Genomic DNA, 57,086 nt, shown 5'->3' with positions numbered 1-57,086 from the left:
CCTCCGGCTGGATCACGCTGCTGGTCGCGGCGGCGTTGTTGGTGATTGCGGCGCTGGTGTGTATGCGCGTGGGTTGGGGCTTCGCGCCGGTGCATCACTGGTCGCTGCAATGGGGGATCAGCGCGATTGCGCTGTTGCTGTTCGCCCGGGCGATTGGTGATTCGAACCTGGTGGGGTTTTTCAAAGAGGTCAAAGGCTCACGGTTTTCACGGCTTGATACGTGGGTGTATTCGCCGTTGTGCGTGGTGCTTGGCGCGGGATTGCTGGCTGTTGCGTGGGTGTGAGCAGACGCCCACCCAGAGGCCGAACTCTCATTTCCACTGTAGGAGCTGTCGAGTGCAACGAGGCTGCGATCTTTTGGCTTTTAAAAGATCAGGATCAAAAGATCGCAGCCTCGTTGCACTCGACAGCTCCTACAGACCCACAATCACACAGTCCCATGATTCCGCAGCACCTATAAGCGTTGGGGTTTCAGGGTTTGGCCACGCGCCATAGGTACCATGCGGCGACTGTGCGGTGTGGGCTCCAGCCCTGGCCGATGTCGATCATTTGTTTGCGTGTCGGTTGTAGGTCGAGGCTTTTCAAGCGCCGATAACCTTCACGCACGCCGAAGTCGTCCGCCGGCAGAATGTCCATGCGTTCAAGGCTGTAGATCAGCAGCATTTCCACCGTCCAGCGACCGACCCCGCGCAGGCTGATCAAGCGTTCGATCAGCGCCTCATCGTCCATCGCCAAGGCCGTCGCGTAATCCGGCACCACACCGTCCAGCGTGGCTTGGGCGATCCCTTGAATGGTCGCGATCTTGCCGCCCGAAAAGCCGCAACTGCGCATTCGATCAAAATCGGTCGCAAGAATTTGCTCAGGGCGCGGAAACGCTTGCCCGCCAAACAACCCCACCAGCCGCCCGACGATCGCATCCCCAGCCTTGGCGTGCAGTTGCTGATAGGCGATCGCCCGCACCAGCGACTCGTACGGATCACGCGCCGGATACGGTTGATGCAGGCAAGGGCCGACAGCGGCGATGTGTCGCTGCCAGTCTTCATCGAGCGCGGCCAGAAATTCGCTGGCTGCTTGATAGGCGGGCATGCTTTTCAAATATCCCCTTTTGCTGATCGATCAATTCGTCAGAAGGCCAAGGGTTGCGTGAGCTGTACCGCGGCGTTTTCCAGCCTCAGTAGAAACGCCTTGCGCGGCTGTCCTCCACCATAGCCGGTGAGCGAGCCATCCGCGCCAATCACCCGATGACACGGCACCACAATCGATAAACGATTGTGTCCGTTGGCCAGGCCCACCGCGCGACTCGCGCCGGGTTTGCCCAGCGCTGCGGCGATGGTGCCGTAGGTGCTGGTCTGCCCGTAGGGGATTTGCCGCAGCGCCGACCAGACCTGCCGGGCAAACTCGCTGCCGGGCAAATGCAGCGCCACGGTAAATTCGCTGAGTGTGCCGGCAAAGTACGCCGCCAGTTGCCGTTCGATCTGCTGCAGATGCCCGTTGTGTCCCGGCACGACCGCATAGCCGTAGCGGTTCTGCAATTCCTCGACTTCGCGGGTCAACGCCGGGCGATCAAGAAACTCCAGCAACACCAGCCCACGACGTTCGGCCATGGCGATCATCGGCCCCAGCGGCGTGGTCAGGCGGGTGAACAACAACGGTTCACTCTGCGCCGCCCGTCCCGGCGTGATGTGGAAGGACTTCTGGAACGCATCGCGAAAACCGCTGAGCGATTCATAACCCGAGTCGAACGCGGCGTGATCGATCGACGTGCCTTGCTTGATCCCGCCCAATGCCATGCCCAATCGACGCGTGCGCAACCAGGCATGGAAGGTCATGCCGAAATGCTGTTTGAACCAGCGCCGCAGCATCAGCGGTTCGATGCCTTCAGCGAGCAGTTGTGCATCGCTCCAGCGCACCTCGGGATCGGCCTCGACCGCTTTGAGCAGTGTCTGCACCCAGTCCGGCGCAATGGCGGCGGCGTCCAGCGGTTTGCAGCGCAGACAGGCGCGATACCCGGCCGACAGGCATTCATCGGCATGGGCGAAAAACTCGACGTTCTCCGGTTTCGGCTTGCGCGCCGTGCAACTCGGGCGGCAGAAAATCCCCGTGGTTTTCACGGCCGTGAAGAACACGCCTTCATAGGCAGTGTCGCGTTCAAGCATGGCGCGAACCATCTCGGCGTGGGGCGGCAGGACAGCGGTTTGTATGTTCATGGCTTGAGAGTAAAACCAGATTGTCGATAGCTCCACCGAAAAATCGACAGTGAATTTCCACATCGCCTGAACTACCGTGTAGGAGCTGCCGAAGGCTGCGATCTTGATCGTTCCCACGCTCTGCGTGGGAATGCAGCCGCGGACGCTCCGCGTCCAAAGATCAAAAGATCGTCCGAACGCGGCCGAGCCTTCGGCAGCTCCTACACTGTGTGAGGCGTTGAGTTATGCATCCGTTTTCCATTCATCACATCGATCACATCGTCCTGCGCGTCGAGGATCTGCAACGCAGCATCGATTTCTACAGCCAGGTTTTCGGCGCCGAGGTGGTCAAGCGCAACGAGCCGCTGGGCCTGATCCACCTGCGCGCCGGCACCTCATTGATCGACCTCGTTGACCTGCAAGGCGAACTCGGCCGCAAGGGCGGTGGGGCGGCCGGGGTCGAGCGGCGTAACGTCGATCACTTCTGCCTGCGCATCGAACCGTTCGATGAAGCCGCGCTGACCGAACATCTGCAATCCTTCGGCCTGACCGTGGCCAAAGCCGAATCGCGTTTCGGCGCCGAAGGAAAAGGTCTGTCGCTGTATTGTTTCGACCCTGACGGTAATCAGGTCGAACTCAAAGGCCCGTCCGAGGCGTAAACCTCACGCCCGTTTCGCCAGCAGCAGCACCGAAGCCGCCGCCGACAACAGCCCCGCGCAGCAGCGATTGAAAATACGCTTGCCGCGCGGCTCGGCGAACCAGCGGCGCATGTGCAGGCCCATGTAGGCGTAGGCGCTGATGGCGATCCACTCCAGCGACAGAAACAGCACGCCCAACACGGCGAACTGTGCTGGCACCGGGCGGCCAGGGTCGACGAACTGCGGCAAAAACGCGGTGAACAACAGGATCGCTTTCGGATTACCGGCGGCCACCAGAAACTCCTGTCGCGCCAACGCCCAGAATCCCACCGAAGCTCCGGCTATTTCCTCCTCGGTTTCGGTATTGGCGCGCCACAGTTGCCAGGCCATGTACAACAAATACCCCGCGCCCACGATCTTGATCGCCTGAAACAGCCATTCCGACGTCTGCAATACCACCGACAGACCGGCGCCCGCGAGCGCAATCATCCCGGCAAACGCCAGAATCCGCCCGACGCCCGCCGAGCAGGCGCGCTGAAAGCCGTAACGCGTGGCGTTGCTCACCGACAGCAAATTGTTCGGGCCGGGGGCCATGTTCAGGGCGAAGCAGGCGGGGAGAAACAGCGACAGCGTGGCGAGATCCATGACAGCACTCCAGAAACCAGAGGCGCATTTTTATCACAGCCCCCGTGCGGCCCGACCCGTACAGTCAGGCAGTGCTGTCGCGGTACAGCGCCCGGCGGAACAGGCGAAACCGTTCGAACTTTTTGCGAAATCTGAAACTCTGAAAGGTCAGAGGGCAGTGGTTTCGTCTGAAAAAACTAGTCGTTGGGTCAGAAAAATGACCTGTGCCGTGTAAAATCCCTCGATGCGATGCCAACCCCGAATGGCCCCAGGCGGCCTCACCAAGAGCGATCTACATGCAAGCAAAGGCCCGTGAAGTTTATGTGCCACCGGTGCTGCAAGATCTGCGAGCCGGCACTGCCGACCTGCACATCGCGCTGGAAAAACGCCTTCCTTTTTTCTCCGACGCCCTCGATATTCAGGCTTTTCAACGGCTGATGCAGGCTTACTACGGCTTCTACCTGCCGCTGGAAAGCGCATTGCTGGACAGCCACTGCATCCCCGCCGATTTTGATCTGACGCCACGTCTCAAAACCGCCACCTTGCACGGCGACCTGCAAGCGTTGGGCGTCGCGGATGAAGCCATCAACCGCCTGCCGATCTGTAGCCAATTGCCGCAGATCAATTCCGGCGCTAGCTGCCTCGGCATACTGTACGTGCTCGAAGGCGCAACGCTCGGCGGGCAAATCCTGCGCCGGGAAATCTCTGCGCGGTTAGGCCTGGAAGCCGATAACGGCGCGGCTTTTCTCGATGTCTACGGCGCCGCCACCGGCCGTCGCTGGCGCGATTTCATGGAATACCTGGGCAGTCGACCGATGGATGCGGACGAGCGCAAGGCCGTAGTGGCGGCCGCACACACCACATTCAGCTGTTTCGAGCGCTGGCTCGAAAGCCGGGAGGTACTGGCATGACTCCGCAAGACAAACAAGCCTTTGAAGAACTGCTGGCCAACTGTGCCGACGAACCGATTCGGTTCCCCGGCGCGATCCAGCCGCACGGGTTGCTACTGACCTTGAGCGAGCCCGCGCTGGAGATCATTCAGGTCAGCGCCAACGTCGAGAGCCTGCTCGGCCGTCCGGCGCTGGCGCTGATCGGTCAACCGCTGCAAAGCCTGATTGGCGATGAACACGCCGCGCAAGTACGCCAGACGTTGCAACAGCCGACGCTGTCCGACTCGGCGCCGCTGCTGTTTCGACTCAACGACATGGCGTTCGAAGGCTTGCTGCACCGTCATAAAGGCGTGTTGATTCTCGAACTGGAAATACACGTCGAGAACTTCCAGCCGCGCAACGTCGCCGGCAGCGAAACCCATTTGGGCCGCATGCTCCAACGGCTGCAGGGCGCGACGACGTTGCAGGCGCTGTACGACATCAGCGTCAAAGAAATCCAGGCGATGACCGGTTACGACCGGGTGCTTATCTATCGTTTCGAAGAAGAGGGTCACGGCCAAGTCATTGCTGAAGCCTCCGATCCGTCGATGGAAGTGTTCAACGGTCTGTTCTTCCCGGCGTCCGACATTCCCGAGCAGGCCCGCGAGCTGTATCGCACCAACTGGCTGCGGATCATCCCGGATGCCGCGTACGAGCCGGTGCCGCTAGTGCCGAAGCTGCGTCCGGACACGCAAACGCCGCTGGACTTGAGTTTCGCCACGCTGCGCAGCGTGTCGCCGATTCACTGCCAATACATGAAGAACATGGGCGTGCTGTCGTCGATGAGTATTTCCCTGCTCAAGGGCGACAAACTCTGGGGCCTGATCAGCTGCGGCAACCGCGAACCGCTGCATGTGCCGCACGAATTGCGTGCCGCCTGCCAGACCATCGGCCAGGTGCTGTCGCTGCAAATCAGTGCGATGGAGGCGCTGGAAGTCAGCCGTCAGCGCGAAGCAAAAGTCGACGCGCTGGCGATGCTCAATCAAGCGATGATCGACTCGCCGCAGAATGTATTCGACGGTCTGGCTAACCAGCCCGAAGTGCTGATGGCACTGACCGGCGCCGGCGGCATTGCGATCATCGAAGACAAGCAATTGCACCGTTATGGCAACTGCCCGGAGCCGGACGAAATCCGCGCCCTGCACAAGTGGTTGCAGGACAGCGGCGAGGCGGTGTTCTCCAGTCATCATCTGGCCAGCGTTTACCCGCCGGCCGCGCACTATCAGCAAGTCGCCAGCGGTGTGCTCGCCATGAGCCTGCCGAAACCGGTCGACAACGGCGTGCTGTGGTTCCGCCCCGAGGTGAAGGAAAACATCAATTGGAGTGGCGATCCGCGCAAGCCGCTGGATCTGGAAAACTCCGACGCCGGCCTGCGGCTGCGCCCGCGTACGTCGTTTGAAATCTGGAAAGTCGAGATGGCCGGGATCTCCACCAAATGGAGCCACGGCGATCTGTTTGCGGCCAACGATCTGCGGCGTTCGGCGCTGGAAAATGATCTGGCGCGGCAAGTGCGCCGCGAGCAGGAAGCGGTGCGTGCCCGTGATGAGCTGGTGGCGGTGGTTTCCCACGATCTGCGCAACCCGATGACGGTGATTTCGATGCTCTGCGGCATGATGCAGAAGGCCTTCAGCTCTGACGGCCCGCATACGTCGCGACGGATCTCCACGGCTATCGACACCATGCAACAAGCGGCCGGGCGCATGAACACGCTGCTGGAAGACTTGCTCGATACCTCGAAAATCGACGCCGGGCGCTACACCATCACCCCGCAGAAACTCGACGTCGGGCAGATGTTCGAGGAAGCGCAATCGCTGCTCGCACCGTTGGCAATCGACAAGGACATCAGCATTTCCTTTGAGGCCGACGCGGATCTGAGCATTCATGGCGATCCTGAGCGGTTGTTTCAGGTGCTGTCGAATCTGATCGGTAACGCGATCAAATTCACTCCGCGTCTGGGCACGGTCGGCGTGCGTGCGAAGTCGGTGGGCGATGAAATTGTCTTCACCGTGCGCGACAGCGGCGAGGGTATTCCCAAGGAAAACCTGCCGCACGTGTTCGATCGTTACTGGACGGTGAAGGACGGCAACCCGACTGGCACGGGATTGGGTTTGTACATCACCCAAGGCATCGTCGAGGCCCACGGCGGGCGGATCGTCGCCGAGAGCGAACCGGGGCAGGGCAGCGAATTCCGCTTCACCGTGCCGCGCCTGGACTAACCCACAAAATCCCCTGTAGGAGCTGCCGAAGGCTGCGATCCTTTGATCCTGTTTTCAAAAGACAAGATCAAAAGATCGCAGCCTTCGGCAGCTCCTACAGGGGCAGGGGCATTTTCTTCAATACTGGGAACCGGGCGCTGGTTAGGGTGGGCGCCTTGTTCCTCGTTTTGAAGCAGGTGTGCGATGAGTCTGATTGTTTCGATGGCGGCGTTTGCGCTGGCGGCGTCCATCACGCCGGGGCCGGTGAATATTGTGGCGTTGAGTTCGGGGGCGCAGTTCGGCTTTCGCGCCAGTCAGCGGCATGTCGCCGGGGCCACGTTAGGATTTGTGTTGCTCTTGGTGCTGATGGGGTTGGGGCTGCATGAAGTGCTGCAGCTGTGGCCGTTCATGACCCGCGTGGTGCAACTGGCCGGTGTGGCGTTTTTGCTGTTCATGGCGTGGAAACTGGCTACCGATGATGGGCAACTGAACGCCAAGGATTCAGCGCGGGCACCGTCGATGCTGTACGGCGCGGTGATGCAATGGCTCAACCCCAAGGCGTGGCTGGCCTGTGTGGCGGGGATGGGCGCGTTTGTCGCCGATGGTGAGGCGCGGCTGGTCTGGCAGTTTGCGGCGGTGTATCTGGTGATCTGCTATGTGTCGGTGGGTTGCTGGGTGTATGCCGGGACGTTCTTGCGCGGGTATTTGAGCAATGCGGCGGGGATGCGTTGGTTTAACCGCAGCATGGCGCTCTTGCTGGCAGTCAGCGCAATCTACCTGCTGATCACCTGACCCCTTGTAGGAGTGAGCCTGCTCGCGACAGCGGTCTTTCAATAAAAAATGTGTGGCTGACACACCTCTATCGCGAGCAGGCTCACTCCTACATTGGATCGCGGTCAGCCGCGATACTGGCCGGGGGTTGCGGCCAGGTGTTGTTTGAACGCGCGCTGAAAATGCGCTTGATCAGCAAACCCAGCCTCCAGCGCCACATCGGCAATCAACTGCCCGCCACGCAAACGCTCGCGGGCGAACTGGATGCGCTGATTGACCAAAAACGCATGCGGGGTCATGCCGTAATGCTGCTTGAACGCGCGGATCAAATACGACGGTGACAACTGCGCCGCCGCGCAAATATCCTCAAGGCTGAGCAGTTCCGTGCAGTGCTCACGAATAAAATCCGCCGCCCGTTCCAGCTTGAAATTCGGCTCGCGCAACGCTTGCCCGGCCGGGTTCAGGCGCCATTGCAGATCACTGAAAAACTCCACCGCCGTGCTCTGTTTACGCAGCACATCCTGCTGATCGTCGACCAACACTTCGTACAGCGCCATCAAACCGCGAAACAGCGCCGCATCCTGCAAGTGCGTGGCGGAAAACCGGCGAAATTCCAGATCCTCACCAAACCCCAACTGATGCTGCAAATCCGTCAGCCACGGCGTCTCGACGTACAGCATCACGTACGACCATGGCTGATCATCAATCGGATTGCAGGCGTGCACATCGCCCGGGTTCATCAACACCACCGTGCCCGCCGCGACCTCGAACTGCGCCTGTTCATGCACATAAGTACTGCGCCCGGCAGTGATCGCGCCGATGGAAAAGTGCGCGTGGGAATGCCGGGCGTAACAGACTTCGCGACCATCGGCGATGGCCCGTGCTTCGATGAAGGGCAGGGCGTCGTCGCGCCAGAAGCGCGGGGCTTTTTCAGGGTTTTTGGCGGCAGCGTGTTTCATTATGGTTATTCCCGGCAGGCCAGTGCCCGAGTGTATTAGCTCTGGCCGGCAAAGGCCCGTTCCAGTTCGGCAATGTCGAGTTTTTTCATTTTGAACATCGCCTGCATGGCCCGCTGCGACTTGCTGGTGTCGGCGTCCAGCATCATCTGCATGAACGCCACCGGGACGATTTGCCACGACACGCCGAACTTGTCCTTGAGCCAGCCACATTGCTGCGCTTCGACCGGGCCGCCCGCAGACAGTTGGCCCCAGAAATGGTCGACTTCTTCCTGATTCTGACAATTGACCTGAAACGAAATCGCTTCAGTGAACTTGAACATCGGCCCGCCATTCAGCCCGGTAAACGTACGACCATCGAGCTCGAAACTAACGGTCATCACCGCGCCTTCCGGCTTGCCGTGAAATTCCTGACCGACCTTGCTGTAGTGGGTCAGGCCGGTGATTTTCGCGTGATCGAAGATCGAGCAATAGAACTTCGCCGCCGCTTCGGCCTGATCATCGAACCACAGGCACGGCGTGATTTTTTGAAAGCGTTGCATGGCAGTCATCCTCGGCAGGTTAGACACGCTGGACTTTCAGCGTAGACAGTCCTTGGTCGAATGGCAGTGCCGTAGATCGACAAGTCGCGGCGTCAAAAATCCCAGCGCGCTGCCAGTTGCAGGCTGCGCGGTTCGCCGTAGAAGCCGGTGCCGAAGTTGCCGAGGCCGGTGTAGTAGGTTTTGTCGAAGAGGTTTTTCACATTGAGCGTGGTGCTCAAATGTTCGTTGAAGCGGTAGCGCGCCATCGCGTCGACCAGGTAATAACTGTCCTGAGTGATGCGCACGTTCTGATCGGCGCCGGGCTGGAACACGTTGCCGAAGAATTCGCTCTGCCAACTGATGCCGCCGCCCAGGGTCAGGTTTTGCCAGACACCGGGCAGGTGATAGCTGCTGAACAGGCGGACTAACTGCTCCGGCGCGGTGGTTTGCAGGATTGAGGCATAGACCGGATCGCCGTTGGCATCGCGTGTGTGGTTGTAGGCGTAACCGGCGGAGAGGTTCCAGCCGTCGGCGACTTCGCCAGCCAGTTCCAACTCGAAACCTTTGGTGGTCGCGCCTTGCACCGCGCGATAAACAGCCTGCGTGTCGAAGCCGCTGACCTGCTCGGCGACGTTGTCTTGTTCGATGCGAAACACGGCAAAACTGGCGTTGACCCGACCGTCGAAGTATTCGGCTTTTATCCCCGCCTCATAGCTGTCGCCTTGCACCGGGTCGAGCACTTGGCGCGCGGCGTCCTTGCTCAGTTGCGGCTGATAAACGCGCGTGTAACTGGTGTACAGCGAGTAGGTAGCGTTGAGATCGTAGACCGCGCCGGCGTAAGGCGTGACCACGCCGGTCTGGCGGTAGCCATCGCGCACATCGGCCGTGGCCGGGTCGCTGTAGTCGAGGTGGTCGCTGGCGGTGAAATCACTGACGCGTCCGCCGAGGATCAGCGCCAGATCGTCGCTGGCCTTGAAGCGGGTCGAGACGTACGCGCCGGTCTGGCGTTGGCTGATGTCGTCGGTGCCGATCTTCGGGATATCGGGTTTGGCGAACTCGCCGTGCCAGTCGAAAATACTGCCGTCCAGCGGCGGATAAACCGAGCCGTACAGCGGGTTGTTCTGGCGCGTGTTCATCGACATGAAACCGACGATCATCTGGTGCTCGCGACCGAACAACGAGAACGGCCCGCCGAGGTTGAGATCGACGTTGTCCTGCACCTCGTCGCCCTTGAATTTGCCCATGTAGAGGAACATGCCATCGCCGGTCACCGGATCTGGATTACCGCCGCTGGCCGAGCCGAGCAAGGTGTCGTGCTCGCGGTGTTTGCGGTCGTAGCTGAGTTTCAGCGTCCAGTCGTTTTGCAGTTGTCGGGCGACGGAAGCGAACAAGGTTTGGTTGCTGAAATCGCGGCGGCTCCAGTCAGTGGCCGGGTTGAACGAGCGAGAGAAATTCGTCCGCGAACCATCGCTGTAGAACATCGGAAAACCCGTCCAGCTCGCGCCGCGTGAGCGAGTGTTTTGCTGGTCGAAACCGAAGGTCAGCAGAGTGTCCGGACTGAGATCGGCTTCGACGATGGCGTAGGCGATGTCCTTGGTGTTCTGGTAGTGATCGGCGTGGGCGCTGCGTTCCTGATGAACGCCGACAAAGCGTGCACGCAGGTTGCTGTTCAGAGCGCCGGAGATATCGGCTTCGCTGCGGTAGTTGTCCCACGACCCGACGCTGCCGCTGAGCGCGGCTTTGAAGGCTTGCGTCGGGCGTTTGCGGATCAGGTTCACCGTGGCCGAAGGGTCGCCCGAACCGGTCATCAATCCCGTCGCGCCCTTGATGATTTCGACGCGGTCGAAGGTCGCCATGTCGGTGCTGGTGGTGCCGTAATCGTAAACGCCGTCGTAGTCGGTATTGACGCCGTCGTACTGGAAATTGGTGATCGGCGCGCCACGGCTGGAAAACTCCCAGCGCTCGCTGTCGTAGTTCTGCACGCTGATCCCCGGCGAGCGGCGCAGCACATCGGCGATGCCGTTGGCGCCTTGGTCATCGATTTGCTGGCGGGTGATCACGGTCACCGACTGCGGGGTTTCGCGCAGCGACAGCGCCAGGCCGGTGGCGGATGCGCTGACGCCGGTGGTGTAGGCGTGAGTGTCCTCGGTGATCGCGCCGAGGGATTTGCCGTTGATGGTGGTGGCGTCCAGTTGCAGCGGATCTGCGTTGGCTGAGCGGCGTAAAACGTAACCGCCACCCGCTTGCCGCATAGCTTGCAGGCCGCTGTCCTTGAGCAGGATCTGCAAGGCTTGCTGCGGCGTGTAGTCACCGCTGAGGCCGAAGCTGCGTTTGTCTGCTGCAAGGTCATTGTGCCCGGCGATAAACACGCCGCTTTGTTCGGCGAAGCGGTTGAGCACTGTGACCAACGAACCGGGCGCAACCGAATAATGCTGTATCTGCCCCTCCGCTAACGCACACATCGCCGGCATGGCAGACGCCAGGGCCAAGGCAAAACGAGTGCGGGCGAGGGTAGAGCGCAACATGGAGTTCCCGGGGCAATCAACGAAATGAGGGGGCTAATGGTTAACCGAATGAACCAGCGAAAAGGGAACCGCGATATGAAAAAAAACCTCAGGCTTTTGGCCCGACGCTAACCCACCAATCGAAGGTTTTGTTGATGCGGATCGGCAGCGCCGCTTCCAGCAGACGCAAGGCTTGATCGGTGTCCTTGAGCGGGAATGAACCCATCACCGGTAACGCGGCCACGACCGGGTCGCAATGCAGATGCCCCGCTCGATAGCGGCTGAGTTCTTCGATCAACTTGCCCAGCGGCAGGTTATCGGCCAGCAACACACCCCGGCGCCAGGCTTCGCGAGAAGGATCGGCAGCGCTGGTGATGTTCATGCGGCCAGTGCTGAAGTTGATTTGCTGGCCGGCCTGAATCACGGCGGTTTCGCCCTGACGATTAGTGGCTTCGACCGCGCCTTCAAAGACATTCAGTACGGTGTTGTGCTCGTTCTGCCGTACGCTGAAACGCGTGCCCAGCGCACGCATGCGGCCATGTTCGGTCTCAACCCAAAAGGCTCGGTCGAGGTCTTTGGCGGTGTCGATCAGCACTTCGCCGGCACGCAGTTGCAGCAGGCGCTGGTGCGCATCGAAACGCACATTCAGGGCACTCAAGGCGTTGAGCCAGATGCGGCTGCCGTCGCTTAACGTCGCTTCGCGGGTTTCGCCGGTGCCGGTGGAAAGGTCGGCAGTCAACCGCTCGACTGAATCCATCAGCGGCGTGTTGCGCTCGATGGCCCATCCGGCCATGCCGGTCGCGGCCAAAATCAACAAACCTTTGAGCGACTGACGACGGCTGATCGACGTGCGCGCGCTGCTGCGCAAGGTGTGGCTGACGGCTTCGGTCTCTTGCTGCAACGGCGCAAAACGCTGGCCGACCCGTTCGATATAACGCCAGGCGGCCTGATGCTCGGGGCTCTGTGCGAGCCAGGCCTGCCAGCGCAGATGTTCTTGCTCGGCGACCGGCTCGTCATGTAATTGCACGTACCAGTGCGCCGCTTGTTCGAGGCTGGCGTGGCTGAGTGTTTGCGTGGCGTTATTCAATCAGCAGACCATCGAGTTCGGCTTCAAGGATGGCGCAGTGCATCATCGCTTGCGCCAGGTATTTCTTGATCATCCGCTCGCTGACGCCGATCTGTTCGGCGATCAGTTTGTAGGGCATGCCGTGCAATTGCGCGAGGATGAACGCGTCGCTGACCCGCTGCGGCAGGCGCTGGAGCATGGCGTCCACTTCCAGCAGGGTCTCGACGATGATCGCCTGTTGCTCGGGCGAGGGCTGCAGGGCCGGCGGGCGATTGGCGAGGGTTTCCAGCCAGGTCTGTTCCAGTTGCCGACGGCGCCAGTGATCGACGCACAAGCCACGGGCAATGGTCGCCAGATAAGAGCGTTCGTGGACTTCGCCGTTGAAGGTTTGCGGACGCTTGAGCACGCGGATGAAAGTGTCATGCGCAAGGTCGGCGGCATCCATTGCGTTGCTCAGGCGCCGACGCAATAGCTCGTGCAGCCAGCGGTGATGGCTGAGGTAGAGATTCTGCACGAGTGAGGTGTCGGCGACCGTCATCAGAGCAAGCGTCCAGAGTGACCGTTGCGGGTCTAAATAGGAATGGGTCGCGATTAAAGCAAAAGGACGCAGGTCGCGCAAATGATATTGGTTTGCTTTTAGGCGATGGCGTTGATGGTTTGAGCTGAATGTAGTCTTAATGACAAATACCCGAGTCAAAAAGACCTTTATTGATCTGTGTCAATTTGACTCTGATTTTTGCAGGTGGCTGATTTTGTTGGATTATAAATCTGGCACGAGACTTGAAGTGGTCAAGGTACAAAACTGAACAGCTCAGGAGACCGCCACCATGCTCACTTTCTTCGAAAGCCCGCTGAACGTTCTGAACCTGTCGAGCAAAGTCCTCGTCGCCGGTCTAGTCATGCTGCTGGCCGGGATCTACGGCGCTTATCTCTACGAGGGCCACATGGCGATTGCGCTGCTGGTGGCGATGCACGCGCTGACTATCCTCGGCCCGACCCTGATTAAAATCGGCTACGTCATGCGTTTGTTGGCGCAGTATCGTCTGCGCGGCCCGCGATTGATCCTGCAAACCGCGTAACCCTTGTAGGAGCCGAGCTTGCTCGCGAAGGCGGCGTATCAAGCAACACAGGCTCAAGCCGTGCCGACGCCTTCGCGAGCAAGCTCGGCTCCTACAGGGTTAGCGGTGTTTTTTGGATATCAGTTGCGCTCAGCCACCATCAGTAGTGACTGCGGCACCGGGCTTTGCGGGTGCTGCGGCTCTTGTAGGCCGACCAGCCGCAACCCGGCCATATCCAGCGCATTGAACCAACTCGACAACGTGCGGAAATACCACGGCATCGGCTGCCACTGGCCCTTGAACCCGGTGAACGATTCTTCGCGCCAGCCGTCCTGATATTCGCCTGCCGCAACGGCCCATGGATGCAGGGTCTGGATGATCAGGGCGCCGCCAGGAATCAACAGCGCATTCATCGCAGCCAGCAATGGAATGATGTTCTGATGCAGCAGCGAAAAATTCGCGCAGATCAAATCGTAATCCCCGCCAACATCAACCTTCGCCTCGACCAACGCGTCGTAGTCGGCGACATGCACGGTGCAAGTGCCGGCCAGACGTGCCGCGTCCACCAGCGTCGCATCGCCATCGACGCCCACCGCCTCAATCCCCCGAGCCGCCAACGCCCGCAGCAACCAGCCTTCGCCGCAACCCAGATCAAGCACACGCGCCGGCTGACGCCCGATGATCGCCAGTAGAACGGCTTGATCAGTCACCTGCTGCCGGCTCTCAATGGCACCGCTGCGGATGACGTCGATCCACGCGTCGGCGTTGTCGTGCCAGCTCTGCAGCAGGGCGGATTCGGGGGAGGGCATGTCGGTCTCCGACAGGGTTGAAAGAAAGCAGTCCGGGAGAACCACAGTATGGACGCGGCGCCGCATTCAGCGAGCTTACCAACGGGCATCAGTCTGCACGGCGGGCAGACATCGATTGCGTGTATGCTCTGCTCCTTTCCTGTCTCACTGCGTACGCCTGCATTCGATTCCTTGCGTTTTGAACCCATGGCGCGTGCCTCTCTATGCTGGAGCCCTAATGATTTCGCAGAGCTTCATCGACCCGTGCGACTCGCCCGAACGTCTTGCCGTGCTGCACGGCTATGAAATCCTCGATACCCCACGCGAAGCGGATTTTGACGAGCTCGTGAGCCTGGCCGCCGCCATCTGCGACGCGCCAATTTCGGTGATGAACCTGATAGACCGCCACCGCCAATGGTTCAAGGCGGAAACAGGCTTGGGAATCCGCGAAACACCCTTGGACGTTTCCATCTGCCGTCACGTCCTTCTGCAGCCCGGCATCACCGTCATACCCGATCTGCGCGCTGACCCGAGGATGAGCTCCAACCCGCTGGTGACGGCCGATGAAGGTTTGCGCTTCTACGCCGGCTGCTTGCTGGAGACGGCGGAAGGCTACGGCCTCGGGACGCTGTGCATTCTCGACCGACACCCGCGACAGCTGAGCCCGCAACAGAAAATCGCCCTGGTGACGTTGGCCAAACAGGTCATGGCGCAAATGGAGCTAAGGCGCTCGCTGCGGCAGAAAAATCAGCTGCTCGAGCAAAAGGACATGCTCCTCAAGGAAATCAACCATCGGACGAAGAATCACCTGCAACTGATCATCGGGTTGATCCAACTGCAAATACGCCAATTGGCAGATCCCGTCGCCCGCGCGGCACTCGTCGATACCAGCCGACGGATCATGAGCATCGCCGCCGTCCACGAAAAGCTGTATCAGGCCGATCAAGTGGAAACGGTCAACGCAGGTATTTATCTGGCCGAGTTGATCGATGGACTGCGCGGTTCAGCCTCGGCGCAAACACGCTTCGTGATCGACCTGGACGACGTCATCCTGCCGCTGGACAAGGCGATCCCGTTGGCGTTGGTGCTCAACGAACTGGTCACCAATGCCCTTAAATACGCCTACGCCGACAAGTCGGCGGGGGACGTGTTTATCGAGCTGAAGGCCGCTGCTGGTCAGGTGCTGCTGAACGTGACCGATAAGGGCGCGGGGCTGCCTGCGGGGTTTGATCTGAAACAGCATTCGTCCGTGGGAATGAAGATCATCAAATCCCTGACCCGCCAACTGCGGGGCGAGATGTCGATGCTCAATATGAGCCCGGGGTTGCAGTGTTCGCTGAGATTTCCGTTTTAAAGCCGTAAGTATCGCCATTGCGCAAAACCATTCGCCATGGAGGGCTCGTCAGGGCTTGAACCGCAACGCATCGACAACAACGCCGAATGCCGTCGGCCAGATGGCTGGCGACCATGTCTTCCGGCAGAAAGCCCAGACCGCATCCTGCCACCGCAGCGCGCAGAATCGGTTTGGCTCAGTCCGGCTATTTTTCGATGAAGAATTGCTGCGTTAGGTCAAACGGGCGATCACTTGTTTGAAGCCGCGAGTGCCTCTTTCAGCGCCCCATCTGCACGTTCAGCCGTCTGCGCGTCGCCGTGTTTTTTCAGCAGTTCACTGACCTCGTGCAACTGTGCTGCGCTGAGTCCCACGCGCAGGCTCGCCGCCATGTGCGAGCGCAATTGCGATTCCACCCCCGGCGTTGCCGCCAGCGCCCCGACGGTCGCCAGTTCGCGGCTTTGCCAGTCGAGGTTGTCGCGCTCGAAGATGTCGCCGAACAGGTGGGTTTGCAGGAACTGGTTGGCTACCGGGGCGAACTCGAACACCGGGCCTTTGACCGGAGCGCCGGAGATCTTCGTTTGATTGGCGGTGCCGGCGGCCAGCAGTTCATCACCGGTCGGAATCGCCCGGCTCGGTTCACGCCCCGGCGCATCGTCAATGCCGCGCTGTTTGCGCGCTTGCACCACAGTCATCAATTCGTTCAAGGCGTTCAGGCTGCGCGGGAAGCCGACATAGGCGTAGAGCTGCACGAGAATTTCCCGGGTTTCGCTGATGGTCAGGCCGGCATCGAGTCCCTGGTTGAGCGCCGTGTTGAGGTTGGGCATGTCGCTGGCCGCCATGAACGCGGCGATCAGTGGAATCGATTGTTGTTGGCTGGACAAAGTTGCTGCGCTTGCTGGCGTGCTGGTCATGGGTTGCGATGCCTCGGCTGCGTGAGTGGTAACGCTGAACATTGCCCCGACACTCAGACAGAGCGCCATGAGTGCGGGAAGGGCGGTATGGTTGCGGACATCGATGTTCATCAGATCAACTCCGTTCAGGTCGTGACGCGGTGCCGCGCGGGGGCCGTGGCCAGCGTGCGGATTTTCAAGATGTCACTCGGTACAAAAATTCAATTAACGCGTGACAGGGTGATCGCTCAGCCAGCCGTTCACGCGTTCCATGGTCTTGCGCTCCTGCTCACCCTCCATCACAAAACCTTCCAGCACCTTGGCTTTCGGCGCGTGCTGGACGAGGATGCTGCGGCTATTACCCAAGCCATAGCCGCCGTGGGTGTTGAAGGGGATGAGCGTTTTACCGGTCCAGTCGTGAGCGCTCAGAAACGCGCGGATGATCGGCGGGGCGGTTTCCCCCCAGATCGGAAAGCCGAGATAAATCGTGTCGTAGTCGCTGAGGGCGTGAACCGTGTTTTGCAGTTCGGGTTCGAAGCCGCTGTCACGCTCCTGATGCGCCTGTTCCACGGTTTGCAGATAGTCCTCGGGGTAGGCATGGACCGGGCGAATCTCGAAGAGATCGGCACCCAGTCCACGTTGAATCAGCCCGGCGACCACGCGGGTATTGCCGGAGCGCGAGAAGTACGCGACCAGAATCCGCGAGCCTGAGCGCGGTGTTTCACTGGCACTCTGCGTGTCGGCGAGCGACAGCAGTGGGGCGCTGGCCAGTGCGGCGATCACCGTGCGCCGCAGCGGATCGTGATCGTGGCTCATCGGCCGACGCGCGCCTTGAGGGCTTCGGGATAACGCTCGCCTTCGATGCTTATTTGCGCCAGCGCTGAGTCAATTGCCTTGAGTTCAGCAGCGTCGAGCGTGATGTCCGCGCCGCCGAGGTTTTCTTCCAGGCGATGCAGTTTGGTCGTGCCCGGAATCGGCACAATCCACGGTGCCTGCGCGAGCAGCCAGGCCAGCGCGATCTGCGCCGGGGTGGCTTGTTTCTGCGCGGCGATCTGGCGGATCAACACCACCAGCCCCTGATTCGCTTGCAGCGCCGACTGGCTGAAGCGCGGGACGATGCTGCGGAAGTCATCGCTGCCGTAAGTGGTTTGCGCCGACACCGTGCCGGTAAGAAAACCCTTGCCCAGCGGGCTGAACGGCACGAAGCCGATGCCCAATTCCCAAAGCGTCGGCAGGATTTCCTGCTCGGGCTCGCGCCACCACAGCGAGTATTCGCTTTGCAGCGCGGTGACCGGTTGCACCGCATGGGCGCGCCGAATGGTTTGCGCGCCGGCCTCCGACAGGCCGAAGTGCTTGACCTTGCCTTCGCCGATCAAATCTTTCACCGCGCCGGCGACGTCCTCGATTGGCACGTCCGGATCGACGCGGTGCTGGTAGAGCAAATCGATGTAATCAGTCTTCAACCGCTTCAACGATCCCTCGACGGCAACCCGGATGTGCTCGGGGCGGCTGTTGAGAATCTGCTGCTTATTGTCGTCACCGAAGGTGAAGCCGAACTTGGTGGCGATGACGACTTTGTCACGAACGGGCGCTAGTGCTTCACCGACCACTTGCTCGTTCAGGTAAGGGCCGTAGACCTCGGCGGTGTCGAAGAACGTCACGCCTCGGTCAACGGCTGAACGGATCAGTGCGATGGCTTGCTGGGTATCCGTGGCCGGGCCATAACCGTGACTCAAGCCCATGCAGCCAAAGCCGAGGGCGGATACTTCGAGTGAGCTGTTGCCGAGTGTGCGCTTGTGCATGTCGATCTCCCGTTGGGCGTTGGGAGAACAGTAAGCGAGCTGACTGGTGAGGACTAGACGGGTAAAACAGGATGGCTTGATGAGTTGTGCTCATTAATAGACTGGAAGACGCAGGATCAAGACCGTCCGTGGCAACCGAGCAAACCTTTTCCAGACTGAATGATCTCTAACTTGAAGTTGAATAGCTGAGGTGCACCATGAACAAATCAACCGGCGGCTGCCTGTGCGGCGATGTCCGTTTCGAAGTGTCCGGCCAGCCTTACCGCGTCGGCATCTGCCATTGCCTCGACTGCCGCAAACGCCACGGCGCGCTGTTCCACACCTCGGCCATATTCCCCGAAGACGCGCTCAAGGTCAGCGGCGAAACCCGTGACTACAACGGACGATTCTTCTGCCCGCGCTGCGGTTCTCCCGTATTTACGCGTTCGGAAGATGAAGTCGAGGTTAACGTCGGATCGCTCGATGAGCCGGATCAGTTCAAACCCACTTACGAACTCTGGACGATACGCCGGGAGGCGTGGTTGCCGGCGTTGCCGCTGGCCCACCACTACGAACGTGACCGCGAAAGCACGGGCCGAACCGAACAATAATTGCAGCCCACCATCTGCCTTTGTGGGAGCGGGCTTGCTCGCGAAAGCAGTGGATCAGTCGGCCCAACATTGACGGACAGACCGCATTCGCGAGCAAGCCCGCTCCCACAGGGGATGGGTGTGGATCTCAGAATTAAGGATTAGCACACGTCATTGTGGGAGCGAGCCTGCTCGCGAATGCGGTGTATCAGTCGGCCCAACATTGAGTGACAGACCGCATTCGCGAGCAAGCCCGCTCCCACATGGGATGGGTGTGGATCTCAGGGTTGAGGATTGGCACACGTCATTGTGGGAGCGGGCTTGCTCGCGAAAGCGGTGTATCAGTCGGCCCAACATTGAGTGACAGACCGCATTCGCGAGCAAGCCCGCTCCCACAGGGGGTGGGTGTGGATCTCAGAGTTGAGGATTGGCACACGTCATTGTGGGAGCAGGCTTGCTCGCGAAAGCAGTGGATCAGTCGGCCCAACATTGACTGACAGACGGCATTCGCGAGCAAGCCCGCTCCCACATGGGATGGGTGTGGATCTCAGGGTTGAGGATTGGCACACGTCATTGTGGGAGCTGGCTTGCCAGCGAAAGCAGTGGGTCAGTCAGCACGGCAATGTCTGATTGAATGCTTTCGCGAGCAGGCTCGCTCCCACAGGGGAGAGTGTGTATGACCAGCAATTTTAGCCGCGAATAAATGCCAGCAGATCCGCGTTAATGGTATCCGCCTCCGTCGTCGGCATTCCGTGTGGAAACCCCGGGTACGACTTCAGTGTGCCGTTGGGCAGCAACTTCGCCGACAACGGCGCCGAGTTGGCGTACGGCACAATCTGGTCATCCTCACCGTGCATCACCAACACCGGCACGGTGACTTTCTTCAGGTCTTCGGTGAAGTCCGTCTGCGAAAACGCCACGATCCCGTCGTAATGCGCCTTCGCCCCGCCAATCATGCCCTGGCGCCACCAATTGGCGATCACCCCTTCGGACGCCTTCGCCCCCGGCCGGTTGTAGCCATAAAACGGCCCGGTCGGAATATCCCGGTAAAACTGCGCGCGATTTGCCGCCAAATTCGCCTGAAACTCATCGAACACTGATTTCGGTAACCCACCCGGATTACTCTCGGTCTGCACCATCAACGGCGGCACCGCGCTGATCAACACGCCTTTGGCGACGTTGTCCTGGCCATGCCGGGCGATGTAATGAATGACCTCACCGCCCCCGGTCGAGTGGCCGACGTGCACCACGTTCTTCACGCCCAAGTGATTAACCACCGCCAGCGCATCATCGGCGTAGTGATCCATGTCGTGGCCGTCCCAGACCTGGCTCGAACGCCCGTGGCCACGGCGGTCATGGGCAATCACCCGAAAGCCTTTGCCGAGGAAAAACAGCATCTGCGCATCCCAATCGTCGGAGCTCAGCGGCCAGCCGTGGTGGAAGTGGATCACCGGCGCATCTTTCGGGCCCCAGTCTTTGTAGAAGATTTCGACGCCGTCTTTGGTGGTGACAAATCCCATGTTCGCTACTCCAGACCAATGTGATGGATAACCCGCGCGGTGGGCGCGGACCGGTTTCGCTCATGACGAGTTTTCTAAGGTGATGGCTCGGGTGCGAGCCGTTATCAACTGTAGGATTAAAGTCGACATCTGCATGACCGGTGGTCGCAACGTCTGGCTTCATGCGCAATTTAGGCTTTGCTGAAAGGGATAAGCCGAGGCGCGCGTAGGCATGTTTGGCCACAGCGGCGCCCCTTCAGAACACCGTGAGTCTGAGGAAATTCCCCGATGCTGACCTTGAATATCAATGGCAAGGATCAGGAGCTCGATGTCCCCGCGGACATGCCGTTGCTCTGGGTTCTGCGCGATGTCGCGCACCTGACCGGTACCAAATTCGGCTGCGGCATGGCCCAGTGCGGGGCCTGCACCGTGCACGTCGACGGGGCGCCGTTGCGCGCCTGCATTACGCCGGCGACCGCCGTGGCCCACGGGCAGAAAATTCTCACCATCGAAGGCCTGTCCACCGACGGTTCGCACCCGGTGCAGCAAGCCTGGGCTGAACTTGACGTGGTGCAGTGCGGTTACTGCCAGTCGGGGCAGATCATGTCTGCCGCCGCATTGTTGGCGAAAATCCCCAAACCCACCGACAGCGATATCGATCAGGCGCTCTCCGGCAATATCTGCCGCTGCGGCACCTATCCGCGAATCCGCGCAGCGGTGAAGCGTGCATCGGAAATCGGCTGATTGATTACGTGGGAGTCGGGTGATGAACAGTCCTGTATCGCGTCGGGGTTTTCTCAAGGGTAGCGCCGTGTTGGGCGGCGGTTTGGTGGTGGCGTTCGTCGTCCCCGGCGGACATAAGTTTGCCTATGCGGCCGAGAACGAAGGCAAGGTCTTTGCGCCGAATGCGTTTTTGCGCATCGCGGCGGACAACAGCGTCACCGTGTTGCTCGGGCATTCGGAAATGGGCCAGGGCATCTGGACCGGCCTGACCATGTTGATTGCCGAAGAGCTGGATGCCGACTGGTCGAAGATCCGCGTCGAACATTCGCCCGCATCAGCAGCGGACTACGGCATGCCGGGGTTTGGCGGCATGCAGATTACCGGCGGTTCAACGTCGACATGGATGGAGTTTGATCGCTATCGGCTGGCAGGCGCGACCGCTCGGCAAATGTTGGTTGAAGCAGCGGCGAAGCGTTTTGAAGTGGCGCCCTCGGCGATTCGCACTGAGTCGGGCGTGGTGATTGCCGGCGATCAACGTGCAACTTACGGCGAGCTGGCGGACGCCGCCGGGCAACTCCCCGTGCCGGATCCGAAATCGATCACCTTCAAGGAAGCCAAGGACTGGAAAGTCATCGGCAAACCGACCAAGCGCCTCGACACGCCGGAGAAAATCACCGGCCGAGCCAAGTTCGGCATGGATGTGCAGTTCGAAGGCTTGATGACGGCGATGGTCGCGCGCGCCCCGGTGTTTGGTGCCAGCGTCAAATCCTTCGAAGGCGCCGAAGCGTTGGCGGTGCCGGGCGTGCACAAAGTGCTGCAAGTACCGACCGGTGTCGCGGTGATTGCCGATCATTATTGGGCGGCGAAGCTCGGGCGGGATGCGCTGAAGATTGACTGGGATCTAGGCCCGCATGCGGATCTGAGCAGTGAAAAATTGCTGGAGAGTTTCCGCAAACTGGCCACGACGCAAGGCACGTCAGCCAGTCAGGCCGGGGATGCCAAGGGCACTTTTGGCAAAGCCACGAAGAAAATCGACGTTGAATACAGCGTGCCGTATCTGGCCCACGCGCCGATGGAACCGCTCAATTGCACGGTGAAGATCAGTGCCGAGAAATGCGAGATCTGGACGGGTACGCAGTTTCAGACGCTGGATCAAATGGTCGCCGGCAAGATCACCGGGTTGAAGCCTGAACAAGTGGAAATCCACACCGAATTTCTTGGCGGCGGTTTTGGGCGTCGAGCCAATCCAACGTCGGACTTCGTTGCCGAAGCCGTGCAAGTGGCGAAAGCCGCGGCTATGCCGGTGAAAACCGTATGGTCGCGGGAAGATGACATTCGTGGCGGTTACTACCGGTCGATGTTCCTGCATCAGGCGAAGATCGGTTTGGGCGCTGATGGTTTGCCGTCGAGTTGGCAGCATGTGTTGGTTGGGCAGTCGATCATGGCGGGCACCATGCTGGAGCAAACCATGGTCAAGAACGGCATCGATTCGACGTCGGTCGAGGGCGTGGCCGACAGTCCTTACGTCAAAGGTCTGGCCAATCATCAAGTGGATCTGCATTCGCCGCAGACTGGCATCAATGTGTTGTGGCTGCGTTCGGTGGGCCATAGCCACACCGGTTTTGTGATGGAATCGCTGATCGATGAAATGGCCACGGCGGCGGGCAAGGATCCGGTCGAGTACCGACGAACCTTGCTCAAGGACCATCCTCGGCATCTAGGTGTTTTGAATCTGGCGGTGGAGAAGGCCAATTGGAAGGCTCCGTTGCCGGATGGTCATGCACTTGGCGTGGCGGTGCACGAATCGTTCGGCAGCTACGTGGCGCAGGTCGCCGAGGTGTCGCAGGACAATCTGGCGATTCGCGTGCACCGCGTGGTTTGCGCCGTGGATTGTGGGATCGCGGTGAATCCGCAGAGCATCGCCGCGCAGATGGAGTCGTGCATCACCTTCGGCCTGGGCATGGTGCTGCACAGCAAACTGACGCTCAAGGACGGCGCGGTGGTGCAGTCCAACTACCACGATTATCAGGTGCTGCGGCTCAACGAGATGCCGGTAGTGGAAGTGCACATCGTGCCCAGCAGCGACAAACCCGGCGGCATCGGCGAGGCCGGTGTGCCGCCGACTGCGCCGGCGGTGGCCAACGCGGTGTTCGCCCTGACCGGGCAACGTCTGCGCGAGTTGCCGCTGCAACTGTCGGGGGTGTGAGATGAAACGACATCTAGTGTTGGGCACGGTGGTTTTGCTGGGGCTCGGCGGTTATGCCTCGGACTTGTTTGCCGATGATCAGGAAGCATTGAAGGCGTTCGGCACGGTGCAGAAAGTCTTCCAGAGCCCGCGCTGCCAGAACTGCCATATCCCCGGCGATTCGCCGCTGCAGTTCGACGCGGGCGTTACGCATGCGATGAACGTGGTGCGCGGCATGGACGGCAAGGGCGCGGCCGGTTTGCCCTGCGCCACCTGCCACGCGGAAAACAATCCGCCGGCCAGTTACGGCCCGCATGCACCGCCGGGTGCGCCGCATTGGAGCCTGCCGCCGGCGGCGCACAAAATGGCCTGGATCGGCCTGCCACCGGACAAACTCTGCGCGATGATCAAGGATCGCTCCAGCAACGGCGATCGCGATTTCGCGGCGCTGATCAAACACGTCAGCGAAGACAAACTGGTGTTGTGGGGCTGGAATCCCGGGGCAGGGCGCGCGCCGGTGCCGGTGCCGCATGACATTTTTGTCGAGCAATTCAAGCTCTGGGCCGACGCGGGCGGGCCGTGTCCGGTGGCGGGCATCTGATGGGGTGACCCTGCGCTGATTTGCGCTACGCTGAAAGTCATTGATGCCAACGGAGTGTGCGAATGCTGGTTCCAGGAAAACCTGCCAATGAAGCGGCGCGAATTCAGGTGCTGCACGGCCTCGACCTTCTCGATTCAGCGCCGGAGGAGCGTTTCGATCGGCTGACGCGGCTGGCCAAACGACTGTTCAATGTGCCGATTGCGCTGGTGACGCTCGTCGACAAGGATCGTCAGTGGTTCAAGTCCTGCGTGGGCCTGGCGGCTACCGAGACACCACGGGATATCTCGTTCTGCGGGCATGCGATTCTCAATGATGGTCTGCTGCTGGTGCCCGATGCGCGGGAGGACGTGCGCTTCCACGATAATCCGCTGGTGACCGGCGAGCCGAATATTCGCTTCTACGCCGGCTATCCGCTGACCGTGCCCAACGGCAATAAAATGGGCACGTTGTGCCTGCTCGACACCAAACCGCGCGAACTTGATGACGAAGAACGCGCGCTCTTGCGTGATCTTGCGGAAATGGCCGAGCAAGAACTGACGGCCGTGCAGATGGCGAGCATGGACGAGCTGACGTTGCTGTCCAATCGTCGCGGATTCAAGCAACTGGCGCAGCATGCGCTGGACGCCTGCGCACGACTGGAGCGGCCGGCGACGTTGCTGTTTTTTGATCTGAATGATTTCAAGCAGATCAACGATCTATACGGGCATGCCGAGGGCGACAGCGCGCTGAAGACCTTTGCCGATGTGCTGCGAATTGCCTTTCGCGAGAGCGATGTGGTGGGGCGGTTGGGTGGGGATGAGTTTGTCGCGCTGCTGACGGGGTCGAGTCATATCGAAACCACGGCGATCATGGCGCGGCTCAAGGAGATCCTTGAAGAGCGTAATGCCTCGCTGCATCGGGGTTATGCGATTCGCTTCAGCGTCGGGCAGATCGAGTACGACGCCAAACGCCATGAAACCGTGGATCGCTTGCTGGCCGACGCGGATGGCGCGATGTATGCGCACAAGCAGGCCCTGAAGCGCTGTTGATGCGGGTTCCCATCGCTGGCAGGCCAGCTCCCATTGGTTTCTCGGGTGCTCTCGTTATCCCGTCTCTCCACAAATCCCCTGTAGGAGTGAGCCTGCTCGCGAAGGCGTCCATCCCTTCAACATCATCATTGCCTGACCCACCGCTTTCGCGAGCAAGCCCGCTCCCACAGGTTGCGCGGGTGTTCACAAAACCCCGTTCCACCACAAACCCCCTGTAGGAGTAAGCCTGCTCGCGATAGCGCCCGGCCATTCAACATCGTCATCGCCTGACCCACCGCTTTCGCGAGCAAGCCCGCTCCCACAGGTTTCGCGGGTGTTCACAAAACCCCGTTTCACCCCAAACCCCCTGTGGGAGCGGGCTTGCTCGCGAAAGCGTCCATCCATTCAACATCATCATCGCCTGAATCACTGCCATCGCGAGCAGGCTCACTCCCACAGGTTTCTCGGGTGTTCACAAAACCCCTTCACACCACAAACCCCCTGTGGGAGCGAGCTTGCTCGCGAAGGCGTCCATCCATTTAACATCGTCATTGCCTGACCCACCGCTTTCGCGAGCAAGCCCGCTCCCACAGGTTTCGCGGGTGTTCACAAAACCCCGTCACACTACAAATCCCGGGTGGGAGCGGGCTTGCTCGCGAAGGTGTCCATCCCTTCAACATCATCATTACCTGACCCACCGCCATCGCGAGCAGGCTCACTCCTACAGGTTTCTCGGGTGTTCCCAAAACCCCGTTTCACCACAAACCCCCTGTGGGAGCGGGCTTGCTCGCGAAGGCGTCCATCCCTTCAACATCATCATTGCCTGACCCACTGCCATCGCGAGCAAGCCCGCTCCCACAGGTTTCGCGGGTGTTCACAAAACACCGTTTCACCCTAGATCCCTGTGGGAGCGAGCTTACTCGCGAAGGCGTCCATCCATTCAACATCCCCATTGCCTGACCCACCGCTTTCGCGAGCAAGCCCGCTCCCACAGGAGGCGGGGTTGCGGGCATAAAAAAACCCGCCAGATTGGCGGGTTTTTTTATCGGCTAAGCGAAGATCACTCTTCGATGTTGCCCATGGCGGTGGTGTTGAAGCCGCCGTCGACGTACATGATTTCGCCGCTGATACCCGACGCCAGGTCGGAGCACAGGAAGGCGCCGGCGTTGCCGACTTCGTCGATGGTGACGTTGCGACGCAGCGGGGTTTGCGCTTCGTTGGCGGCCAGCATTTTACGGAAGTTCTTGATGCCCGACGCTGCCAAGGTACGGATCGGGCCAGCCGATACGCAGTTGACGCGGGTGCCGTCCGGGCCCAGGGAGCCGGCCAGGTAACGCACGCCAGCTTCCAGCGAAGCCTTGGCCATGCCCATGACGTTGTAGTTCGGCATGGTGCGCTCGGCGCCCAGGTACGACAGGGTCAGCAGGCTGCCGTTGCGGCCCTTCATCATTTCGCGGCCGGCTTTGGCCAGGGCCACGAAGCTGTAGGCGCTGATGTCGTGAGCGATGCGGAAACCGTCACGGGTGGTGGCTTCGGTGAAGTCGCCGTCCAGTTGGTCGCCCGGGGCGAAACCAACGGAGTGGACGATGCAGTCCAGGCCATCCCACTTCTTGCTCAGTGCTTCGAAGACCTTGGCGATTTCTTCATCGCTGGCCACGTCGCACGGGAAGCACAGCTCAGGGCTCGAACCCCAGCCTTGGGCGAATTCTTCAACACGACCTTTCAGTTTGTCGTTCTGATAAGTGAAGGCAAGCTCAGCGCCCTCGCGATGCATGGCGGCAGCGATGCCGGATGCGATGGACAGCTTGCTGGCGACACCGACGATCAGTACGCGCTTACCGGCGAGAAAACCCATGTGTTGCTCCTCTTTCAGGTTATTGCGCAGTGGCTGGTGCCAAAAAAGCGGCTTCCAGCAACTGCTGTGTATACGGATGTTGGGGGGCGGCAAAAATACTTTGCGCGTCTCCCTGTTCGACCACTTGGCCATGCTTGACCACCATCAACTGGTGGCTCAGCGCTTTGACGACAGCCAGGTCATGGCTGATAAACAAATACGTCAGGTTGTACTTGGCTTGCAGTGAACGCAACAGCTCCACCACTTGCCGCTGCACCGTCCGGTCGAGCGCCGAAGTCGGCTCGTCCAGCAGGATCAGCGCCGGTTTCAGCACCAAAGCCCGGGCAATGGCGATTCGTTGCCGTTGCCCACCGGAAAATTCGTGGGGGTAGCGGTGCCGGGTTTCCGGATCCAGACCTACCTCCTTCAATGCCGCAATAATCGCCGCCTCTTGCTCCTCGGCGGTGCCCATCTTGTGAATCCGCAGGCCTTCGCCAACGATGTCACTGACGCACATGCGCGGGCTCAGGCTGCCAAACGGATCCTGAAACACCACCTGCATCTCCCGCCGCAACGGACGAACCTCGTTCTGCGTCAGGCAGTCTAGCTGCTTGCCTTCAAAGCGGATCGCGCCTTTGCTGCCGATCAAACGCAAAATCGCCAGACCCAGCGTGGATTTGCCGGAACCGCTTTCCCCCACAATCCCCAGAGTCTGACCCTGAGGCAGGCTGAAATTGATGCCGTCCACCGCTTTAACGTGATCCACCGTGCGTTTGAGCAGGCCTTTCTTGATCGGGAACCAGACTTTCAAGTCCTCGACCTCAAGCAGCGGCGCGCCGATTTTATTGGTCGCCGGGCCTCCGCTGGGCTCCGCGCCGAGCAATTCCCGAGTGTACGGATGCTGCGGCGAACGGAACAGCTCTTCGCACGATGCCTGTTCGACGATGCAACCGCGCTGCATGACACATACACGATGCGCAATTCTTCGCACGAGGTTCAAATCGTGACTGATCAGTAACAGCGACATGCCCAATCGCGCCTGTAATTCCTTGAGCAAATCGAGAATTTTCAGCTGAACGGTCACGTCCAGCGCCGTGGTCGGCTCGTCGGCAATCAGCAGTTCCGGCTCGTTGGCCAGCGCCATGGCGATCATCACCCGTTGGCGTTGGCCACCAGACAATTCATGGGGCAGGGCCTTGAGGCGCTTGTGCGGCTCGGGGATGCCGACCATCTCCAGCAGTTCAAGCGTACGCTTGGTCGCGACTTTGCCGGTCAGGCCTTTGTGGATGCCGAGCACTTCGTTGATCTGCTTCTCGATCGAGTGCAACGGGTTCAGCGAGGTCATCGGCTCCTGAAAAATCATCGCGATGCGATTACCGCGAATATGGCGGATGGTTTTTTCACTCAAGCCCAGCAGATTTTGCCCGGCGTAATTGATGCTGCCGGCTGGATGGCGGGCCATCGGGTAGGGCAGCAACCGCAGGATCGAGTGTGCAGTCACCGATTTGCCCGAGCCGGATTCGCCGACCAACGCCAGGGTTTCGCCACGCTTGATGTCGAAACTCACGCCCTCGACGACGCGGTGTATGCGCTCACCGAAACCGAATTCGACGGCGAGGTCGCGCACTTCGATCAGATTGTCCTGATTCATTTCACTTCCTCGGGTCGAAGGCATCGCGAGCGGACTCGCCGATAAACACCAGCAAACTCAACATTAAGGCCAGCACGGCAAAGGCGCTGATGCCCAGCCATGGCGCTTGCAGGTTGGATTTGCCCTGCGCGACCAGTTCACCCAGCGACGGACTGCCGGCCGGCAAACCGAAACCGAGGAAGTCCAGCGCGGTGAGGGTGCCGATGGCGCCGGTGAGGATGAACGGCATAAACGTCATGGTCGAGACCATCGCGTTGGGCAGGATGTGGCGGAACATGATCGCGCCGTTCTGCATGCCCAGCGCCCGCGCGGCGCGCACGTATTCGAGGTTGCGACCCCGGAGGAACTCGGCGCGCACCACGTCGACCAGGCTCATCCACGAGAACAACAGCATGATCCCCAGCAGCCACCAGAAATTCGGCTGCACAAAACTGGCGAGAATGATCAGCAGGTACAGCACCGGCAGCCCCGACCAGATCTCCAGAAAACGCTGCCCGGCCAGATCGACCCAGCCGCCATAAAACCCCTGCAGTGCGCCGGCAATCACGCCGATGATCGAACTCAACACGGTCAGCGTCAGCGCGAACAACACGGAAATACGGAAGCCGTAAATCACCCGCGCCAGCACATCGCGACCCTGATCGTCGGTACCGAGCAGGTTGTCCGCCGACGGTGGCGCCGGCGCCGGGACTTTCAGGTCGTAATTGATGCTCTGGTAGTTGTACGGAATCGGCGCCCACAACACCCACGCATCCTTGGCCTTGAGCAGTTCGCGGATGTACGGGCTCTTGTAGTTGGCTTCCAGCGGGAATTCGCCGCCAAACGTCGTTTCCGGGTAGCGCTTGATCGCCGGGAAGTACCAGTTGTTGTCGTAATGCACCACCAGCGGCTTATCGTTGGCGATCAGCTCGGCGCCGAGGCTCAGCCCGAACAGGATCAGAAACAGCCACAGCGACCACCAGCCACGCTTGTTGGCCTTGAACAGTTCGAAGCGGCGGCGGTTGAGAGGGGACAGGTTCATCTCAATGCTCCCGGCTTTCGAAGTCGATGCGCGGATCGACCAGGGTGTAGGTGAGGTCGCCGATCAGTTTCACCACCAGCCCGAGCAGGGTGAAGATGAACAAGGTGCCGAACACCACCGGGTAATCGCGGTTGATCGCCGCTTCGAAACTCATCAGGCCGAGACCGTCCAGAGAGAAAATCACTTCCACCAGCAGCGAACCGGTGAAGAAGATGCCGATGAACGCCGAGGGGAAACCGGCAATCACCAACAGCATGGCGTTGCGAAACACGTGGCCGTAGAGCACGCGATGGCGGGTCAGGCCTTTGGCCTTGGCGGTGACCACGTACTGTTTGTTGATTTCGTCGAGGAAGCTGTTTTTGGTCAGCAGGGTCATGGTCGCGAAGTTGCCGATTACCAGTGCCGTCACCGGCAGCGCAAGGTGCCAGAAGTAATCGAGGATCTTGCCGCCGAAACTCAGCTCATCGAAGTTGTTCGAGGTCAGCCCGCGTAACGGAAACCAGTCGAGATAACTGCCGCCGGCAAACACCACAATCAGCAGGATCGCAAACAGGAACGCCGGGATCGCATAACCGACGATGATCGCCGAACTGGTCCACACGTCGAAGTGGCTGCCGTGTCGCGTGGCCTTGGCGATCCCCAGCGGGATCGACACCAGATACATGATCAGCGTGCTCCACAGCCCCAGCGAGATCGACACCGGCATCTTTTCCTTGATCAGGTCGATGACCTTGGCGTCGCGGAAAAAGCTGTCGCCGAAATCCAGCGAGGCGTAGTTCTTGACCATGATCCACAGGCGTTCCGGGGCCGACTTGTCGAACCCGTACATGTGCTCGATTTCCTTGATCAGCGCCGGATCCAGCCCTTGCGCGCCGCGATAAGAGGAACCGGCCACCGAGACCTCGGCACCGCCGCCAGCGATGCGACTGGTGGCGCCTTCGAAGCCTTCGAGCTTGGCGATCATCTGTTCCACCGGGCCACCGGGCGCGGCCTGAATGATCACGAAGTTGATCAGCAGAATGCCGAACAGGGTCGGAATGATGAGCAGCAGTCGCCGAAAAATATACGCCAGCATCTGATTACTCCGTGCCCGCAGGGTCGGCTTGCAGTTTGGTTTCGACTTCTACCGCCGGTTTAGCGTCAGGCTTGACCCACCAGGTGTTGATGCCGATGTCGTACTTGGGTGAGACCTTCGGATGGCCGATGTGATTCCAGTACGCCACGCGCCAGGTCTTGATGTGCCAGTTGGGCACCACGTAGTAGCCCCACTGCAACACGCGATCCAGCGCGCGGGCGTGGGCCACCAGGCTGGCGCGCGAGTCGGCATTGATCAGGTTCTCGACCAGTTGATCGACGATCGGATCCTTCAAGCCCATGGTGTTGCGGCTGCTGGCCTTGTCGGCAGCGGCGCTCATCCAGAATTCGCGCTGCTCGTTACCCGGCGAATTGGATTGCGGGAAGCTGCCGACGATCATGTCGAAGTCCCGCGAGCGCACGCGGTTGATGTACTGCGAAACGTCGACGCGGCGGATCACCAGTTCGATGCCGAGGTCGCTGAGGTTGCGCTTGAACGGCAGCAACACGCGTTCGAATTCGGTCTGGGCGAGGAGGAATTCGATCACCACCGGTTTGCCGGTGGCGTCGACCATTTTGTCGTCGACGATCTTCCAGCCGGCCTCTTGCAGCAGTTGATAGGCCTCGCGCTGGTGATTGCGGATCATGCCGCTGGCGTCGGTCTTCGGGTTGTCGAAGGCTTCGCTGAACACCTGCGCCGGGAGCTTGTTGCGGAACGGGTCGAGGATCGCCAGTTGATCGGCGTCGGGCAGGCCGGTGGCGGCCATTTCCGAGTTTTCGAAATAGCTGCGGGTGCGGAAGTAGGCGCCGTTGAACAGTTGTTTGTTGGTCCATTCGAAGTCAAACAGCAAACCAAGCGACTGGCGCACCCGTATGTCCTGGAACACTGGACGGCGCAGGTTGTAGACGAAACCCTGCATGCCGGTCGGGTTGCTGTTGGGGATCAATTCCTTGATCAAACGGCCCTCGGTGACCGCCGGGATGTTGTAAGCGTTGGCCCAGTTTTTCGCGGTCATCTCTAGCCAGAAATCGAACTGCCCGGCCTTCAGCGCTTCGACGGCGACGGTGTTGTCGCGGTAGTAATCGCTGGTCATCGTGTCGAAATTGTAGAAGCCACGGTTGACCGGCAGATCCTTGCCCCAGTAATCCTTGACCCGCTCGTACCGTATCGAACGGCCGGCCTTCACTTCGGCAACCTTGTACGGGCCGCTGCCGAGCGGAATTTCCAGATTGCCCTTGCTGAAATCGCGATCGGCCCACCAGTGTTTCGGCAGCACCGGTAATTGGCCGAGAATCAGCGGCAACTCGCGATTATTGTTGTGCTTGAACTTGAACAGCACTTTCAGCGGGTCTTCGGCGATGACTTCGGACACGTCGCTGTAGTAGCCGCGGTACATCGGCGAGCCTTCCTTGGTCAGCGTGTTGAAGCTGAACACTACGTCGTCGGCGCGCACTGGATGACCGTCGTGGAAACGTGCTTCGGGGCGCAGGTAGAACCGCACCCAGCTGTTGTCCGGGGCCTTTTCGATCTTGCCGGCGATCAGGCCATATTCGGTGAACGGCTCGTCGAGGCTGTGCTTGGTCAGGGTGTCGTAGATCTGCCCGATGTCATCGGCCGGCACGCCTTTGCTGATAAACGGGTTGAGGCTGTCGAAGCCACCGAAACCGGCCTGACGGAACACGCCGCCCTTGGGCGCGTCGGGATTCACGTAATCGAAATGCTTGAAATCGGCCGGGTATTTCGGCGGCTCGTTGTACAGGGTCACGGCGTGTTGCGGGGCGGCCAAGGCCAGCCCGGCGAACAGCAAGCCGCTGGCCTGGACGAGCAGGGCGCGGATGGGTTTCATCGATCTTTCTCCGAAGACTTCAGCCACCACGCGCTCAGGCCCAGGGTGTAGGGCGGCGTGGTGACGAAGGCCAACCGGTTGCGGTAGGCCAGGCGGTGATAATTCAGGTACCAGTTGGGAATGCTGTAGTGCTGCCAGAGCAGCACGCGGTCGAGCGCTTTGCCGGCGGCGACCTGTTCATCGCGGGTGCGCGCGGCGAGCAATTGTTCGAGCAGGTGATCGACCACCGGGTTGGCGATGCCCGCGTAATTTTTGCTGCCCTTGACCCCGACCTGACTGGAATGGAAGTACTGCCACTGCTCAAGGCCCGGGCTGAGGGTCTGGTTGAGCGTCATCAGGATCATGTCGAAATCGAACTGATCGAGGCGCTGTTTGTACTGCGCGCGATCGACCGTGCGCAGGCGCGCGTCGATGCCGATGCTGTTGAGGTTCTCAATGTACGGCTGGAGGATGCGCTCCAGATTCGGGTTGACCAGCAGCAGTTCGAAACGCAGCGGCTGGCCGTCGGCGTTTTGCAGGCGCTGGCCGTTGAGCTTCCAGCCGGCCTCGGCGAGCAGGGCCAAGGCTTTACGCATGGTTTCGCGAGGAATGCCGCGACCGTCGGTTTGCGGCAACGTGAACGGCTCGGTGAACAGCTTGGCCGGCAGTTGCTCCTTGTACGGCTTGAGCATCAGCCATTCGTGCCCGACCGGCAGGCCGCTGGCGCTGAATTCGCTGTTCGGGTAGTAACTGGTGGTGCGCTTGTAGGCATCGCTGAACAGCGCGCGGTTGGTCCACTCGAAGTCGAACATCAGCCCCAGCGCTTCGCGGGTTTTGACGTCGGCGAACGTGGCGCGGCGGGTGTTCATGAACAGGCCCTGACTCTGGGTCGGGATCTGGTGCGGGATCTGCGCCTTGATCACGTCGCCACGGCGGATGGCCGGGAAGTTGTAGCCGTTGGCCCAGTTCTTCGCCTGATGCTCGATGTAGATGTCGAACTCGCCGGCCTTGAACGCTTCGAAGGCGACATCGCTGTCGCGGTAGAACTCGACTTCCATGCGATCGAAGTTGTACTTGCCGCGATTGACCGCCAAGTCCTTGCCCCAGTAATCCTTGACCCGCTCGAAGATCAACTGTCGGCCCGGCGTCACCGAAGTGATGCGATACGGGCCGCTGCCCAGCGGCGGTTCGAAGGTGGTGGCTTTGAAGTCGCGGTCTTTCCAGTAGTGCTGCGGCAGCACCGGCAATTCCCCGAGGCGCAGGATCAACAGCGGATTGCCCGAGCGTTTGAGCACGAAGCGAATGCGCTGCGGATTGAGGATGTCGACGCGCAGCACTTCCTGAAGGGCGGTGCGGTACAGCGGATGACCTTCCTTGAGCAGCAAGCGGTAGGAGAACGCCACGTCGTAAGCGGTGATCGGCGTGCCGTCGTGGAAACGTGCCTCGGGGCGCAGATTGAACACCACCCAGCTGCGATCTTCGCTGTATTCCACCGATTGCGCGATCAAGCCATAGCTTGACGCCGGCTCGTCACCGGAAGGCGAATACTGGCCAGTGCCGACCATCAGCGGCTCGTTCAGCTCATTGATGCCGTACTGGAGGAAATTCGGCGTGGTGACGGGGCTAGTGCCCTTGAAGGTGTATGGGTTGACCGTATCGAAGGTGCCGAACGCCATCACCCGCAACGTACCGCCCTTGGGCGCTTGCGGGTTGACCCAGTCGAAGTGGGTAAATCTGGCCGGGTACTTGAGCGTACCGAACTGCGCATAACCGTGACTTTCGGTAATCGTCGCGCTTGCGGTTGAGCTCAAGGCCAGGCTGATCAGGAGCAGGAGGAGGGGACGCTTCAAGTCAGATCTGATCCAGGCGGCTTGGGCTTTGTGGGCCGTACAGTAACAGCTTGTCTGGACAGGAAAAAGATCGCGGGTTAATGGGGGGTTAATCCACTTGCCTGACAGCCCCTCACCCTAGCCCTCTCCCGGAGGGAGAGGGGACTGACCGAGGTGTTTGCGGGAGGCACGCCGACTTGCGATACCGAGCCGAACTCAAATTCTGAATAGCCCCCGATCTGCTCCCTCTCCCCTCTACCCCTTGGGGGAGAGGGCTGGGGTGAGGGGGATGGATCTCAATAACACCAAAAAAACCGAACTCAAAAAAAGCCCCCGAAATTTCAGGGGCTCTTCTATCAGTGCGGCTGATAAACCGTAAGCATCTGCCCCGGCTTCAAAGCCTTGCTCGCACCCGGATTCCAGCGCTTGAGATGCTGCATCTCAACATTGAAACGCTTGGCCACCACGTACAACGTGTCGCCGCGCTTAACCTTGTACTGAGTCTGCTGCTTGCTATCGCTTTTTTTGCTCTTGCTGTTGGCCGCAATCACCGTGTTGACCCGGCCCGAGCTGCGGCTCTTGCTTGGCTTGCTCGTGTCGCGCATCACTAGGGTCTGACCAACCTTGAGGTTTTTGCCGGTCAGCTTGTTCCAGCGTTGCAGATCCTTCACTTCAACCTTGTTGGCCTTGGCGATGGAGCCGAGGTTGTCGCCGCGCTTGACGCGGTAGGCGCGTTTCAGCTTCGCCACTTCCGTCGGATCAGCGCCTTCAAACACCGGTTTCAAAGAGCGTTTGCTGATCAACTCGTCCGGCGACATGGTCTGCAGGCTGGTGGTCAGCAATTGCGCCTTCGACGTCGGCACCAGCAAATGCTGGGGGCCGTCGACGGTAATGCGCTGTTTGTAAGCAGGGTTGAGCTGGAACAGTTCGTCTTCGTCGATGTTGGCCACTTCAGCGACTTTGGACAAATCCATACGCTGATTGATTTCGACGACCTGGAAGTACGGTTCGTTGGCGATCGGGTTGAGGTTGACCCCGTACGCTTCCGGCGACTGCACCACTTGCGACAGCGCCAGCAACTTCGGCACGTAGGCCTGGGTTTCGGACGGCAGCGGCAGGTTCCAGTAGTCGGTTGGCAAACCGAGTTTCTCGTTACGTTCGATGGCGCGGCTGACCGTGCCTTCACCGGCGTTATACGCGGCGAGCGCCAGCAGCCAGTCACCGTTGAACATGTCGTGCAGACGGGTCAGGTAATCAAGTGCGGCGGTGGTCGAGGCGGTGATGTCGCGACGACCATCGTAGAAGCGGGTCTGGCGCAGGTTGAAGTAACGCCCGGTGGACGGAATGAATTGCCACAGGCCAACCGCATCGGCACGGGAATAGGCCATCGGGTTGTAGGCACTTTCAATCACTGGCAGCAGCGCCAGTTCCAGCGGCATGTTGCGTTCTTCGAGGCGTTCGACAATGTAATGAATGTAGAGACTGCCGCGATCGCCGGCGTTCTCAAGGAATGAAGGATTGCTGGCGAACCACAGGCGCTGCTGCTCTATGCGCGGGTTCACGCCCAGGCCTTCCTGCAACTGGAAGCCCTCGCGCATGCGCTCCCAGACGTCCTGAGGAATCTGTGGAGTGGGCTTTTCGCTGAGCCAGATCGGCTTTTGCTTGGCTCGCGCAGCAATGTTCGGCGTATGGGTCGCTTCAGTCTGCGGAGCATGGCTTGAACAGCCCGCCAGCGTGGCGGACACAGCCACCGCGATGGCTTGCGCCAAGCGGGTCAATGCGTCTGAATTGACGGACTTACGTATGGATGACGACATTGGCTGGAAGTAAGTTCCGGGCAAAAATGTCGGGCGATTCTAGAAAGCGCACCCCTTGCGGTCAACCATTCAGAATTTTTGTACCAAGCAGGCCACTGCTTAGAACTTATCTTTCCAAGCCCGCAGAGCCGCAAAAACCTCACTCGGCGCCCGGTTTTGAGCGCCTGCCCGTTCGTCCACTTTTTGTTTAACTAATGTTTCAGCGGTGCGTAAAAACGGATTTGTGAGCTTTTCCAGTGCCAAAGTTGACGGCAGGGTCATCACGCCGTTTTGCCGTTGTTGGGTAACTTTTTCCAGACGGGCGGCAATATCGGCATTGGTCGGTTCGACCGCTGCGGCGAATTTGAGATTGCTCATGGTGTATTCGTGGGTGCAATAGACGAGGGTGTCTTCGGGCAGTGCGGCGAGACGGCTGAGCGAGTGGTGCATCTGATCGGGCGTACCCTCGAACAGGCGACCGCAACCCGCGGCAAACAGAGTGTCGCCGCAGAACAGCAGACCGTGGTGATAATAAGCAATGTGTCCCAAGGTGTGACCGGGCACCGCATAGACATCAAACTCCCAGCCGAGCACGCTGGCGGTGTCGTTGTCGTTCAGCGCCACGTCGCGCGCCGGGATATTTTCGCTGGCCGGGCCATAAACAGTGGCGCCGCTGATGTGTTTCAGGCGTTCGACGCCGCCAACGTGGTCATGGTGATGGTGAGTGATCAAAATGTCGCTCAAGACCCAGTCCGGATGTGCATCAAGCCACGCCTCGACGGGCGCGGCATCACCCGGGTCGACCACGGCGCAACGTTGGCTGCGGTGATCCTGTAACAACCAGATGTAGTTATCGGTGAACGCGGGCAGGGCACTGATCTGTATCATCGTCGGAATTCGCCAAGCGGGAAACATTGGCGCATCTTAGTAGTTCCTGGCGCTTTGGAGAATGCGATGAGTGATAAAGCGTTCGCACAGGCTGATCCTGACTGGCTGGCACTGATCGGTGCCGCCCGTGAATGGCTGTCCGGCCCGCTCGGGCAATTTTTGCTCGACGAGGAGCGGCGCATGCTGGAAGACGAGCTCGGCCGGTTCTTTGGCGGTTATCTGGTGCATTACGGCCCGTCCGCTGAAACGCCACCGTCGGCGCCGCAAGTGCAGCGCAACGTCCGCCTTGGCGCGCCGCTGCCGGGGGTTGAGATTGTCTGCGAAGAGCAGGCCTGGCCTTTGAGCGAACACGCGGCGGATGTGGTGGTGATGCAGCACGGTCTGGATTTCTGCCTGTCGCCCCACGGTTTGCTGCGTGAAGCGGCGAGCAGCGTGCGCCCCGGTGGCCATTTGCTGATCATCGGCATCAACCCGTGGAGCACGTGGGGGCTGCGTCATGTGTTCGCCCACGACGCCTTGCGTCAGGCGCGCTGCATCTCACCATCGCGGGTCGCCGACTGGCTCAACCTGCTGGGCTTCGCGCTGGAGAAACGCCGCTTCGGGTGCTATCGTCCGCCGCTCGCGTCAGCCAAGTGGCAGGGCCGTCTGGCCGGCTGGGAACGCAAGGCCGGTGACTGGCAATTGTCGGGCGGCGGCTTCTATTTATTGGTCGCGCGCAAGATCGTGGTGGGCCTGCGGCCGTTGCGGCAGGAGCGTCGCGAACCGATGGGCAAGCTGATTCCGCTGCCGATGGCCAAGGTCAATCGCCGCCGCGTCGAACCGTAAACCTTCTTTTAATTGTGGCCGGGTTTGTCCCGGCCTTGGTCATTGTCGATCCGTGATCGGCAAGGCACGTATTTTTCTGGATAAAGTGGCATGAGCGAAAGCGTTGAAAGCGTCGACACCGTAGAACTGTTCACTGACGGCGCCTGCAAAGGCAATCCCGGCCCGGGCGGCTGGGGCGCCTTGCTGGTGTGCAAGGGCGTTGAAAAGGAACTGTGGGGCGGCGAAGCCAACACCACCAACAATCGCATGGAATTGCTCGGCGCCATTCGTGGCCTCGAAGCCTTGAAGCGTCCGTGCGAAGTGCTGCTGGTGACCGACTCGCAATATGTGATGAAGGGCATCAACGAGTGGATGGCCAACTGGAAGAAACGCGGCTGGAAAACGGCGGCGAAAGAACCGGTGAAAAACGCTGATTTGTGGAAAGAGCTCGACGAGCAGGTCAACCGCCACACCGTCAAATGGAAGTGGGTGCGTGGGCACATTGGCCATCATGGTAACGAGCGGGCTGACCAGTTGGCGAACCGTGGTGTGGACGAGGTTCGCGGGTACAAGCAGAGCTGATTTCTTCCGTTGTACCGTGGTGTTGCCATTCGCGAGCAAGCCCGCTCCCACATGGGCTCAGTGTTGAACTCAAAATTTGTGGGCAACCAAAATCCCTTGTGGGAGCGGGCTTGCTCGCGAATGGGGCGCCACGGTCTGACTGAACCCCCCCGCCGAGCGTGTTAACATCCGCGTTTTTGCACGATTGACCCGTTGAGAGCTGAGCACTGATGGCCACCAGATCCGTTGTACTCGATACCGAAACCACCGGCATGCCGGTGACCGATGGTCACCGGATTATCGAAATCGGTTGTGTCGAACTGATCGGTCGGCGCCTGACGGGCCGGCATTTCCACGTCTATCTGCAACCGGATCGCGAGAGTGACGAAGGCGCGATTGGCGTTCACGGCATCACCAACGAATTCCTCGTCGGCAAGCCGCGTTTCAATGAAGTCGCCGACGAGTTCTTCGAGTTCATCAAAGGCGCGCAACTGATCATCCATAACGCGGCGTTCGACGTTGGCTTCATCAACAACGAATTCGCCTTGATGGGCGCGAAGGATCGCGCTGACATCACGCAGCACTGCTCGATCCTCGACACCCTGATGATGGCCCGGGAACGTCACCCGGGGCAGCGCAACAGCCTTGATGCCTTGTGCAAACGTTACGGCGTCGACAACTCCGGTCGTGAACTGCACGGCGCGTTGCTCGACTCGGAGATTCTTGCCGATGTCTACCTGACCATGACCGGCGGCCAGACCAGCCTGTCGTTGGCGGGTAATGCCTCTGACGGTAACGGATCGGGCGAGGGCGCGGACAACTCTGCCACCGAGATTCGTCGGTTGCCGGTAGATCGCCAACCTGCGCGGATTATTCGCGCGACTGAGGATGAATTGGCGGCGCATCTGGTGCGGTTGGAGATTATCGCCAAGTCGGCGGGTGGGCCGGCGATGTGGACACAGATTGCTGAGGCTGACGCGCAGGTTTAAAAGATCAAAGGATCGTCCGATCGCGGCCCGAGCCTTCGGCAGCTCCTACATGAGAATGCATTCCCTGTAGGAGCTGCCGAAGGCTGCGATCTTTTGCTTTTACAGGCATGAAGCCAACTAGCCACCCTCGCCACATTCGCTGCAACCCTCTACCCTGAGTGCATTGGCAGATTCATTTCTGCCGCCTCAGGACACTGAGCCCCATGTACAAAGATTTGAAGTTTCCGGTGTTGATCGTCCATCGCGACATCAAGGCCGACACGGTCGCCGGTGACCGCATCCGTGGCATCGCCCGGGAACTGGAGCAGGAAGGTTTCAGCATCGTCTCTGCCACCGACTACACGGAAGGGCGTCTGGTCGCGTCGACCCATCATGGCCTCGCGTGCATGCTGATTGCCGCCGAGGATGCCTCAACCAACTCGCATCTGTTGCAGAACATGGCTGAACTCATTGGCCTCGCGCGGGTGCGCGCCCCGGATCTGCCGATCTTTGCCTTGGGCGAACAAGTCACCCTGGAAAACGCCCCGGCCGATGCCATGGCCGAGCTCAATCAACTGCGCGGCATTCTCTATTTGTTCGAAGACACCGTGCCGTTTCTCGCCCGGCAAGTGGCGCGGGCGGCGCGCAAGTATCTGGATGGTTTGCTGCCGCCGTTTTTCAAAGCGCTGGTGCAGCACACCGCCGACTCCAATTATTCATGGCACACCCCCGGCCATGGCGGGGGCGTGGCCTATCACAAGAGTCCGGTGGGGCAGGCGTTCCACCAGTTTTTCGGGGAAAACACACTGCGTTCCGACTTGTCGGTGTCCGTGCCCGAACTCGGCTCACTGCTCGATCACACCGGCCCGCTCGCTGAAGCCGAAGCCCGTGCGGCGCGCAATTTCGGCGCGGATCACACCTTTTTCGTGATCAATGGCACCTCGACCGCCAACAAGATTGTCTGGCACTCGATGGTCGCTCGCGATGATCTGGTGCTGGTCGACCGCAACTGCCACAAGTCGGTGCTGCACGCGATCATCATGACCGGTGCGATCCCGTTGTACCTGTGCCCGGAGCGCAATGAATTGGGGATCATCGGCCCGATCCCGCTGAGTGAATTCAGCCGTGAATCGATTCAGGCCAAGATCGATGCGAGCCCGCTGACCAAGGGTCGCGCGCCAAAAGTCAAACTGGCGGTGGTCACCAACTCAACCTACGACGGCCTCTGCTACAACGCCGAGCTGATCAAGCAAAAACTCGGTAACAGCGTTGAAGTCCTGCATTTCGACGAGGCCTGGTATGCCTACGCGGCGTTCCACGAATTCTTTGCCGGACGTTACGGCATGGCCACCTCGCGCAGCGAAGACAGTCCGCTGGTGTTCACCACCCATTCCACGCACAAACTGCTCGCGGCATTCAGTCAGGCCTCGATGATTCATGTGCAGGACGGCGGTGCACGGCAGCTGGATCGTGACCGTTTCAACGAAGCGTTCATGATGCACATCTCGACCTCGCCGCAATACAGCATCATCGCCTCGCTGGACGTGGCGTCGGCGATGATGGAGGGCCCGGCCGGACGTTCGTTGTTGCAGGAAACTTTTGATGAAGCGCTGAGCTTCCGTCGTGCGCTGGCGAATCTGCGTCAGCACATTGCTGCGGATGACTGGTGGTTTTCGATCTGGCAGCCGCCCGGCGTCGAAGGTATTGACCGCGTGCAGACCGAAGACTGGTTGCTGAAACCCGATGCCGACTGGCACGGTTTCGGCGATGTCAGCGACGATTATGTGCTGCTCGACCCGATCAAAGTGACCCTGGTGATGCCGGGCCTCAACGCGGGCGGCGCGTTAAGCGAAAAGGGCATCCCGGCCGCAGTGGTCAGCAAATTTCTCTGGGAACGCGGCTTGGTCGTCGAAAAAACCGGCCTGTATTCGTTTCTGGTGTTGTTCTCCATGGGCATCACCAAAGGTAAATGGAGCACGCTGCTCACCGAACTGCTGGAGTTCAAGCGCAGTTACGACGCCAACGTGCGCCTCGATACTTGCCTGCCTTGCGTAGCGTTGGAAGACGCCGTGCGTTATCGCGGCATGGGCCTGCGCGACCTCTGTGATCAACTGCACGCCTGTTATCGCAGCAACGCCACGGCCAAACACCTGAAACGCATGTACACCGTGCTCCCCGAAATCGCCATGAAACCGGCTCACGCCTACGATCATCTGGTGCGCGGCGAAGTCGAGGCGGTGCCGATCGATGAATTGGAAGGAAGGATTGCCGCCGTGATGCTGGTGCCGTATCCCCCGGGAATTCCGCTTATCATGCCCGGCGAACGCTTTACCGAATCGACCCGTTCGATCATCGATTACCTGAAATTTGCTCGCACGTTCGATAGCAGCTTCCCCGGTTTTGTCGCGGATGTGCATGGATTGCAGCACGAAGACGAGGGCAATGGGCGGCAATACACCGTCGATTGTGTGAAGGAATGAGGACTTTTCCCAGTATGCAACCGGCCGTGAATCCAAAATACCCAGGCCTGTCGGTGCGTGTCGCCGACGAAGGTTTTGCGCCCTATATCTGGGGCAGCGACTTCAGTTTTGAGGTGGCCGCTTACGGCGCGGCGGTGATTGGTCAGCCTGTCGAGCAGTGGCGGGTGACGCCCATCGTGCCGTACCGCAAGTGCTACGGCATCGACCCCGAAGAATTCAGCAGTTTCCGCGATGCGCCGGACAGTGCGATTTTCATGGCGTATCTGGATGACGAGGCGGTGGGCCATTTGGTGATCAGCACCAACTGGAACGGCTTCGCCCATATCGATGAATTGGCGGTGCACGCGCCGGCCCGGCGGCATGGCGTGGCCAAAGCGTTGCTGGATGTCGCTCAGTTCTGGAGCCGCAAGAAGAAGCTGCCGGGGATCATGCTCGAAACGCAAAACAACAACCTCGGTGCTTGCCGGTTGTATGAGCGTTGCGGCTATGTGATTGGCGGTGTCGACGAGCTGCGCTATCGCGGCATTGATCCGAACACCGCCGAAGTGGCGCTGTTCTGGTATCGACTGTTTGATAATCCGCTGGAAAACCCGCTCAGCTCGACAGCATCGCCTCGGCTTGTTCCGTGACGATTGTCAGCAAGGTCTGAATTGCCGCTGACGGCGCGCAGTGTTTGAAGGTCAGCGCGTAGAGGCTGATCGGCACCGCTGGCGACAGTGGGCAGACATCGAGCCCGCCGGCGCGCGCACCGAGGGCGGTGAACGGGTCGACGATGGCCAAGCCTTCGCCGGCCTCGACCATGCTGCGCATCATCTGATGGGTTTGCACGCGAGTCTGGATACTCGGCGCCGGGCGCAAGGCCTGGAGCTTGTTTTCCAGTGCCGGGCTCAGCGGATCCTGACCGTCGAGGCCGACCATCGCCTGACCGGCCAAATCCTGTAGAGAAATGTATTTCTGCTTCGGCTGCAGCCAACCGTGGGGCGCGAGCAGTTGCAGTTTGCCGTGGGCCAGTGGCTGGCAATCAATGTCGGAATGTTCGGGATCGTGCAGGCTCAGGCCCAGATCGCTTTCGCGCAGCAACAGGCTGCGGACGATGTCGCGGGTCGGCGCACTGAGCAGGCTGCACGGTGCATCGGGCAGGCGTCGGCGCAGGGCGGCGAGGCTTTGCGGTAATAGATGTTGGGAGAGCGGCGGGGTGCCGATGATGCGCAAGGGAGGGGCGAGGTACTGTTTGAGGCTACTGGCCAGACGCTGAACCGGCTCGAGCGCTTCATAAACGTGGGCGATTTCGACTTGCAGCGCCCGCGCTTCCGGCGTTGATTGCAAGCGCCCGCGAACGCTGGCGAACAGCATGAACCCCAACTGACTCTCGGCTTCGCGCAAACGCTCTTCGACCTCGGTCACTGGCAACTGCAGCCATTCGGCGGCGGTGCCCAGGTGACCGGTCTGCAAGAGCGCCTGAATCACTTCGATATGGCGTAAACGCATGCGTGAAGTCCATGTTCAGCAGGTGGGGTCAGTGACTGATCCTAACCCAACTCTGCGCATATGACTTCTGCTCATAACGACGAGTTATGAAGCGACGGTTGGCTCAGGTTCGCGGGTCAGGGTGATACCCGACTGAACCAGTTCGAACGTCTGGTCGTCGATCTTCTTGATGCGATCGCCGATGGCCAGTTTGTAAATCGGCTCCGAGCCAGTGAGACCGTCTACCGACGGGTTGGATTCCTGGAATTCATGCACGGAATAAACGCGGCCTTCCGCATCTCTTGCATGGAACTGACCGACGAGTACTGCTGCCATCTGTTTAGAACCTCTGGAGATAAAACGCTTGATTTGCGGTTTTAAGACCGCCATCCAGCGCTGTAAGTTTTCCTGCACGAAAAAAATATTCAGCAGCCGGGATTTTTCCCTCGTCTGCTGGTGGAATTGTCACGGGATCATCTATAACTACAGGCTCCCCCACGGACATCGAGAGTCTTCCATGAGCAATGTCTATAACGTCGCCGTCATAGTCGGTAGCCTGCGCAAAGCATCGATCAACCGCAAAGTCGCCCTGGCGCTGGCGGAACTGGCACCGGCGAACCTGAAACTGAGCATTGTCGAGATTGGCGATCTGCCACTGTATAACGAAGACATTGATGGCGATTCACCGCCGGCAGCCTACAGTACTTTCCGGCAAAAAGTCGGTTCTTCCGACGCGGTGCTGTTTGTTACGCCGGAGTACAACCGCTCGGTGCCGGCGCCACTGAAAAATGCCATCGACGTCGGCTCGCGGCCCTACGGCAAGAGTGCCTGGAGCGGCAAGCCGGGCGCGGTGATCAGCGTTTCGCCGGGGGCCATTGGCGGTTTCGGCGCGAACCAGCACCTGCGCCAGTCGTTTGTGTTTCTCAATGTGCCCTGCATGCAGCAACCAGAGGCTTATCTGGGCGGCGCGGGGACTGCATTTGATGAGGCGGGGAAGTTGAGTGAATCGGTGAAACCTTTCCTGCAAAGCTTTATCAATGCTTACGGACAGTTCGTCGAGCAACACAAAAAATAGTTTCTCCCGAGTTTCCTGATGTAGGCGGACAATGTGGGAGCGGGCTTGCTCGCGAAGGCGGTGTATCAGTCGACATCTGTGTTGGCTGACACACCGCCTTCGCGAGCAAGCCCGCTCCCACATTTGATTTTCTTAGTTCCTGACTTTTGAAGGCTGTTGCGGATGCTTGCTGCGTCACTGATTTTCCTGCTGACCATTACCCTTGTCATCTGGCAACCCAAAGGCCTCGGCGTCGGCTGGAGTGCGACGCTCGGCGCCTTGCTGGCGTTGATCTTTGGTGTCGTGCATCTGAGCGATATCCCGCTGGTCTGGCAGATCATCTGGAACGCCACCGGCACCTTTGTTGCGCTGATCATCATCAGTCTGCTGCTCGACGAAGCCGGGTTCTTCAACTGGGCTGCGTTGCACGTGGCGCGTTGGGGGCGGGGCAGTGGGCGCAAGCTGTTTGCCTTTATGGTGCTGCTCGGCGCGCTGGTGTCGGCGCTGTTCGCCAATGACGGCGCGGCGCTGATCCTCACGCCAATCGTGATTTCCATGCTGCTGGCGCTGCGCTTTTCCCCGGCTGCGACCCTGGCCTTCGTCATGGGCGCAGGCTTTATCGCCGACACCGCAAGCCTGCCGCTGGTGGTGTCGAACCTGGTCAACATCGTCTCGGCAGACTTCTTCCACATCGGCTTCAACCGCTACGCGGCGGTGATGGTGCCGGTCAACTTCGTCAGCGTCGCGGCGACGTTGGGCATGTTGTTGTGGTTCTTCCGCCGTGACATTCCCAAGGCCTACGACCCCGATCACCTTGAACGTCCTGAAACCGCGATCCACGACAAAGCCACGTTCTATGCGGGTTGGGCGGTGTTGGCGATTCTGTTGATCGGCTGTTTCGCCCTTGAGCCGTTGGGCATTCCGATCAGCGCGATTTCCGCAGTCTGCGCCGCACTGCTGCTGGGCATCGCCGCGCGCGGTCACAAGATCTCTACGCGCAAGGTGATGAAAGAAGCGCCGTGGCAGATCGTGATTTTCTCGCTGGGCATGTATCTGGTGGTCTACGGCTTGCGTAATGCCGGGCTGACAAGCTATCTGGCCGGTTGGCTGGATGTGTTTGCTGGCCACGGAGTGTGGGGCGCGGCGCTGGGCACCGGTGTGCTGACGGCACTGTTGTCGTCGATCATGAATAATTTGCCGACGGTGCTGATTGGTTTGCTGTCGATCGATGCGAGTCAGGCGAGTGGGGTGATCAAGGAAGCGATGATTTACGCCAACGTGATCGGCAGCGACTTGGGGCCGAAGATCACGCCGATTGGCAGTCTGGCGACGTTGTTGTGGTTGCATGTGCTGGAGCGCAAGGGGATTCACATTGGTTGGGGGTATTACTTCAAGGTCGGGATTGTGTTGACGGTGCCGGTGTTGTTGGTGACGTTGGGGGCTTTGGCGCTGCGGCTGTCCATTTGAGATCAAAAGATCGCAGCCTTCGGCAGCTCCTACATGGGTATGCGTACATCTGTAGGAGCTGCCGAAGGCTGCGATCTTTTAAACCTGCCCCGGCACATTCGGCCAAAGATCCGACACCAGAAACAACCGCTCCGCCTCTTCCCAATCGCCCCGCGCATTCTCGGTCAGGCGCACCAGCAATTGCGCCGGCGCCATCGGTTCCAGTTCCTCCAGCCACGCCTGCAAATGCACTTCGCTCCAGGTCTGATCCGCCGGGTAATGCGCCGGCGCCAGCCACGCGTGACGGGGCAGGGGCTGCCAGCGACCGGCCGGGCGTTGCGCGACGAACGCTGGCCAATCCTTTTGATGCAACCAACTGCCGCGCAGATGCTGCGGGTGCGCGCCGCTTGGCGACTCAGCCTGACCGGGCCACGGATACAGCAGATAACCGCCCAGCCACAATTGCGCGCTGAACGACTCGATATCCAGCGCCGCCAAGGCTTCACGGCTTTCCGGTCGTGCCGAGATCGGCAGTTGATGACCGGCCAGATGCGCCAGTTTGCGATCCAGCCGATCATGACAACCCGGCCCCAGCCATTGCGCCGAATCACGCCCGTCGCCCTGTTGCGGGCCGAGGTAAAGCTTGATCGCCAGCTCCAAGTGATGCACGCCATCACGGTCACGCAGCAGCATGTCCAGTTCGCCGAGGGTATGGCCTTCGCGGCGGATCGGCAGGTTGGCGGCAATCAACTCGATCCCCGGCGCCTGCGCCACGGCAAATTGCCACAGCCGTTCGTAATACAGACCCAGACGCCGCGTGCGCGCCTGCGATAACCAATGCAGCAAACCGTAGCTGTCGCGGTCGAGTTGTCGCAGCCAATGCTCAAGGCGATGCGGGTCATTCACCCAGTCGCTGCCGGCCAGCGGATGGCGCTGCGGCCACGGGGTGGTGGCGAGCATCGGCGGGGCGAGGATCACCCACGCCAGATCCCGCACTTCCGGATGGCGCAATTGGTGAGGCAACTGGAGCAGGTCGGGAAATAGGATCATCTTGCGAGCATAGCCGTAAACACGAGCGCGCCCTTGAGGCTGAAAGGATTTTGTCTATCTGGCGCTTTCGCCCATAATCCTGTTTTTCGCGTTTTCGATTGTCCGCAGAGGTCCCATGGAGCAATTTCGTAATATCGGCATCATCGGTCGCCTGGGCAGTTCCCAGGTGCTGGATACCGTCCGCCGACTGAAACGGTTTCTGCTCGATCGTCACCTGCATGTGATCCTCGAAGACACCATCGCTGAAGTGCTGCCGGGCCACGGCCTGCAAACCTCGTCGCGCAAGATGCTCGGCGAAGTCTGCGACATGGTCATCGTCGTCGGCGGTGACGGCAGCCTGCTCGGCGCCGCGCGTGCGCTGGCCAAACACAATATTCCGGTGCTGGGCATCAACCGTGGCAGCCTCGGCTTCCTCACCGATATTCGCCCGGATGAACTGGAAGTCGAAGTCGCCAAGGTGCTCGACGGCCACTATCTGGTGGAAAACCGCTTCCTGCTGCAAGCCGAAGTGCGCCGTCACGCCGAGGCCATTGGCCAGGGCGACGCGCTCAACGACGTGGTGCTGCACCCCGGCAAATCGACGCGGATGATCGAGTTCGAGCTGTACATCGACGGCCAGTTCGTTTGCAGCCAGAAGGCTGACGGCCTGATCGTCGCGACGCCGACCGGTTCCACGGCTTACGCGCTGTCCGCCGGTGGCCCGATCATGCATCCCAAGCTCGATGCCATTGTGATCGTGCCGATGTACCCCCATATGTTGTCGAGCCGGCCAATTGTGGTCGATGGCAACAGTGAGCTGAAAATCGTCGTGTCGAAAAACATGCAGATTTACCCGCAAGTCTCCTGCGACGGGCAGAACCACTTCACCTGCGCGCCGGGCGACACCATCACCGTCAGCAAGAAAGCGCAGAAGCTGCGCCTGATTCACCCGCTCGACCACAACTACTATGAAGTCTGCCGCACCAAGCTCGGCTGGGGCAGCAAGTTGGGTGGTGGAGGCGACTGATGCTCGATCCCGCGCGCAGTTATGACCTGATTGGTGACGTGCACGGATGCGCCCTGACCCTCGAACACTTGCTTGACCGACTCGGTTATCACAAGCAAGGCGGGGTCTGGCGGCATCCATCGCGCATGGCCGTGTTCGTTGGCGACATCATCGACCGTGGCCCGCGCATTCGCGAGGCGCTGCACATCGTCCACGACATGGTCGAGGCCGGGCAGGCCTTGTGCATCATGGGTAACCACGAATTCAACGCACTCGGCTGGAGCACCCCGGCGCCACCGGGCAGCGGCAAGCAATTCGTCCGCGAGCACACCAAGCGTCATGCGCGCCTTCTCCACGAAACCCTGACCCAGTTCGAAGGCCATCCCGGCGACTGGCACGATTTCCAGCGCTGGTTCTATGAGCTGCCGCTGTTTGTCGACGCCGGACGTTTCCGCGTGGTGCATGCCTGTTGGGATGCCGGCCTGATCGAACCGCTGCGCGCGCTGTTCCCTAATGGCTGCATCGACGAGCATTTCCTCCAGGCCTCGGCCGTACCGGACAGCTTCGCCTGCACCGTGTTCGACCGTTTGCTGCGTGGCACCGACATGCGCCTGCCCGATGGTTTGACCATGACCAGCGGCGACGGTCTGGTGCGTTCGTTCTTCCGCACCAAGTTCTGGGAAGACGACCCGAAAACCTATGGCGACATCGTCTTCCAGCCCGATGCCTTGCCGGAACCGGTGGCGCAAACGCCGCTGACCTCCACTGAAAAGAATTCCCTGCTGCGCTACGGCGTCGACGAGCCGTTGCTGTTCGTCGGCCACTACTGGCGCAGCGGCAAACCGGCGCCGATCCGGCCAAACCTCGCGTGTCTGGATTACAGCGCCGTGCTCTACGGCAAACTCGTTGCTTATCGCCTGGATCAGGAAACCTTCCTCGATCCAAATAAATTTGTCTGGGTCGATGTTGAGCGGCCGGAGGTGCTGCAATGAGTTCGGTAGCGGTATTACGTCTGCCTTTAGGCGTGGATCTGAGCGGTTTCGTCAAACTGCTGCAACGCATGCAAGTGCCGCATCGCGTCAGTGAAGAGGCGGGCGAGCAAGTGTTGTGGGCGCCGTCGGAAATCAGCGAAGACGTGCGCTCGTTGTACGAACGCTTCCCGACCGGTGATCCCGATCAGCAACTGGACATTCCCGTCGCGCCGACCGTCAAACGCCCAAGCTTCGCCGAACAACTGAAATACGCCAAGGCCACCGGCTTCATTCTGCTGCTGTGCCTGATCGTCGGCGGCCTGACTTACCTCGGTGAAAACCTGCAAACCCTGCGCTGGCTGACCTTCCTCGACTTCCAGGTGGTCGGCGAATACATCCATTTCACGCCGTTGGCCGACAGTCTGGCAGCGGGGCAGTGGTGGCGTCTGGTTACGCCGATGCTGATCCACTTCGGCATCCTGCACCTGGCCATGAACGGCATGTGGTATTGGGAGCTGGGCCGGCGCATCGAGTCGCGGCAGGGCAGCATCAACCTGATCGGCCTGACGCTGCTGTTCAGCCTGGTCTCTAACTATGCGCAATACATCTGGAGCGGCCCGACGCTGTTCGGCGGCCTCTCTGGCGTGCTGTACGGTTTGCTCGGGCATTGCTGGATCTTCCAGTTGCTGGCGCCGAACCCGGCCTATCGCCTGCCGCGCGGCGTGCTGGTGATGATGCTGGTGTGGTTGCTGGTGTGCATGTCCGGGGTGATCTCGGTCATCGGTTTCGGCGAAATCGCCAACGCCGCCCACGTCGGCGGGTTACTCATCGGATGCTTCACCGGTTTGTTGGGTGGTTTGTATAACCGCCGTAAACTGGCCGCCTGAATTTTTTTGTAGATAAAGAGCACGGAGACCCTGATGTCCTCTTTTAACGACATGATCAACAACATCACCCCGGACATCTACGAGAGCCTGAAACTGGCCGTGGAAATCGGCAAATGGTCGGACGGTGGCAAACTCACCGCCGAACAGCGCGAGTTGTCGTTGCAGGCGATGATCGCCTGGGAAATCCAGAACCTGCCTGAAGATCAGCGCACCGGTTACATGGGCCCGCAAGAATGTGCATCGAAGTCGATCGAAGTGCCAAACATCCTGTTCAAGTCGGATGCTATCCATTGATCGAGATTGGCCGCGGTGCAATCAGCAAAATGTCGGCGCGCCTCGACGGGCCGAACGTGCAATACGCGTTTCGTCTGGATGACGTCGAGGTGCCGGTCAATCCCATGATCGGCACCACGGTGCGTCTGGAGTACCTGGGGGCGATCCACTGCACCCATTGCGGGCGTAAAACCAAAACCAGTTTCAGTCAGGGCTATTGCTACCCGTGCATGACCAAACTGGCGCAATGCGACCTGTGCATCATGAGCCCGGAGCGTTGCCACTATGACGCCGGCACCTGCCGCGATCCAGCGTGGGGCGAGCAGTTCTGCATGACCGATCACGTCGTGTATTTGTCCAATTCGTCGGGCATCAAGGTGGGCATCACCCGTGCGACGCAACTGCCAACGCGCTGGATCGATCAGGGCGCGTGTCAGGCGTTGCCGATCATGCGCGTGTCGACGCGGCAGCAGTCGGGCTTCGTGGAAGACCTGTTCCGCAGCCAGGTCGCGGACAAAACCAACTGGCGCGCGTTGCTCAAGGGCGATGCGGCAACGGTGGATCTGGCGCAGGTGCGCGATCAGCTGTTTGAAAGCTGCGCCGAAGGCCTGCAAGGTTTGCAAGAGCGATTCGGCCTACAAGCTATTCAGACGATTGCCGATGTAGAACCTCTCGAAATCCGCTATCCGGTCGAGCAATACCCGGCCAAAATCGTCAGCTTCAACCTGGACAAGAACCCGATTGCCGAAGGCACGTTGTTGGGCATCAAAGGCCAGTACCTGATCTTCGATACCGGCGTGATCAATATTCGCAAGTACACGGCTTATCAGCTCGCCGTGCATCAATAAGGACTCCAGCATGCGCACCGAACAACCGAAGATGATTTACCTCAAGGACTATCAGGCGCCCGAGTACCTGATCGACGAAACACACCTGACCTTCGAGTTGTTCGAGGATCACAGCCTGGTACACGCGCAATTGGTCATGCGCCGCAACCCGGCGCGTGGCCCGGGCCTGCCGCCGCTGGTGCTCGACGGCCAGCAACTGGAACTGCTCTCGGTGACCCTGGCCGACAAAGAGCTGGGCGCTGCTGACTATCAATTGTCCGAGAACCATCTGACCCTGCAGCCGACCGCCGAAACCTTCACGGTCGACACCAGCGTCAAGATCCACCCGGAAACCAACACCGCACTGGAAGGCTTGTACAAGTCCGGCACGATGTTCTGCACCCAGTGCGAAGCCGAGGGTTTCCGCAAAATCACTTATTACCTCGACCGCCCGGACGTGATGAGCAAGTTCACCACCACCGTGGTCGCCGAACAGCACAGCTATCCGGTGCTGCTCTCCAACGGCAACCCGATTGCCTCGGGCCCTGGCGAAGACGGCCGGCACTGGGCAACGTGGGAAGACCCGTTCATGAAACCGGCATACCTGTTCGCGCTGGTGGCCGGTGATTTGTGGTGCGTTGAAGACACTTTCACCACCATGACCGATCGCACCGTCGCGCTGCGTATTTACGTCGAGCCGGAAAACATCGACAAGTGCCAGCACGCGATGAACAGCCTGAAGAAGTCGATGCGCTGGGACGAAGAGGTTTACGGTCGCGAGTACGATCTGGACATCTTCATGATCGTCGCCGTCAACGACTTCAACATGGGCGCGATGGAGAACAAGGGCCTCAACATCTTCAACTCCAGCGCCGTGCTCGCTCGCGCCGAAACCGCGACCGACGCTGCACACCAGCGCGTTGAAGCGATCGTCGCTCACGAATACTTCCACAACTGGTCGGGCAACCGCGTGACCTGCCGCGACTGGTTCCAGTTGTCGCTGAAGGAAGGCTTCACCGTATTCCGTGATTCCGGTTTCTCCGCAGACATGAACTCGGCCACGGTCAAACGTATTCAGGACGTCGCCTACCTGCGAACCCACCAGTTCGCCGAAGATGCCGGCCCGATGGCTCACGCCGTGCGTCCGGACAGCTTCATCGAGATATCCAACTTCTACACCCTGACCGTGTACGAAAAGGGCTCGGAAGTGGTCGGCATGATCCACACCTTGCTCGGCGCCGAAGGCTTCCGTAAGGGCAGTGATCTGTACTTTGATCGCCATGACGGCCAAGCCGTGACCTGCGACGACTTCATCAAGGCCATGGAAGATGCCAACGGCGTTGACCTGACTCAGTTCAAACGCTGGTACAGCCAGGCCGGTACGCCGCGTCTGGCGGTGAGCGAGTCTTACGACGCCGCCGCGAAAACCTACAGCCTGACCTTCCGCCAGAGCTGCCCGGAAACCCCGGACAAAGTTGAAAAACTGCCGTTCGTGATTCCGGTCGAATTGGGCCTGCTCGACAGCAAAGGCAACGAAATTGCCCTGCGCCTGAGCGGCGAAGCATCGGCGCAAGGCACCACCCGGGTGATCTCGGTGACTGAAGCCGAGCAGACCTTCACTTTCGTTGACATCGCTGAACAGCCGCTGCCATCGCTGCTGCGCGGTTTCTCGGCGCCGGTGAAACTGAGTTTCCCGTACAACCGCGATCAGCTGATGTTCCTGATGCAGCACGACAGCGACGGTTTCAACCGCTGGGATGCCGGTCAGCAACTGTCGGTGCAAGTGCTGCAAGAACTGATTGGCCAGCAGCAGAAGGGCGAAAGCCTCAAGCTCGACCCGCGTCTGGTGTCGGCGCTGCGTACCGTGCTGTCGGACGAATCGCTGGATCAGGCGATGGTCGCCGAAATGCTCTCGCTGCCGGGTGAGGCTTACCTCACTGAAATCAGCGAAGTGGCTGATGTCGATGCGATCCATATCGCCCGTGAGTTCGCGCGCAAGCAATTGGCCGAAGGCTTGTTCGAGGCGCTGTGGCTGCGTTATCAGGCCAACCGTGACCTGTCGAAGAAGACCCCGTACGTCGCCGAAGCCGAGCACTTCGCCCGCCGCGCGCTGCAGAACATTGCGCTGTCTTATCTGATGCTCAGCGGCAAACCGGAAGTATTGGCGGCGGCGCTGGAGCAGTTTGAAAACGCCGACAACATGACCGAGCGCCTGACTGCGCTGGCGGTGTTGGTCAACTCTCCGTTCGAAGAGCAGAAAGCGCTGGCGCTGGCGAGTTTTGCCGAGCACTTCAAGGACAACCCGCTGGTTATGGATCAGTGGTTCAGCGTGCAGGCGGGCAGCACCTTGCCGGGCGGTCTGGAGCGCGTGAAGGCGCTGATGCAGCATCCGGCGTTCAACATCAAAAACCCGAACAAGGTGCGTGCGCTGGTCGGTGCGTTTGCCGGGCAGAACCTGATCAACTTCCATGCGGCGGATGGTTCGGGTTATCGCTTCCTCGCGGATCTGGTGATTGAGCTGAACGGCTTCAACCCACAGATCGCTTCTCGCCAATTGGCACCGCTGACGCGCTGGCGCAAATATGACGATGCGCGCCAGGCGCTGATGAAAGGCGAGCTGGAGCGGATTCGGGCGTCGGGGCAGTTGTCGAGTGATGTGTTTGAGGTGGTGAGCAAAAGCCTGGCGTAACGCCGATCCCTGTAGGAGCTGACGAGTGAAACGAGGCTGCGATCTTTTGATCTTGATGTTTAAAATCCAAAGATCGCAGCGTGCCGCAGCTCCTACAGGGTTTAGATGGCCTGCACGTTAAAATGTGGGAGCGGGCTTGCTCGCGAATGTGGAGTGCCAGAGACGAAGATGTCATCTGATACACCGCATTCGCGAGCAAGCCCGCTCCCACAGTTGGTTTTGCGTACTGTAGGCGCTGACGAGTAAAACGAGGCTGCGATCTTTTGACCTTGATGTTAAAGATCAAAAGATCGCAGCCTTCGGCAGCTCCTACAGGGTTTAGATGGCCTGCACGATAAATGTGGGAGCGGGCTTGCTCGCGAAAGCGCAGTGCCAGAGACGAAGATGTCATCTGATACACCGCATTCGCGAGCAAGCCCGCTCCCACAGTTGGTTTTGCGTTCTGTAGGAGCTGACGAGTGAAACGAGGCTGCGATCTTTAGATCTTAATGTTTAAGATCAAAAGATCGCAGCGTGCCGCAGCTCCTACATATTTCAGTTTTTCAGGTCGAAACGGTCGAGGTTAGTGACTTTCGTCCAGGCAGCGACGAAGTCCTTAACGAACTGCTCCTTTGCATCCGAACTGGCATACACCTCGGCCAACGCCCGCAACTGCGCATTGGAACCAAACACCAGATCCACACGCGTCGCCGTCCACTTCACATTCCCGGTCTTGCGATCGCGTCCTTCAAACTCATCCGCATCCCGCGATGTCGGCTTCCACTCCACGCCCATGTCCAGCAGGTTGGTGAAGAAGTCATTGGTCAGCGCTTCAGTCTGGCTGGTGAAGACGCCATGACGGCTCTGCCCAACGTTGGTGTTCAACACCCGCAAACCACCCAGCAACACGGTCATTTCCGGCGCGGTCAACGTCAGCAGTTGCGCCTTGTCGATCAACAGCGCCTCCGCCGATACCGTGTATTTGCCCTTGCTGTAGTTGCGGAAACCATCGGCAATCGGCTCAAGGAAACCAAACGACTCGACGTCGGTTTGCTCCTGCGAGGCATCGGTACGCCCCGGATGGAACGGCACGCTGACCGAGTGACCAGCGTTTTTCGCCGCTTGTTCGATGCCCGCGTTGCCTGCCAGCACGATCAAATCCGCCAGCGAGACTTGCTTGCCGGCTGCGCCGCCATTGAACTGGTTTTGGATCCCTTCAAGGGTGCTCAGCACTTTATCCAGTTGCTCGGGCTGGTTGGCCTGCCAGAACTTCTGCGGTGCCAGACGCAGACGACCACCGTTGGCGCCACCGCGTTTGTCCGAACCACGGAACGTCGAGAGTGCCGCCCAAGCGGTCGAGACCAGTTGTGAAACGGATAGGCCCGACTCCAGAATTTTGCTTTTCAGTGCTGCGGCGTCGCCATCGTCGATCAGCGGGTGCGTGACGTCTGGAATCGGATCCTGCCAAAGCAGTTCTTCGCTCGGCAGTTCCGGGCCGAGGTAGCGCGACAGCGGGCCCATGTCGCGGTGGATCAGTTTGTACCAGGCGCGGGCGAAGGCGTCGGCCAGTTGCTCAGGATTGGCGAGAAAGCGCCGGGAGATCTGCTCGTAGGCTGGATCGAAACGCAGCGCCAGGTCAGACGTCAGCATGGTCGGCGAAAGTTTTTTGCTCGGGTCATGGGCATGTGGAACCGTGCCGGCACCGGCGCCGTTTTTCGGGATCCACTGGTGCGCACCGGCGGGGCTTTTACTCAGCTCCCACTCGAAGCCGAACAGGTTTTCCAGATAGTTGTTGCTCCACTTGGTCGGCGTGGTCGTCCAGGTCACTTCGAGGCCACTGGTGATGGTGTCGGCGCCTTTGCCGGTGCCGAAAGCGTTGCGCCAACCGAGGCCTTGCTCTTCCAGCCCTGCCGCTTCCGGTTCCGGCCCGACATTGTCGGCAGGCCCGGCGCCGTGGGTTTTACCGAAGGCGTGACCGCCGGCGATCAGCGCCACGGTTTCTTCGTCGTTCATGGCCATGCGGCCGAAGGTTTCGCGGATATCGTGGGCGGAGGCGACGGGATCGGGATTGCCTTCAGGGCCTTCCGGGTTCACGTAGATCAAACCCATCTGCACAGCGGCGAGGGGATTTTCCAGATTGCGTTCGCCCTGATCGGTACGGCTTTCTTCTTTACCGTGCAAATCCGGCTCAGCCACCAGCGTGCCGTCACCGGGCTCCTGCATCGGTGCGTTGTCTTTGCCATAGCGACTGTCGCCGCCGAGCCATTCGTGTTCCGAACCCCAGTAAACGTCCTCGTCCGGTTCCCAGACATCGGCGCGGCCACCGGAATAGCCGAAGGTTTTGAAGCCCATCGATTCCAGCGCGACGTTACCGGTGAGGACAATCAGATCCGCCCAGGAAATATTGCGGCCGTATTTCTGTTTGATCGGCCATAGCAAGCGGCGGGCCTTGTCGAGGCTGACGTTGTCCGGCCAACTGTTGAGCGGGGCAAAACGCTGTTGACCCGAGCCAGCGCCACCACGGCCATCCGCGGTTCGATAGGTGCCGGCGCTGTGCCAGGCCATGCGCACAAAGAGCGGGCCGTAATGGCCGAAGTCTGCCGGCCACCAGTCCTGGGAGTCGGTCATCAGCGCGGTGAGGTCTTGTTTCAGGGCTTGAAAATCGAGGCTTTTGAAGGCGCTGGCGTAGTCGAAGTCCTTGCCCAACGGATCGGACTTGGGCGAGTGCTGACTCAGAATTTTCAGGTTGAGTTGATTCGGCCACCAGTCACGGTTCGTCGTACCACCACCGGCGGCGTGGTTGAACGGGCATTTCGATTCGTTTGCCATGTTCGAGTCCTTATCAGGTCTGCTACGGCCGGCTCGTGCCGACTTCGGACTAGTAAGGCTAGACCCGACTGGGCAAGTCAGCTAATAGGCCGACTGATGGACACTGATAGGCAAAGTCTTTTATTGCCCTGCACGTGCAGGAGTTGCCGAAGGCTGCGATCTTTTGATCTTTTCTCTAAAAGATCAGGATCAAAAGATCGCAGCCTTCGGCAGCTCCTACATTGGCATTGAGGCGAAAAATATTCAGGTGGATTGGGCGGTGTCGTCTTCTGGCACTTCGTCCAGGAGGTCTTCCTGGCCCGGCAGTTCAGTAATCACGCTGAAATCCGTGACCTCAACCGCGCCTTCCCCATATCCCAGCAGATGAAAAGAAAACGCCTTTCGCTGCTGCGGGTTATCAAAGCTGAAATCCATCTCCAGCGGTTGATCCGCCGTGGCGACCATTTCCGTCGGCAGACCCAACTGCACGTCTTTCTCGAATTCCTTGGCCTTGAGCTGAATAAACGCCGTTTGCTGCGGATCAACCGCACGCACTGTCAGGCGTACACGCGTGTAAGACCCTTTGGGCATTTCCAAGTATTGCGCGCCGATCAGGTTGTCGGCCCAGTCGTCCTTGATTTGCGCCTGTAGCGGGATGACGTTGGTACTGCCGAACTGATAGCGCTGATTGAGTGGGGTGCGCAGCAGTGACAGGTCGAGTGCGTTGGCGCGGGCGGCGATCTGGCGGGCAGGCTGGCCGCTGTAGTTGCCTTTGTAGGTGGCGCTTTCGGCGATGAATCCGGCGCTTTCGTAATAGCGGCAGCGGCGTGGCATGTCGCATTCGGAGAAGATGCCTTGGCCATTGTGGTAACGCAGTTTGCCGTTGGTGAAGGACATGATTTCGCGACCGGAATCGTAGTCGCGGAACAGCGAACGACCGCTGAGTGCCGTGGGTACCGGCAGGTCGAAATAGTCGAGGATCGAGGTGCTCAGGTCGACGTGGCCATACACGCCTTTGTTCAGCCGTGGCAGTTGTTCGTGCTCGGGAGCCAGCGTCAGGTTGAAACCCCAAG

General features: G+C 60.0%; 51 protein-coding genes (2 of these 51 only partly in view). 25 read left to right on the top strand and 26 right to left on the bottom strand.

Translation table 11 applies throughout. The features are described from left to right. Nucleotides 1-284, top strand: the 3' portion of a protein-coding gene (locus tag KFS80_RS22100; RefSeq protein WP_053120960.1) for a DUF3995 domain-containing protein. The gene continues 157 nt to the left of window position 1, outside the view; the window shows 284 of its 441 coding nt (coding positions 158-441); its start codon lies beyond the left edge, outside the window; it ends in the stop codon at nt 282-284. A gap of 187 nt (nt 285-471) precedes the next feature. On the opposite strand, the gene KFS80_RS22095 is transcribed toward KFS80_RS22100, so the two are convergent. Together KFS80_RS22095 and KFS80_RS22090 are read right to left on the bottom strand one after the other, a co-directional pair. Further along, nucleotides 472-1,086 (bottom strand): DNA-3-methyladenine glycosylase family protein, encoded by a 615-nt coding sequence (locus tag KFS80_RS22095; RefSeq protein WP_212545912.1) that lies wholly within the window; start codon nt 1,084-1,086, stop codon nt 472-474. Between the two features lie 38 nt (nt 1,087-1,124). Further along, nucleotides 1,125-2,207, bottom strand: coding sequence for a bifunctional transcriptional activator/DNA repair enzyme AdaA (locus tag KFS80_RS22090; protein ID WP_212545911.1), 1,083 nt, complete (start codon nt 2,205-2,207; stop codon nt 1,125-1,127). 224 nt (nt 2,208-2,431) lie between these two features. Here KFS80_RS22090 and KFS80_RS22085 point away from each other — a divergent pair, with 224 nt between their 5' ends. Continuing rightward, on the top strand, nt 2,432-2,845 hold the full coding sequence (locus KFS80_RS22085; protein ID WP_212545910.1) for a VOC family protein: 414 nt from the start codon (nt 2,432-2,434) through the stop codon (nt 2,843-2,845). Nucleotides 2,846-2,848: 3 nt separating this feature from the next. Here the strand turns inward: KFS80_RS22085 and KFS80_RS22080 are convergent, their stop codons facing one another. Then, entirely contained in the window at nt 2,849-3,469 is a 621-nt protein-coding gene (locus KFS80_RS22080) for a LysE family translocator (protein ID WP_212545909.1), read from the bottom strand. A 275-nt stretch (nt 3,470-3,744) separates the two neighbouring features. Here KFS80_RS22080 and KFS80_RS22075 point away from each other — a divergent pair, with 275 nt between their 5' ends. The 3 genes from KFS80_RS22075 to KFS80_RS22065 all read left to right on the top strand — a co-directional run bounded on the left by KFS80_RS22075 (nt 3,745) and on the right by KFS80_RS22065 (nt 7,364). After that, nucleotides 3,745-4,359, top strand: a complete 615-nt coding sequence (locus KFS80_RS22075; RefSeq protein ID WP_053119333.1) for a biliverdin-producing heme oxygenase — start codon at nt 3,745-3,747, stop codon at nt 4,357-4,359. Further along, nucleotides 4,356-6,593, top strand: coding sequence for an ATP-binding protein (locus KFS80_RS22070; RefSeq protein ID WP_212545908.1), 2,238 nt, complete (start codon nt 4,356-4,358; stop codon nt 6,591-6,593). The genes KFS80_RS22075 and KFS80_RS22070 overlap by 4 nt, the downstream gene beginning before the upstream one ends. A gap of 183 nt (nt 6,594-6,776) precedes the next feature. Then, nucleotides 6,777-7,364: a LysE family translocator gene (locus KFS80_RS22065; RefSeq protein ID WP_212545907.1), complete on the top strand. Its 588-nt coding sequence runs from the start codon at nt 6,777-6,779 to the stop codon at nt 7,362-7,364. Nucleotides 7,365-7,468: 104 nt separating this feature from the next. Here KFS80_RS22065 and KFS80_RS22060 read toward each other — a convergent pair whose 3' ends face one another. From KFS80_RS22060 to KFS80_RS22040, 5 genes are all read right to left on the bottom strand, one after another. After that, entirely contained in the window at nt 7,469-8,302 is an 834-nt protein-coding gene (locus KFS80_RS22060) for a helix-turn-helix transcriptional regulator (RefSeq protein WP_212545906.1), read from the bottom strand. Nucleotides 8,303-8,337: 35 nt separating this feature from the next. Continuing rightward, nucleotides 8,338-8,841: a VOC family protein gene (locus KFS80_RS22055; protein ID WP_212545905.1), complete on the bottom strand. Its 504-nt coding sequence runs from the start codon at nt 8,839-8,841 to the stop codon at nt 8,338-8,340. Between the two features lie 92 nt (nt 8,842-8,933). Beyond that, the gene (locus KFS80_RS22050) at nt 8,934-11,291 is read right to left on the bottom strand and encodes a TonB-dependent siderophore receptor (protein WP_420851066.1); all 2,358 of its coding nucleotides are present in this window, start codon (nt 11,289-11,291) and stop codon (nt 8,934-8,936) included. Nucleotides 11,292-11,433: 142 nt separating this feature from the next. Beyond that, the gene (locus KFS80_RS22045; protein ID WP_212545903.1) at nt 11,434-12,411 is read right to left on the bottom strand and encodes a FecR domain-containing protein; all 978 of its coding nucleotides are present in this window, start codon (nt 12,409-12,411) and stop codon (nt 11,434-11,436) included. Then, entirely contained in the window at nt 12,404-12,928 is a 525-nt protein-coding gene (locus KFS80_RS22040) for a sigma-70 family RNA polymerase sigma factor (protein WP_159815664.1), read from the bottom strand. Before KFS80_RS22040 ends, KFS80_RS22045 begins: the two co-directional genes overlap by 8 nt. 289 nt (nt 12,929-13,217) lie before the next feature. Between KFS80_RS22040 and KFS80_RS22035 the strand changes: the two genes are divergently transcribed. After that, nucleotides 13,218-13,469 carry a transmembrane sensor/regulator PpyR gene (locus KFS80_RS22035; RefSeq protein ID WP_212545902.1) on the top strand — a complete coding sequence of 84 codons (252 nt, stop codon included), beginning with the start codon at nt 13,218-13,220 and terminating at the stop codon, nt 13,467-13,469. 119 nt (nt 13,470-13,588) lie between these two features. Here the strand turns inward: KFS80_RS22035 and KFS80_RS22030 are convergent, their stop codons facing one another. Continuing rightward, the gene (locus KFS80_RS22030; protein ID WP_212545901.1) at nt 13,589-14,257 is read right to left on the bottom strand and encodes a class I SAM-dependent methyltransferase; all 669 of its coding nucleotides are present in this window, start codon (nt 14,255-14,257) and stop codon (nt 13,589-13,591) included. Nucleotides 14,258-14,474: 217 nt separating this feature from the next. Between KFS80_RS22030 and KFS80_RS22025 the strand changes: the two genes are divergently transcribed. Beyond that, nucleotides 14,475-15,590, top strand: a complete 1,116-nt coding sequence (locus tag KFS80_RS22025) for a sensor histidine kinase (RefSeq protein ID WP_212545900.1) — start codon at nt 14,475-14,477, stop codon at nt 15,588-15,590. Nucleotides 15,591-15,817: 227 nt separating this feature from the next. On the opposite strand, the gene KFS80_RS22020 is transcribed toward KFS80_RS22025, so the two are convergent. The 3 genes from KFS80_RS22020 to KFS80_RS22010 all read right to left on the bottom strand — a co-directional run bounded on the left by KFS80_RS22020 (nt 15,818) and on the right by KFS80_RS22010 (nt 18,261). Next, nucleotides 15,818-16,591, bottom strand: coding sequence for a carboxymuconolactone decarboxylase family protein (locus KFS80_RS22020; RefSeq protein WP_212545899.1), 774 nt, complete (start codon nt 16,589-16,591; stop codon nt 15,818-15,820). A 93-nt stretch (nt 16,592-16,684) separates the two neighbouring features. After that, nucleotides 16,685-17,275: a flavodoxin gene (locus tag KFS80_RS22015; protein ID WP_212545898.1), complete on the bottom strand. Its 591-nt coding sequence runs from the start codon at nt 17,273-17,275 to the stop codon at nt 16,685-16,687. Continuing rightward, nucleotides 17,272-18,261 carry an aldo/keto reductase gene (locus KFS80_RS22010; RefSeq protein WP_212545897.1) on the bottom strand — a complete coding sequence of 330 codons (990 nt, stop codon included), beginning with the start codon at nt 18,259-18,261 and terminating at the stop codon, nt 17,272-17,274. Before KFS80_RS22010 ends, KFS80_RS22015 begins: the two co-directional genes overlap by 4 nt. Before the next feature lie 197 nt (nt 18,262-18,458). Between KFS80_RS22010 and KFS80_RS22005 the strand changes: the two genes are divergently transcribed. Next, on the top strand, nt 18,459-18,851 hold the full coding sequence (locus tag KFS80_RS22005) for a GFA family protein (RefSeq protein ID WP_212545896.1): 393 nt from the start codon (nt 18,459-18,461) through the stop codon (nt 18,849-18,851). 668 nt (nt 18,852-19,519) lie between these two features. On the opposite strand, the gene KFS80_RS22000 is transcribed toward KFS80_RS22005, so the two are convergent. Further along, nucleotides 19,520-20,350, bottom strand: a complete 831-nt coding sequence (locus KFS80_RS22000) for an alpha/beta fold hydrolase (RefSeq protein ID WP_212545895.1) — start codon at nt 20,348-20,350, stop codon at nt 19,520-19,522. 267 nt (nt 20,351-20,617) lie between these two features. Between KFS80_RS22000 and KFS80_RS21995 the strand changes: the two genes are divergently transcribed. The 4 genes from KFS80_RS21995 (at nt 20,618) to KFS80_RS21980 (ending at nt 24,866) form a co-directional block, all read left to right on the top strand. Beyond that, nucleotides 20,618-21,073 carry a (2Fe-2S)-binding protein gene (locus KFS80_RS21995; protein ID WP_003224136.1) on the top strand — a complete coding sequence of 152 codons (456 nt, stop codon included), beginning with the start codon at nt 20,618-20,620 and terminating at the stop codon, nt 21,071-21,073. Nucleotides 21,074-21,095: 22 nt separating this feature from the next. Then, nucleotides 21,096-23,258 (top strand): xanthine dehydrogenase family protein molybdopterin-binding subunit, encoded by a 2,163-nt coding sequence (locus tag KFS80_RS21990; RefSeq protein WP_212545894.1) that lies wholly within the window; start codon nt 21,096-21,098, stop codon nt 23,256-23,258. Nucleotide 23,259: 1 nt separating this feature from the next. Continuing rightward, nucleotides 23,260-23,838 (top strand): hypothetical protein, encoded by a 579-nt coding sequence (locus KFS80_RS21985; RefSeq protein ID WP_212545893.1) that lies wholly within the window; start codon nt 23,260-23,262, stop codon nt 23,836-23,838. A 62-nt stretch (nt 23,839-23,900) separates the two neighbouring features. Beyond that, complete coding sequence (locus KFS80_RS21980) at nt 23,901-24,866, top strand: sensor domain-containing diguanylate cyclase (protein ID WP_212545892.1); 966 nt, start codon at nt 23,901-23,903, stop codon at nt 24,864-24,866. 1,039 nt (nt 24,867-25,905) lie between these two features. On the opposite strand, the gene fabI is transcribed toward KFS80_RS21980, so the two are convergent. The 8 genes from fabI to gloB form a co-directional block, all read right to left on the bottom strand. Then, nucleotides 25,906-26,700, bottom strand: coding sequence for an enoyl-ACP reductase FabI (fabI, locus tag KFS80_RS21975; RefSeq protein ID WP_007910591.1), 795 nt, complete (start codon nt 26,698-26,700; stop codon nt 25,906-25,908). A 19-nt stretch (nt 26,701-26,719) separates the two neighbouring features. Beyond that, nucleotides 26,720-28,330 (bottom strand): ABC transporter ATP-binding protein, encoded by a 1,611-nt coding sequence (locus KFS80_RS21970; protein ID WP_212545891.1) that lies wholly within the window; start codon nt 28,328-28,330, stop codon nt 26,720-26,722. Between the two features lies 1 nt (nt 28,331). After that, on the bottom strand, nt 28,332-29,351 hold the full coding sequence (locus KFS80_RS21965) for an ABC transporter permease (protein ID WP_053119376.1): 1,020 nt from the start codon (nt 29,349-29,351) through the stop codon (nt 28,332-28,334). A 1-nt stretch (nt 29,352) separates the two neighbouring features. Further along, nucleotides 29,353-30,426, bottom strand: a complete 1,074-nt coding sequence (locus KFS80_RS21960; RefSeq protein WP_201226938.1) for a microcin C ABC transporter permease YejB — start codon at nt 30,424-30,426, stop codon at nt 29,353-29,355. Nucleotides 30,427-30,430: 4 nt separating this feature from the next. Next, nucleotides 30,431-32,272 carry an extracellular solute-binding protein gene (locus KFS80_RS21955; protein WP_212545890.1) on the bottom strand — a complete coding sequence of 614 codons (1,842 nt, stop codon included), beginning with the start codon at nt 32,270-32,272 and terminating at the stop codon, nt 30,431-30,433. Beyond that, nucleotides 32,269-34,101 carry an extracellular solute-binding protein gene (locus KFS80_RS21950; RefSeq protein ID WP_053119383.1) on the bottom strand — a complete coding sequence of 611 codons (1,833 nt, stop codon included), beginning with the start codon at nt 34,099-34,101 and terminating at the stop codon, nt 32,269-32,271. Before KFS80_RS21950 ends, KFS80_RS21955 begins: the two co-directional genes overlap by 4 nt. A 335-nt stretch (nt 34,102-34,436) precedes the next feature. After that, nucleotides 34,437-35,897: a LysM peptidoglycan-binding domain-containing protein gene (locus KFS80_RS21945; RefSeq protein WP_212545889.1), complete on the bottom strand. Its 1,461-nt coding sequence runs from the start codon at nt 35,895-35,897 to the stop codon at nt 34,437-34,439. A 99-nt stretch (nt 35,898-35,996) separates the two neighbouring features. After that, entirely contained in the window at nt 35,997-36,764 is a 768-nt protein-coding gene (gloB, locus tag KFS80_RS21940; protein ID WP_212545888.1) for a hydroxyacylglutathione hydrolase, read from the bottom strand. A gap of 66 nt (nt 36,765-36,830) precedes the next feature. Between gloB and KFS80_RS21935 the strand changes: the two genes are divergently transcribed. From KFS80_RS21935 to KFS80_RS21915, 5 genes are all read left to right on the top strand, one after another. After that, the gene (locus KFS80_RS21935; protein WP_212545887.1) at nt 36,831-37,589 is read left to right on the top strand and encodes a class I SAM-dependent methyltransferase; all 759 of its coding nucleotides are present in this window, start codon (nt 36,831-36,833) and stop codon (nt 37,587-37,589) included. 90 nt (nt 37,590-37,679) lie between these two features. Further along, nucleotides 37,680-38,150, top strand: a complete 471-nt coding sequence (gene rnhA / locus KFS80_RS21930) for a ribonuclease HI (protein WP_053119389.1) — start codon at nt 37,680-37,682, stop codon at nt 38,148-38,150. A 209-nt stretch (nt 38,151-38,359) separates the two neighbouring features. Then, entirely contained in the window at nt 38,360-39,118 is a 759-nt protein-coding gene (dnaQ, locus tag KFS80_RS21925; protein WP_159815519.1) for a DNA polymerase III subunit epsilon, read from the top strand. A gap of 203 nt (nt 39,119-39,321) precedes the next feature. Beyond that, nucleotides 39,322-41,577, top strand: coding sequence for an Orn/Lys/Arg family decarboxylase (locus KFS80_RS21920; protein WP_212545886.1), 2,256 nt, complete (start codon nt 39,322-39,324; stop codon nt 41,575-41,577). Nucleotides 41,578-41,591: 14 nt separating this feature from the next. Continuing rightward, complete coding sequence (locus tag KFS80_RS21915; protein WP_053119395.1) at nt 41,592-42,206, top strand: GNAT family N-acetyltransferase; 615 nt, start codon at nt 41,592-41,594, stop codon at nt 42,204-42,206. Here the strand turns inward: KFS80_RS21915 and KFS80_RS21910 are convergent. Together KFS80_RS21910 and KFS80_RS21905 are read right to left on the bottom strand one after the other, a co-directional pair. Further along, nucleotides 42,172-43,065 carry a LysR substrate-binding domain-containing protein gene (locus KFS80_RS21910; RefSeq protein WP_212545885.1) on the bottom strand — a complete coding sequence of 298 codons (894 nt, stop codon included), beginning with the start codon at nt 43,063-43,065 and terminating at the stop codon, nt 42,172-42,174. The two genes, KFS80_RS21915 and KFS80_RS21910, sit on opposite strands and share 35 nt — an antisense overlap. An 84-nt stretch (nt 43,066-43,149) precedes the next feature. After that, nucleotides 43,150-43,380 (bottom strand): hypothetical protein, encoded by a 231-nt coding sequence (locus KFS80_RS21905; RefSeq protein WP_212545884.1) that lies wholly within the window; start codon nt 43,378-43,380, stop codon nt 43,150-43,152. Nucleotides 43,381-43,561: 181 nt separating this feature from the next. Here KFS80_RS21905 and KFS80_RS21900 point away from each other — a divergent pair, with 181 nt between their 5' ends. Then, complete coding sequence (locus tag KFS80_RS21900) at nt 43,562-44,119, top strand: NADPH-dependent FMN reductase (protein ID WP_159815522.1); 558 nt, start codon at nt 43,562-43,564, stop codon at nt 44,117-44,119. A 162-nt stretch (nt 44,120-44,281) separates the two neighbouring features. After that, complete coding sequence (locus KFS80_RS21895) at nt 44,282-45,565, top strand: arsenic transporter (RefSeq protein WP_212545883.1); 1,284 nt, start codon at nt 44,282-44,284, stop codon at nt 45,563-45,565. A gap of 78 nt (nt 45,566-45,643) precedes the next feature. Here the strand turns inward: KFS80_RS21895 and KFS80_RS21890 are convergent, their stop codons facing one another. Beyond that, the gene (locus KFS80_RS21890) at nt 45,644-46,594 is read right to left on the bottom strand and encodes a DUF1853 family protein (protein WP_212545882.1); all 951 of its coding nucleotides are present in this window, start codon (nt 46,592-46,594) and stop codon (nt 45,644-45,646) included. Between the two features lie 115 nt (nt 46,595-46,709). Here KFS80_RS21890 and KFS80_RS21885 point away from each other — a divergent pair, with 115 nt between their 5' ends. Genes KFS80_RS21885 through pepN form a run of 6 tightly spaced genes read left to right on the top strand, consistent with a single transcriptional unit; the run spans nt 46,710 to nt 53,226 of the window. Then, entirely contained in the window at nt 46,710-47,600 is an 891-nt protein-coding gene (locus KFS80_RS21885; protein WP_003224174.1) for an NAD(+) kinase, read from the top strand. Next, entirely contained in the window at nt 47,600-48,571 is a 972-nt protein-coding gene (locus tag KFS80_RS21880) for a metallophosphoesterase (protein WP_053119407.1), read from the top strand. The genes KFS80_RS21885 and KFS80_RS21880 overlap by 1 nt, the downstream gene beginning before the upstream one ends. Beyond that, complete coding sequence (locus tag KFS80_RS21875) at nt 48,568-49,437, top strand: rhomboid family intramembrane serine protease (protein WP_212545881.1); 870 nt, start codon at nt 48,568-48,570, stop codon at nt 49,435-49,437. The genes KFS80_RS21880 and KFS80_RS21875 overlap by 4 nt, the downstream gene beginning before the upstream one ends. A 33-nt stretch (nt 49,438-49,470) precedes the next feature. Next, a complete protein-coding gene (locus tag KFS80_RS21870; protein WP_007919229.1) occupies nt 49,471-49,731 on the top strand; it encodes a YeaC family protein in 261 nt (86 codons plus the stop codon). Beyond that, nucleotides 49,728-50,558 carry a DUF2797 domain-containing protein gene (locus KFS80_RS21865; RefSeq protein WP_053119411.1) on the top strand — a complete coding sequence of 277 codons (831 nt, stop codon included), beginning with the start codon at nt 49,728-49,730 and terminating at the stop codon, nt 50,556-50,558. The genes KFS80_RS21870 and KFS80_RS21865 overlap by 4 nt, the downstream gene beginning before the upstream one ends. A 10-nt stretch (nt 50,559-50,568) precedes the next feature. After that, nucleotides 50,569-53,226, top strand: a complete 2,658-nt coding sequence (pepN, locus tag KFS80_RS21860; RefSeq protein ID WP_212545880.1) for an aminopeptidase N — start codon at nt 50,569-50,571, stop codon at nt 53,224-53,226. Between the two features lie 534 nt (nt 53,227-53,760). Here the strand turns inward: pepN and katG are convergent. Further along, on the bottom strand, nt 53,761-56,034 hold the full coding sequence (gene katG / locus KFS80_RS21855) for a catalase/peroxidase HPI (protein WP_212545879.1): 2,274 nt from the start codon (nt 56,032-56,034) through the stop codon (nt 53,761-53,763). A 243-nt stretch (nt 56,035-56,277) separates the two neighbouring features. After that, a protein-coding gene (locus KFS80_RS21850; RefSeq protein ID WP_212545878.1) for an LTA synthase family protein crosses the window boundary here: on the bottom strand, nt 56,278-57,086 show its 3' end. Its footprint extends 1,402 nt past the window's final position; the window shows 809 of its 2,211 coding nt (coding positions 1,403-2,211); the start codon falls outside the window, past its right edge; its stop codon occupies nt 56,278-56,280.

The organism is Pseudomonas rustica, assembly GCF_018336155.1.
GTDB classification, from domain to species: Bacteria; Pseudomonadota; Gammaproteobacteria; order Pseudomonadales; family Pseudomonadaceae; genus Aquipseudomonas; species Aquipseudomonas rustica.
The sequence above is the reverse complement of the archived record's forward strand: the minus strand, read 5'-3'. Positions and strand labels throughout refer to the sequence as shown.

Coding starts and splice junctions, on each gene's coding strand:
- KFS80_RS22095 (WP_212545912.1), bottom strand. CDS start 1,086: ATGCCCGCCTATCAAGCAGCCAGCGAATTTCTGGCCGCGCTCGATGAA.
- KFS80_RS22090 (WP_212545911.1), bottom strand. CDS start 2,207: ATGAACATACAAACCGCTGTCCTGCCGCCCCACGCCGAGATGGTTCGC.
- KFS80_RS22085 (WP_212545910.1), top strand. CDS start 2,432: ATGCATCCGTTTTCCATTCATCACATCGATCACATCGTCCTGCGCGTC.
- KFS80_RS22080 (WP_212545909.1), bottom strand. CDS start 3,469: ATGGATCTCGCCACGCTGTCGCTGTTTCTCCCCGCCTGCTTCGCCCTG.
- KFS80_RS22075 (WP_053119333.1), top strand. CDS start 3,745: ATGCAAGCAAAGGCCCGTGAAGTTTATGTGCCACCGGTGCTGCAAGAT.
- KFS80_RS22070 (WP_212545908.1), top strand. CDS start 4,356: ATGACTCCGCAAGACAAACAAGCCTTTGAAGAACTGCTGGCCAACTGT.
- KFS80_RS22065 (WP_212545907.1), top strand. CDS start 6,777: ATGAGTCTGATTGTTTCGATGGCGGCGTTTGCGCTGGCGGCGTCCATC.
- KFS80_RS22060 (WP_212545906.1), bottom strand. CDS start 8,302: ATGAAACACGCTGCCGCCAAAAACCCTGAAAAAGCCCCGCGCTTCTGG.
- KFS80_RS22055 (WP_212545905.1), bottom strand. CDS start 8,841: ATGCAACGCTTTCAAAAAATCACGCCGTGCCTGTGGTTCGATGATCAG.
- KFS80_RS22050 (WP_420851066.1), bottom strand. CDS start 11,291: ATGCCGGCGATGTGTGCGTTAGCGGAGGGGCAGATACAGCATTATTCG.
- KFS80_RS22040 (WP_159815664.1), bottom strand. CDS start 12,928: ATGACGGTCGCCGACACCTCACTCGTGCAGAATCTCTACCTCAGCCAT.
- KFS80_RS22035 (WP_212545902.1), top strand. CDS start 13,218: ATGCTCACTTTCTTCGAAAGCCCGCTGAACGTTCTGAACCTGTCGAGC.
- KFS80_RS22030 (WP_212545901.1), bottom strand. CDS start 14,257: ATGCCCTCCCCCGAATCCGCCCTGCTGCAGAGCTGGCACGACAACGCC.
- KFS80_RS22025 (WP_212545900.1), top strand. CDS start 14,475: ATGATTTCGCAGAGCTTCATCGACCCGTGCGACTCGCCCGAACGTCTT.
- KFS80_RS22020 (WP_212545899.1), bottom strand. CDS start 16,591: ATGAACATCGATGTCCGCAACCATACCGCCCTTCCCGCACTCATGGCG.
- KFS80_RS22015 (WP_212545898.1), bottom strand. CDS start 17,275: ATGAGCCACGATCACGATCCGCTGCGGCGCACGGTGATCGCCGCACTG.
- KFS80_RS22010 (WP_212545897.1), bottom strand. CDS start 18,261: ATGCACAAGCGCACACTCGGCAACAGCTCACTCGAAGTATCCGCCCTC.
- KFS80_RS22005 (WP_212545896.1), top strand. CDS start 18,459: ATGAACAAATCAACCGGCGGCTGCCTGTGCGGCGATGTCCGTTTCGAA.
- KFS80_RS22000 (WP_212545895.1), bottom strand. CDS start 20,350: ATGGGATTTGTCACCACCAAAGACGGCGTCGAAATCTTCTACAAAGAC.
- KFS80_RS21995 (WP_003224136.1), top strand. CDS start 20,618: ATGCTGACCTTGAATATCAATGGCAAGGATCAGGAGCTCGATGTCCCC.
- KFS80_RS21990 (WP_212545894.1), top strand. CDS start 21,096: ATGAACAGTCCTGTATCGCGTCGGGGTTTTCTCAAGGGTAGCGCCGTG.
- KFS80_RS21985 (WP_212545893.1), top strand. CDS start 23,260: ATGAAACGACATCTAGTGTTGGGCACGGTGGTTTTGCTGGGGCTCGGC.
- KFS80_RS21980 (WP_212545892.1), top strand. CDS start 23,901: ATGCTGGTTCCAGGAAAACCTGCCAATGAAGCGGCGCGAATTCAGGTG.
- fabI (WP_007910591.1), bottom strand. CDS start 26,700: ATGGGTTTTCTCGCCGGTAAGCGCGTACTGATCGTCGGTGTCGCCAGC.
- KFS80_RS21970 (WP_212545891.1), bottom strand. CDS start 28,330: ATGAATCAGGACAATCTGATCGAAGTGCGCGACCTCGCCGTCGAATTC.
- KFS80_RS21965 (WP_053119376.1), bottom strand. CDS start 29,351: ATGAACCTGTCCCCTCTCAACCGCCGCCGCTTCGAACTGTTCAAGGCC.
- KFS80_RS21960 (WP_201226938.1), bottom strand. CDS start 30,426: ATGCTGGCGTATATTTTTCGGCGACTGCTGCTCATCATTCCGACCCTG.
- KFS80_RS21955 (WP_212545890.1), bottom strand. CDS start 32,272: ATGAAACCCATCCGCGCCCTGCTCGTCCAGGCCAGCGGCTTGCTGTTC.
- KFS80_RS21945 (WP_212545889.1), bottom strand. CDS start 35,897: ATGTCGTCATCCATACGTAAGTCCGTCAATTCAGACGCATTGACCCGC.
- gloB (WP_212545888.1), bottom strand. CDS start 36,764: ATGATACAGATCAGTGCCCTGCCCGCGTTCACCGATAACTACATCTGG.
- KFS80_RS21935 (WP_212545887.1), top strand. CDS start 36,831: ATGAGTGATAAAGCGTTCGCACAGGCTGATCCTGACTGGCTGGCACTG.
- rnhA (WP_053119389.1), top strand. CDS start 37,680: ATGAGCGAAAGCGTTGAAAGCGTCGACACCGTAGAACTGTTCACTGAC.
- dnaQ (WP_159815519.1), top strand. CDS start 38,360: ATGGCCACCAGATCCGTTGTACTCGATACCGAAACCACCGGCATGCCG.
- KFS80_RS21920 (WP_212545886.1), top strand. CDS start 39,322: ATGTACAAAGATTTGAAGTTTCCGGTGTTGATCGTCCATCGCGACATC.
- KFS80_RS21915 (WP_053119395.1), top strand. CDS start 41,592: ATGCAACCGGCCGTGAATCCAAAATACCCAGGCCTGTCGGTGCGTGTC.
- KFS80_RS21910 (WP_212545885.1), bottom strand. CDS start 43,065: ATGCGTTTACGCCATATCGAAGTGATTCAGGCGCTCTTGCAGACCGGT.
- KFS80_RS21905 (WP_212545884.1), bottom strand. CDS start 43,380: ATGGCAGCAGTACTCGTCGGTCAGTTCCATGCAAGAGATGCGGAAGGC.
- KFS80_RS21900 (WP_159815522.1), top strand. CDS start 43,562: ATGAGCAATGTCTATAACGTCGCCGTCATAGTCGGTAGCCTGCGCAAA.
- KFS80_RS21895 (WP_212545883.1), top strand. CDS start 44,282: ATGCTTGCTGCGTCACTGATTTTCCTGCTGACCATTACCCTTGTCATC.
- KFS80_RS21890 (WP_212545882.1), bottom strand. CDS start 46,594: ATGATCCTATTTCCCGACCTGCTCCAGTTGCCTCACCAATTGCGCCAT.
- KFS80_RS21885 (WP_003224174.1), top strand. CDS start 46,710: ATGGAGCAATTTCGTAATATCGGCATCATCGGTCGCCTGGGCAGTTCC.
- KFS80_RS21880 (WP_053119407.1), top strand. CDS start 47,600: ATGCTCGATCCCGCGCGCAGTTATGACCTGATTGGTGACGTGCACGGA.
- KFS80_RS21875 (WP_212545881.1), top strand. CDS start 48,568: ATGAGTTCGGTAGCGGTATTACGTCTGCCTTTAGGCGTGGATCTGAGC.
- KFS80_RS21870 (WP_007919229.1), top strand. CDS start 49,471: ATGTCCTCTTTTAACGACATGATCAACAACATCACCCCGGACATCTAC.
- pepN (WP_212545880.1), top strand. CDS start 50,569: ATGCGCACCGAACAACCGAAGATGATTTACCTCAAGGACTATCAGGCG.
- katG (WP_212545879.1), bottom strand. CDS start 56,034: ATGGCAAACGAATCGAAATGCCCGTTCAACCACGCCGCCGGTGGTGGT.